Consider the following 40758-nt stretch of genomic DNA (forward strand, 5'->3'; position numbering starts at 1 on the left):
GGTGCGCGAAGGCCGGCATCGCGACCAGCAGAATGCCCAGCAGCAGTCCGCCGACGACCACCACGCTCACCGAGGACCGGCCGGACGTGGCCAGGACCATGGTCAGCAGGGTGGCCATGAAGAGCATGTGATGGCCGGTCAGGAACACGTACCGCAGTGGGGTGAAGCGAGCCAGCATCAGGGCGACCGCAAAGCCGAGGATCATCAGCCAGGTGACGCGGGCGCCGAACTGTGCCTGGGCGATGCCGACGATCGCCTCGTTGGTCGGGATCACGCCGTGTGCCCCGGTCGCGCCCTGGATCATGCCGCCCAGCGGGGCCAGGGAGCTGACCACCAGCCCCGCCCCGGCGCCGATCAGCAGAAAGCCGAGTGTCGCCTTGATGGCACCGCCGACCACCTGACCTGCGGTCTTCTTCAACGCGATCAGACCGGCCGCCGTGATCAGGCCGATCAGATACGCGGGTTGGCTGAGGATCTCGTTCACGAGAAACGTGGCGAGGGATATGAGCCAGTCCATGGTGGCGGTCCGTCCTCCCGGCTTCTGTCGATGGGGCGTCGTGTGTCAGGGACGGCTTCCGGCGGTCGTTCCCGGACGCCGTGCTCCATTGCCGTGGTCAGTTGCCGTACTCAACTTCGTGCTCAACTGCCGTGGTCAGTCGCAGTGGTCAGTTGCCGTGGTCAGTTGCCGTACTCACACGTCATACGTGTCGCGGAGCGTGCGGTCGACCTCCGGACCGCTGGTGAAGTCCTCGACGACCTTCACCGGTACGCCGACCTCGCCCAGCGTCCTGGCAATCTCCCGGGAGGTGAGGATTGCGACGGCCTCGGACGCCTTGCCCTTGGCCGAGATGGTGTCGGTCGCCTCCACCGTCACATGGCGGGACCAGCCCCAGCGGTCGAGCACCTGCTCCAGCGTGTTCTTCAGGAACAGGCTGGTGCCCACGCCATTGCCGCACACGGTAAGGATCTTGTGTACCGCCCGCGGGGCTCCGGCCTGCTCGCGTACGGCTACCTCGTGCACAGACTGCTCGCGTACGGCCTCCCCGGACACGGGCTGCACGTCCACGGACTGCACGTCCACGGACTCCTCGTGCACGGCCCCCTCGCCCTGCGGCCGGTCATCGCGCTCGCCCTCCGGCCCGGCCAGCACCGCATGCAGCGCGTCCGGACCGGCCGCCTCCTGCAGAGCCTGTGCCGTCGCCGGGTCGGCCAGCAACTGCGCGAGTGCGGCCATCGCCGCCGTATGCGCCCCGGAGTCCTCGGCGGCGAGTCCCACGACCAGATGCACCGGGTCATTCGACTCATGCCCGAACTCCACCGGTTGCGCCAGGCGGACCCAGGACATCCCGGTCCGGAGCACGGCGGGCGAGGGACGGGCGTGGGCGAACGCGAAGCCCGGTGCAATGACGAGGTACGGCCCGTTCTCCTCGACATTGCGGATCATCTCCGCGGTGTAGGCCTCGGTGGTGGCACCCGTCTCCACCAGCAGCCCACCCGCCGTACGTATCGCTTCCCGCCAGTCCGCCACCCGCACATCGAGGCGTACGGCCGCCCGGGGGAGAAGATCATTCAGCGCTGCCATGGCAGGGGACTCTACATACGCCCAGGTGACCGCGCACGGGTGCGGAAGCAGGAATTCCGAGGGATTTCCCCGGAACTGCCGCCCCGGCAAGCGGCCTTGACAGTCACTTGTGGGCGGAGAAGCCTGTTCTTTCGACAGTTGCCGGATGTCGGGGGATACCGGGGACATCGGGGGAATCAGGGGAATCGGGGGGCTCATCATGAGGTACACCTCTGCGCACACGACGAACGAGACAGCGGCGGACACGGGCGGACCACCGGCGCACGGCAGGAGCCGGACCGCCACCACCCCGCGCCCGACGCAGCCGGCTCGGAGGCCGCGCCTCAAGAGCCGGGCCGCCGTTCTGGGCGCGGCAGCACTCGCTCTCTCGCTGCCGCTTACGGCCTGTTCCTCTTCCTCGGACGGGGACGGCAATGGTCCGGCGGGCGGCCCCAGCAGCCCGGCGGCCGGTTCGACGTACTCCCCCGGCCCGACACCGGCCGTCGCCCCAGCCACCTATCGCCACGCGCTGACCGAAGCTCTCGGGCCGCTCGACGGCGCACTGCGCGCGATCGACGGTGCGCACGACGGCGGGCCGCTGAACAGGGCACTGGACGCAGCAGCAGCCAAGGCGGACAACGCCGCCGGTGCCCTGCAATCAACCGCCACGCCGGACAACGCCCTTACCGGGAACAGTCAACTCACCTCCGCCCTACGGGCGTTGGCGCAGGACCTACGGAGCGCCCGTGGCAGCGGCGGCCGCTGTGCCACCTCACCACGCGTCGCACTCGGCACGGCCCGGAGCCCGCAGAGCGTCCAGCAGGCCGGGCGCGCGCTCACCGCACTCGGCTACGACGCCACACTGCGTCTGCCGCGTACGGAGCGGGCCCGGCACCGACGGCTCACGAACGGTGCCTTCGTCCGCGACGGCAGCCGGAGCGGTCTGGGACGGCTGACCGTCAAGAACGGCACCGGCACCGATGCGGTGGTGACACTGACCCGCGGCACCCGGACGGCGTTCTCCGTGTATGTGCGCAGGGGCTCCGAGGCGACCGTACGCAATGTCAACAGCGGTTCGTACACGGTGTACTTCACCACCGGCGAGGACTGGAACGGCCCGAAGAGCTCCTTCAGCCGCGAGTGCCGCTTCGAGAAGTTCGACGACAGGGCGACCTTCCGGACGGTGCGAGTGACGGGCGGAACGCAGTACACAGTGCTGACATTCACCCTGAACAAGGTGATCGGCGGAAATGCCGCCACGAGTGCCGTACCGCCGGGAGAGTTCCCGTCGTAGCCGTGGCCGAGGCGCCGTGACCGAGGAGCCGTGACCCAAGAGCGGCGCCCCGGGAGGGGAGGCCTGGGAGAGGAGGACCCGGGAGGAAAGACCCGGGAGGGGTGACCGGGAAGAGGAGCGCCACAGTGGCTGGGTAGGGTGCGCCGTGTGGGCGACAGTACGTGGTGGACTCTGGCGATCGCGGCGGTCACCGGCGGCACGGCGGTGCTTGCCAGTTGGGTCACCAGCCGCGGCAGCGCCCAGGCCGCAAGGATTCAGGGCGAGATCTCCGCACGCTCACAGCGCGCCGAGCGGCTGCGGGAGAGCCGGCGCACCGCCTACCTGGATCTGATCGAACAGACCCACCGGATGGGTGAGTTGTTCTGGGAGATCTCCGCGACGCTGCGGCTGCCGGGCTCCGATGCCCGTACCGCCGCACTCGGCGAGCTGCGGGACCGCGAGGTCGCCGAGTACGCGAAGATCCGTCGCTGCGCCCGTGTCGTCGAGCTGGAAGGCCCGCCCTCGGCCGCCGCGGCGGCGCTCGCCCTCCAGAAGGCGACGGGCCCCTTCTACACGGCCCTCACGGGCGACCCGTCCGGCGACGCCGGTGGCCGCGACGCCTTCGATGCCGCCTACCGCCCCTTCTGGGCGGCACTGGAGGACTTCGTGGAGGCGGCGCGCAAGGCCCACCAAACGGACTGAGGCCGCCGCCCGAGCGGACTCCCGGGACGACACGGCCGAACCACCAGGGCCTCGCGCACCTTTCCTCGTCAACGGCTACGGCTCGCCGACACCGTCGCCGACACCGAAGCCGTCATCGCCATCGCCATCGCCATTGTCATCGTCGTACGGCGCGAGGGCGAGCAGGGCGACGTCGTCATGGAGGACACGGGTGTGGTGGGGCAGGTCGGTGTTGAGGAAGTTGATGACGTCGTCGGGCCCCGGGGCGGGTCCGCCGGTGAAGCGATGACGGAGGCGGTCGAGGAGCGGGTAGAAGGCGCCGGTGTGGTCGCGGGCCTCGATCAGGCCGTCGGTGCAGAGGAGCAGAACGTCGCCCCGGTCGAAGCGGTGGGTATAGGCGACGGGATCCTCACCGGCCAGGGCGCCCAGGCCGAGCGGGAGGGCGGGCGGCCCGGTAAGGGCCGTCACCTCGCCGCGTGAGATCAGGACCGGCTCGATATGCCCCTGGTTGACGATCGTGACGCGGTGGGCCGGGGCGTCGTATTCGACCAGGACGGCGGTGACGAACAGTTCGTCGTCGGGGAGCTCTTCGGCCTCGCGGACCAGGCGCCGTTCCATACGGGCGGCGACGGCGGGCAGGTCACCGGGGTCGTAGACCGCCTCGCGAAAGCTGCCGAGGATATCGGCGACCGTACGGACGGCCTGGAGTCCCTTGCCCCGTACGTCGCCGATGATGGCGCGCTCTCCGGACTCGGTGGCGCGGATGTCGTAGAGGTCGCCGCCGACCATGGTGCCGACCTCGCCGGAGCGGTAGAGACCGGCCGCGAGGACCTGTCCGACCCGGTGCGGCACCGGCCGCAGAAGGGTACGCATCAGGGCCTGGGCCACCGAGTTGCTGCGCACCAGGTGCCGCTCCTGGCGCCGGCGGTGGGCCGCCAGCGCCACACCGAGGATCCCGACCAGACCGGTGGCGATATAGGCGGCGACGTGGTGGCTCTCCCACAACTCGTGGAGGTTGTGGCCGGTGCAGCACGGGGTGCCGGCCACAATCCCTTCCAGCGCGACCCCCACGACCGTGAACGCCGCGACACCGACCGGACCGAGGGCGTACGCGGCGACCACCAGCAGCGCGATGAGCAGGAAGCTCACCGCCCAGGGCGTGGGGGCGAGGCTTTCCAGCAGCATCACGAACGCGACATAGGCGGCCGGAAGCCAGCGCATCCAGGTGGGAGGACGGGGCACCGCGAGGCCGCTGTGGTCGACGATTTCCACGAGGTTTCCGGCCCGGCGACGGCGGCCCGACAGGAGGCCACGACCGGTCCGCGCAATGATCCGCTCTCCCCACCTGTCCACACGGACTCCTGACGCGGCCCTGATCAAGAAAGCACAGCCTGACGCGGCCAGACAGCCCCAACGGGCCATTACGCCGTCAGCGGCATGTCACCTCCCGTCAGGCCGGCGACTGCCCGGCTGCACAGTTGCCCGGTCGCACCGCTGCCCAGCTGCCCAGCTGCCCACGGTGAGTGATTGAGGTGCAGGGCTCGGCTGGGGTAATGGCCGGTCGGGATGAAGATCGCGCCTTCGACCTGAACTCCGCGTTCGGCGACCGGGGGAGTCCGCGCCGTGGTCGCCGCCCGGGGCGGCAAAGGCGCCTACCGCATCGTCGACGTCCCGGATACCGGCACACTGCGACGCGATCCGAAGATCGTCGTCGGATGGACGGCACCGCGTCCGGCGTCCTGGTCGGCGGCAACCTCGACGCGATCCGTACCGAGGCCGGAGCCGGCCTGCCGCGCCTGGAGGGGGCGATCCTCTTTCTCGCACACCGGAAAGGCACCGGGTTGGGGCAAGTCGACCGCGCGCTGACCCCGGTGACCCGCATCGGAGCCCTGGACGGGCTGCGCCGTGTTGCGCTCGGCCAGTTCCTCGGCTCCTCGGCTTCGGCCAGCATGCGGATGATCCGGCGCCGGGAGGATGGGGCATCGCCGACGTCCTGCGCGACCGGCTGACCCGCCCGGGAGTCCTGCATCGCGGGCTACCTGTTCCTGATGCAGTTCGGCGACGGCCGAGGCACACCGTCGCACCGGTGTGCCCAGCCGTGACCAGCACGACAGCCGTGACCATCGTGGCAGCTGCGACAGCCGTGACCGCCGCGTCAGCTACGACCGCCGCGTTGGTGGACGGTCTGTGAACGGGGATCCCATGCCCGGACTCACCGCCCGTGCTGAAGGAGCCCCTCGGTGAAGTCCTCGGTAGCCGGTTCGTGGCGCGAGGTGTAAGGGCACTTCCAGTCCTCTTCGGTGAACCGGCCTGAGAAGTGTCGCGCGGGTTGCTGGTATTCGTACTCGGTGAAACTCGGATTGACGGAGCCGTTGTTCTTGGCCTCACGCCTGCGGATCGCGCCCTGCATCGAGTAGAAATTCTCACCGAGGAGCATGAACTGTGTGAGGGAATTGAAGGCGATTGCCGAGGTCGTGAAGCGCCGGCTCGCCCGGGACGAGCCGGGGTGCATCCCCACGACGAAGAAGGCGTGCCCGCCCGCGTGGAACCCGAAATTGGCCCGGTCGGGGTCGGAGGACGCACCCGTGTCCAGGCCGAAGGTCCGGCTGTCGAGGTCGTGCATGAGTTGCAGATGTCGCCAGATGAGCTCCTCGTAGGCGCGTTCGTCCACCGTTCCGGGCTCGTCGAACGTCGCAACGAAGGTACGGAAGCTCTGACCGGACAGCAGCGGACGGACTGCGTCGACGTACTCCACGAGGTCGCGGTGGTTTTCCTCCGCCGAGGCCTCGTCGCCCATACTTCGATAGTGCCGGTGCGTGAGGGCGCGGCGCTTCACTGCGGCGCGTGCGCCCAGGCAGCTGAACTCCCGCGTCTGAATAAATCGTTCCAGTTCGGTGCGTATCGCGGTGCCGGGTTCATTCATCGTGAGACCTTGGCTTGATCGAGTGCTGGCCCCATGACAGTGCGGGGTACCGGGTCGGACGACAAGGCACAAACAGGACGAAGAGCGAAGGGCCAAGAGCGAAGGGCCAAGGGCTCAGCGCTAAGGGCCAAGGACCAAGGACCAAGGGCCGAGGAAATCGCCGGGCATCAGGCGATGTGGTTCGCCGGTGTCGGGGCAGCGGGGCCGCTGTGGTGGCGGCCGAAGCCGCCACCACAGGTGCGTGGGCGGAGCGACCCGCCGGAGGCGGAGCTCAGCCTGCCTATGCCGCCGCCTCTGGACGCCGCCTGAGCCATTCCGGCGGTCGGCGACACTCAGCAGCAGCGACCGCCTGCACGGGCCCTGTGCCGTGCGGACCAAGGGATGTCGCCAACGGTCCCTACGGCAGCGTGAAGAAAATCATCGGGTTGTGGTCGCTGTCCCGTACCGGCTCGTCGAGCCCCAGTTCCTTCTTGACGGCGGCCAGTTGCTCGGTCACCTGCGGCGCCTTCGCCGTGGACGGCGTGAAGAACTCGATGTTCTGCTCGGCCAACCACTTCACGATGACGGACCCTTCGCTGAACGGCTTGGGGCGCCGGCCGTGGAAGACGTCGTGGACGCTGGTGGGCGTCCGCGGGGGGACGGCGGGGAACAGGTTCTCGATGTACCAGTGGGCAAAACGAGACCCGTGGTCCGCGTCGATGAAGAGGTAGTCCGTCTCGGCGGGGACCTTCTCCGGGTGCTGCTGGATGTCGCCCTTCGTGAACGTCCAGCGGTCCGCGGAGAGTTCGCCCGGCACATTGCGTACCACGTTGTCGACGATGTCGAACGAGTGCAGCTGGCCGATCCCGTTGTCCCGGAGGGCGCTGAGGATCCACATCGTGGACCAGCCGTAGAAGGTCCCGACCTCCACCACCACTTCGGGGCGCAGATCGCGGAGGAGCAGATACGTCATCTCCGCCTCGTAGTCGTCGAGCTGCGCCTTCATCGACTTTCCCCGGTCCCGGAGGAACTTCCGCTGGGCGTCACGCACCACCCGCAGGTCGTCCTGGTACTTCGCGTACAGACCGCTGATGTGCTCGACAGTTATGGCTTCCATTTTTCCTCCACCGGGATAGTGCGTACTGATGAGACGGGACACTGATGCAGGGAATGCAAGGAGTGCGGGGGATGCAAGGGGCGCGGGAGGATGCAGGAGGACGCGGGGCGGGGCGGGGAAGGACGCAGGGGGACGCCACAGACCACGGGCAGGAGCGTCATGCCGCCTTGCGGCCGACCGATGGGGCACGTGCTCCGCACGCCGCAAGACCCTGGACCGCGCCCTGTGCACCATGACGAACACCGGGGCCGACCGGGGCCATGCGGGCGGCGGCAGACGCGGGGCCGGTGCGGTGGAAGGCGGTGCGGTGGAAGGCGGTGCAGTGGAAGGCGGTGCGATGGAAGGCGGTGCAGTGAAAGACGCCCCGGCGCCAGACGACTGCTGTTGCCGCCCGCCTTCGCACCCGCACCCGCACCCGCACCCGCACCCGCACCCGCCACGAAGAATGTCAGGAAGGATGGCACGCCGAAGGAAAGAGGCCGGGGCGACGCCGATGGCGGGGCGGCACCGATGCCGGGTCTGCCGCACAGGGCGACGCCGGACGGCCCCGACGCGGTTCCGAGGGACATCGAGCCAAGGTCGTCGCCATGGAGCACGGAGCCGTCGGGTCGGCACGGAAGGCTCTCCCGCAGGGGCCCCCTCCCCCACCTCGCAGCGCGCATAGCCGCCGTTCCCCCGCTCCTTGCCCCGACCAGAGAACCACCCTAGATATCGCAGCCGGTCACAACATCACGCTCAAGAACCATTGGCGCGTAGCTCTCAGGTATGAGGAGCCCCTAGGGAGGTGGCCGGCGCGGCCGCGCCGGCCACCGGCAGCCACCTGCGCGCCGTCGCGCCTCCGTACGCCGACCGCGTGACTCCGGATTGCCTCACCCTCTCATCGCGGTCGAGACGCCCCTCTCGGCGCGGCACCCCATGGCTGCGGCCGAGGCCCCGAGCCGTGCCCTCTCCCCTGCGGCTGCTGCGAAACCGTCCCGCATGCCGCGGTCACGGGCACAGCCAAGAGCGCTGGCAAGCGCACAGGCAAGGGCACGGACACGGGACGGGAATCACCGCTCGGTGAACATTCCGGCGCGGAGCTTGGACAGCGTACGGGTGAGCAGCCGGGAGACATGCATCTGGGAGACCCCGAGCTCGGCACCGATCTGCGACTGGGTCATCTCCTGGCCGAAGCGCAGCTCGATCAGGCGCCGTTCGCGGGCGTCGAGCGTCTCCAGCAGCGGGGCCAGCACATGCAGGTCTTCGACGGCCTCCAGGGCCGGGTCGTTGTCCCCAAGCACATCGACGAGGGTGCGGCGCTGCTCGGACGGGTCCGGATCGGCGGGGGTGTCGAGCGAGCCGGCGGTGTAGCCGTTGGCAGCGACGATGCCCTCGATGACCTCTTCCTCCGACAGGTCGAGGTGGGCGGCCAGTTCACGGACGGTGGGGTCGCGGTCGAGGGTGGCAGCGAGGTGCTCCTTGGCCTTGGCCAGGTCGCTGCGCAGTTCCTGGAGGCGACGGGGCACATGGACGGCCCAGCCGGTGTCGCGGAAGAAGCGCTTGATCTCCCCGAGGATGTAGGGCACGGCGAAGGTGGAGAACTCCACCTCACGCGCGAGCTCGAACCGGTCGATGGCCTTGATCAGACCGATCGTGCCCACCTGGATGACGTCTTCCATGTCGTCACCGCGGTTGCGGTAGCGGCGGGCGACATAGCGCACCATCGACATGTTCATCTCGATGAGGGTGTTGCGCGCGTACTGGTACTCGTGCGTCCCCTCCTCGAGGACCTGGAGTCGCTCGAAGAACTGCTTCGACAACTCCTTCGCGTCGCGCGGGGCCACCTTCTGCGGTTGCGTCACCTCCGGCAGTACGGAGTCCGTGTCGGCGTCCCGCAGCCCGGTCGTGGTCCCGCTCACGATGGTGGTCATCTCGCCTTCCCGCGCGCCCGGCACCCGCGGACGCTGCAGCGGCCGCCTACCCCGATCCCATGCCCCCATACCTCCGAACCGGAATCAGCTGCACTCAACATCCTGGCCGGAGGAGTCGTGGTGCCGGAAGGGGGCGGGGCGCCGGAAGGAGTCGGGGTCCCGCACGCACCCGCAGGAGCCTCGGGCTCTCCCCGTATCCCGCTGTATCCCGCCGGATTCCGCCGGATTCCGCCGGATCCGCCGCATCCCCACTCCGTCGTTTGCCGGAGCAGTGCGGGGGCACGCGACAAGTGCCGCCAACGGAAGGACCTCACAATGAGTGCCAGCGAAAAGGTCAAGGCCATCGCCGAGCAGACCATCGGAAAGGTCAAGAAGGAAGCGGGACGCGCGGTCGGTAACGAAAGCGCCACTGCTGAGGGCTCCGCCAAGGAATCCCGGGGAGATCTCCGCGGAGCGAAGGAGAAGGCCAAGGACGCCTTCAAGGACTGACCAGGCACGCACCACACAGGAGGGGCCACGGCTTTTGCGCCGTGGCCCCTCCTGCACGTCCGGATGCCGCGACCCCTCCCGCGCTTCCGGACGACCCGTCCCCTCCCGGATATCCTGGATGTCCCGGATGTCACCGCCCTTTCCCAACACTTCACCCTTTTCGATGCCGGCGCCGAAAGCGGACCGGACCGGACCGGCATCACACCTGGCTGAGCATCCCCTTGCGGAGTTGCGTGATGATGCGGGCAAGCAGGCGCGAGACGTGCATCTGGGACACCCCGAGTACGACTCCGATCTGGGCCTGAGTCATCTCCTGGCCGAAGCGCAACTGGATGATGAGGCGGTCGCGGTCGCTCAGCAGCTTCAGGAGTGCGGCCAGGGTGCACCGGTCCTCGACGCCCTCCGTGGCGCGGTCGGTCGTGGCAAGGACGTCGGCGAAGGACGAGCCGCCGCCGTCCGGCCCCGCATCACTGTCGCAGGACACGTTCAAGGAGACGGCCGAGTAGCCGTTGGCGGCCGTGATGCCTTCGATGATCTCCTCTTCGGTGAGCTGCAGATGCTCGGCCAGCTCTTTGACAGTGGGTTCCCGGTCCAGGAGCGTGGCCAGCTGCTCCGTTGCCCGGTACAGATCGGCCCGGAGTTCCTGCAGGCGCCGGGGGACGTGGACGGCCCAGCTGGTGTCGCGGAAGAACCGCTTGATCTCCCCGAGGATGTGGGGGATCGCGAAGGCCGCGAACTCCGTGCGGCGTGAGCGGTCGAACCGGTCGATGGCCTTGATCAGGCCGATCGTGCCGACTTGGACGATGTCCTCGATCTCGTCACTGTGACTTCTGTACCGCGAGGCCACGTAGCGCACCAGGGACAGGTTCATCTCGATGAGCGTGTTGCGAGTGTACTGATACTCGGGAGTGCCTTCTTCGAGTTCCCCGAGCCGATCGAAGAACAGCGGCGACAAAGCCTTGGCGTCATGGGGAGCAACGCTGCCGGCATCCTCGATGGGAGGAAGCGTGGTGGAAGTTTCTCCGGCGCGCGGTGACGTCCCGTCATGGGCCCCGTGCAGTTTCAGTTTCCTGTCCGCTACGTCCTCGAAAACCGCGTTCATGATTCACCTCCGGAATTCAGGTCGTCTGAGCACGCCCATTGCCCGAGGCTTCGGCTCTTATGCATCCTGGTCGAACAATCACCCCGCGGAGTGGCGCAGCCGGTGTACCGGCGGAGCCAAACGCAAATATTTTCCCTGTTCGGGCCATGACACATCAATAGGGCAATTCCGCTCAGGCAGCGGCCGGATCAGGTGTACCAGCGTTGTGTGTACCCCTCCCGCAACGGTCCCCCGATCAAATCGAGGACCTGCTTTACCGCAGTCACCATGGGCATCGGGTCGGCGCGTTCGGCGACGGCCTGATGACCGTCCAGCAGAGCCGTGCCTCGCGCCGGGTCTGCGCTCAGCAATTTGCGGGTAGCGACCGTGTTCCCACTCTGCCGGAGTGAGCGGGGCAGGTCCGTTCGCGATGACCGTTCGGGCCGCCCGCTCGGTCCGAACTGCCTGATCACGGATCCGGCCAACCGGGAGACCTGCACCGCCTGCGGCGAACTGCGCATGGTGAGTACCCGTACTCCCGCCGGTCCAGTCTGCCCCAACTGCCGTCCCCTGCCGACGCTGGTGTGCTCCATCTGCGGCCGCTCGGCGCCCTGCACGCTCTCGAAGCTGACGGGCCTGCCCCGCTGTGGCGGATGCGATATACGCCAAGCTCGGTGCGCCGTCTGCGGACGGTTCCGGGGCGTCCACTCCGGCACCGCCGACGCCCCGGTCTGCGGCCCGTGCACCGCACCGGACGCCGAGCTCTGGCGCCCGTGTCCCACCTGCGGGGAAGCGGAACGACTGCAAGCCCCTGGCCCGTGCCCTCGGTGCACTCTCAAACAGCGGCTCGATGAGCTCCTCACCAACGACTCGGGAGTCGCATCCCCCACACTGCGGGCGCCATGGACGACGAGGCTCGCTGGACCACCGCCCGCCGCCTCCTGCACGACGACACCCTCAAGCCCGAAAGCCGCCTCGCCGGCCTGCTGTTGCTCCTCTACGCCCAGTGGCCCGCCGCGATCTCGCGGCTCACCGTCGACCACATCGAGGAGACGGGCGGAGCCGTCCGCATCCGCCTCGGCGCCGTCCCTGTCGAGCTTCCCGCACCCGTCGCTGAACTGGCCTTCCATCAGGTCGCGGTTCGCCGCAGCCATACTGTCCTCGGCCGGACAGACTCTCCCTGGCTGTTCTCCGGAGGTCAGCCCGGCCGTCCGATCAGTGCCTGGGCCATGGGCGAACGGCTCCGCAAACTCGGTATCCGGCTCGCGGAAGCCCGCTCGACCGCGCTGTCCGGCTCGCCACCGAACTGCCCCGCCGCGGTCCTCGCCCGCACTCTCGGCATCGACATCACCGTCGCCGTCACATGGCAGCGAGCCGCTGCTGAAGACTGGGCCGCCTACGCCGCCGAGGTCAGCCGCCGCACTTCATCACAACCTCCGATCTACGAACAGGAGCACCGACATGAGACTCGACGATCACCGCGTGGTCATTACCGCAGCCGGCCGCGATTTCGGACGCACCTTGGCCATCCGTCTCGCGGACCTCGGCGCCGAGGTCTTCCTCTCCGCGCGCACTCTCGCCGCCGCTGAACGTGTCCGCGACGAGTTTCGCGGCCGAGGGCACCAGCAGGTCCACGCCTTCGCCTGCGACCTGACGGACCCGGCCTCGATCCGCGACTTCGCTGCCGGCGTCGCCCGGCACACCGACCGCATCGACGTGCTGATCAACAACGGCTCTCGCTACCTCGAAGGACCGGACCTCCAATCCGCCTCCGACGCCGACGTCGTCGACACCATCGCATCCGGCGCTACCGGCACCGTCCTGACCGTGAAGAACTTCCTCCCCCTCCTCCTCAACTCGGACAAGCCGGACGTGGTGACCATGGTCTCCGCCTGCGGAACGGCCGGTCATCACCGCTCGGACGCGCACGACGCCTTCTACGCGGCCAAGAGCGCCCAGGCGGGGTTCGCCGAGATCCTCTCCAAGCGCCTGCGGCCCCAGGGGGTCCGGGTGATTTCCCTCTACCCGCCCGACTTCAACAACCCTGACCCGCTGTCCGAGGAGTGGGAGACCACACCGCGCGAGGCCAAGGACGCCCTCACCGCGCAGTCACTCGTGGAGTGCATCCTCTTCGCCGTCGCCCAGCCCCGCGACTGCTTCATCAAGGCGTTCCACTTCGAACAGGTCTGACCGATTCCCGGCACGTCCACGCACAGCGACTCACACCGCGGTCCGGGCGGCACATGGGCCCCGGACCGGGGGGCATTCCGAGAGTTCCGATACCCGACTCCACCATTAGCCGTCTTCCAGGACGACTTGATCAGGACCTACCGCGGCTTCCTCGACCGACGCCGGGCGGCGCGTCCCCAGGAGGAATACCGCGAGCCCACCGTCCAGGAGTGGCACGACTTCCAGCAGCACTTCGAACTCCGCAAGGTCTCGCTCGGCACCTGCGGACGCCCCTACGGAACCCCCTGCAAGCACGAACACGCCTGCATCCGCTGCCCGGCCCTCCAGATGGACCCCCACCAAAAGCCCCGCCTCATCGAGATCATCCAGAACCTCCGCGAACGCATCCGCCCGGCTGCCGCCCGCGACATCCTGGGGGTCGAGACTGGTGGGCTCGCATGTTGAGGTGTCGCATATTCCTCGTTGAGGCCGTGCCTGGTGTCACCGTGTGTGGTCGCCGGAGGCGTATCGGCTCCAGGTTCCATCGGCTTCAGTGACCAGGCGGGTGGCTGTCTTGTCGTGGTAACCGAGCACCTTCGCGATGACGGGGCCGGGGCTTGGAGGACGAGGTGGCGGATCGCGGAGGTTCTGCCGCGCGGTGGCGGGACGCCGATCTCCCGCAAGTGGGCTTGGAGACTGCCCGGATCCCTGGGGGCGGAATCGGCGATGGTGCTCCCCTGCCGTCCCCATCGCAGTCATTGACGTTCCGTCGTTGCCGGAGGCGCTGGCCGAACGCGCGGCTGCCCGCGCGGAGCGCCACCTCCACCTCGATGCTCCTGGCCCGCTCCTGCCACAGCTCCGTCCCCTCCCTGGAGCGGAACGCCCGTCCGGCGTCGACGCGGTCGCCCGGCAAGTCGCCCAGCCCGCCCCCGCCGCCCGACGGAAGCGCTGACGCCTCAAGATCATCACATTGCCGGGCGTGTCTGTGCCCGTCACAGCGTCATCCACCGGACGGGTGCAGGGCTCGACGCGCCGCGAGTCGCACTGACACAGATCGTCAACTGATTGATTCTCACGGGTCTGGTCGCCGTCCCGGTCCTGCGTAGGGTTTCAAGAAGACGGCAGTGCGGCATTTGCGCACTCGATCTGCTGCAGCGCCGAGTGTTCAGGCGCACCCACGAGAGAAGGAAACCCACCCCTTATGCGCGCCCTTGTGGTCGATCACAGTGAGGCCGGACCCGTCCGGTTCGCCGATGTCGATGAGCCCGTACCGTCCGCCGGTGAGACGTTGGTGGAGATACGGCACATCGGTCTCAACTTCGGAGAACTGAATTACGTGGACCAGTGGCCGGCCGGCGCTGTGCACGGTCACGATGCGGCCGGCGTCGTGGTGCGCGCCGCATCCGACGGCTCGGGGCCGCCCGAAGGTACGCGCGTCGCAGTGGGAATGGCTCCCCACGCGTGGGCGGAGCGGGTGGCAGTCAGCCCCGCCTCGCTCGGCACCGTCCCCGAGGGCGTGGACCTGGCCGACGCCGCCGCGCTGGGGATCGCCGGAGTCACCCCATTCCGGGTGCTGCGCAAGCGTTCCCTGCTGGCGCGCAACGTCCTGATCACCGGCGCCAGCGGGGGCGTGGGGCACTTCGCCGTCCAGCTGGCGGCGCTGGCGGGCGCCCGGGTGACGGCACTCGTCGGTTCGCCGGAGCGGGCCGCCGGACTCCGTGAACTCGGCGCCGACAAGGTCCTGACCGACTTGGCCGAGACCGGGGACCGGTTCGACCTCGTCCTGGACACGGTCGGCGGACCACTGGTGGCCCAGGCCTGGAGTTCCCTCGCCGAGGGCGGCACCATCCACCTGGTCGGTTACTCCTCGGGGCAGGAAACCACGTTCCCGTCAGGGGCCTTGTTCGGCTTCGGCGAACCCCGCAGCATCGCCACCTACGGCGACATGACGCCGACCAGCGGGGAGCTGACGGACCTGCTGGGCCTCATGGCCGCCGGGAGGCTCTCGGCACCGGTCGGACTGCGAGGCGACTGGCAGGACGTGGACGACGCCGTCCAGGCGCTGTTCGCGCGGAAGGTGCACGGAAAGGCCGTTCTTGACGTGGCCTGACGCTGTGGACGAGGACACATGCGCCTCGTCCGCCGGTGGGCGGTTCGCCGTGGTGGACGAGAATGGACCCATGGATGTGCTGGCGGAGGTCTTGCGTGTGTCGGGTGCGCGTGGGGCGCTCGGGATCATGCTGAAGGCCGGAGGAACCTGGGGCCTGCGGCTGGACTCCGCTCCAGGAACGGCACTGCACGTGGTGTCCCGCGGCACCATGTGGCTCCACGCCCCAGGCGAGAAACCTCTTCAGGTGCAGGCCGGAGACGCCGTCCTGGTGTCGCCGGGCACCGCACACGGGATAGCCGGCGGCGCCAGCGTGACGATGGGTTCCTGCGACCGTGAGGCGGCGGCCCGGTCTTTTGGCGATGGCCGAGCCCTGCGGCTGGGCTCGGCGCCGGTGCAGACGGAAGTGATCGTGCTGCACTACGAGCAGGACCCGGAGGTGCGCACACCGGTGCTTACCTCCCTCGCTCGGCCGATGCACGTCACAGCCCGGGAGAACGCGCAGCTCAGAAGGACCGTCGAACTTCTCGCTGCGGAGCTCGCACAGCCGCAGATCGGCACCACCGCCGCCATCAACAGCATCATCGACCTTCTGCTCGTCCAGTTCGTACGCGCCTGGCTGGCCCGCCACCCGCAGGAACAGTCCGGCTCATGGCTGGGAGCGATGCGCGATCCGGTCGTGCGCGACGCTCTGGCATGTGTCCACGCCCAACCGGAACACCCCTGGACCACGGAGACCCTGGCCGCTGCGACGAGCGTCTCCCGGGCGACGCTGTCCAGGCGCTTCCGGTCCGCCCTCGGACAGACGCCGGGCGCGTACGTGACGCAGTGGCGCATCGACCTGGCGTCCGTCCGGCTCCGCGATACCGATGAGCCGGTCGAGTCGATCTCCGGCGCGGTCGGATACGGCTCTCCGCACGCTTTCAGCCGTGCCTTCAGACGTGCCCGAGGCACGGCCCCTGGCGAGTACCGTTCTCGACTTCGCAAGTGATCCGGCCTCGGACTGGTGGGCTCGCATGTTGAGGTGTCGCGTATTCCTCGTTGAGGCCGTGCCTGGTGTCACCGTGTGTGGTCGCCGGAGGCGTATCGGCTCCAGGTTCCTCCGGCTTCAGTGACCAGGCGGGTGGCTGTCTTGTCGTGGTAACCGAGCACCTTCGCGATGACGGGGCCGGGGCTTGGAGGACGAGTTGGCGGATCGCGGGGGCCCTGCCGCGCTGTGGCGGGACGCCGATCTCCCGCAGGTGGACTTGGAGACTGCCCGGATTCATCGCCTGTCCGGGCCGGCGGCCGGGGAAGAGCCACTGTGAACTTCTGCCGCTGACGTAGGGCAAGTGCTGGCAGGATCCGGGGTGCAATGACCGCTCGGATACGCGCGCTGCCCCGCACACTGGCCACCCGCCGCACCAGCCGCTGCCGGTGATTCCGGTCGCCCTCTGCTCGTATCGGCATGAAGTCCTGGATTTCGACGATGCCGTTCTCGGTCAGCATCCGCCGTCCGCCCACGGCCCCCCGCGGAGAGGGCCGGGTACCGCTCTCTGCAGGACGGACACCGTGCTTGTGCCTGCGCCTGCGCCTGTGCCTGCGCCTGCGCCTGCGCCTGCCGTGCGGTGGTCTCTCATCAACTGCCTCTCTGGCCATACGGCGCTCTGCCCGCCGCTCGCTCTACGACAGGGGCCGCCCGCACACCGGGGGCGCCGGCAACCCCGGGAGAGCGGCCGCCCGGGAGAGCGGCAAGAGGCATTCCGGGGACGCCGGGGCCGATTACACCGGCTCATCGTTCACCGATGGGTACCGCCGGGCCTGTATACGCTGCTTTACGCTGCTTTACGCGGGTCTACGCCGATGGGTCGTTCACCGGTAGGTACGCGTCTCCTCGACGTCGACCACCGGAGCTCCGGGAGCCGGCGGCTGTACACGCCGCCGCTTGAGGATGCTCACATAGGCCGCCAGGCCGATCACTCCGACGACCATCATGATGAGCCCGACCAGGTCGAGGTTGACACCGGACAGGTGCCAGTCCACCGCGAACGTCAGGATGGCACCCACCGCGATCAGCCCGATGCATCCGCCGATACCCATGATCGTCGTCTCCCTCCGGTAGGCAAAAGCTGCTGACCTCGCGTATGCCCCGGCCGAACACATTCATGAGTCACGGCAGTTGCGGGTGACCGGGATCGCCCTGCCGGATGGTCTTGCCGGTCGCGGTCACGGCGATGTCGATGATGCGGGCCGGCCATTGCGCCAGGGTCCGGCCGCCCATCCGCCCGTGGCGCCAGGGTCACGAGGGGCGGCAGTGGTGGGGCAGTGCGCGCTTCGGTCCTCGACCGCCGGCTCCAGGTACCCGTTGACGATCCGCGCGGTGAACCCGATGGAGCCCGCCGCCGTGCCGCTGGGAGTTGGTGACCAGTTCCGTCGTCACCAGCAGGGCATCGGCAAGGGCCAGCTCATCGGCCGGGCGCCTGCCTGTGCAGCAGGTCGTGCACAAAGCTGCGCGCCACGGCCGCCCTTGCAGGTACTCCCCGCATCACGTCTTCCACCTCAATGCACCGGGCCGTGCCGGCGGCTCCCTCTCCCTTGTCCCGCCGGCTCGCCGGCTCGCCAGGCAAGGACGGGCCGGCCGGGGCAGTTCTCCCGCACGGGAGGACAGCCGTACTCTCAGGCGCCGTTACCGACACCGACACCACGGCGGGTGGGTATGCAAGAGCCGGCACACGGCACACCACCGGCGAAGGCGAGATGCCGGCGTTGTCACACGGGAGAGGACATCAGCGGGCCAGGCGGCGCGTAGGTGAGGGGAATGGTCACCGTAATGGCCTTGCCGCCCGAGGTGGGAATAATGACGACGCAGGCGGTAAGTTGCTGAATCATCGGCCATCCATATCCACCGACCGCAAATTTTTCGCGCCCGATGGCCGTGGCGGGTTGCCGGCGACTGCGATCGGCGACGGTCACTTCCAGGCGGTCGGCCACGATCCGGGCGGAGAAACCGGTAAGTCCATCTCCATGGCGCTGGGCATTGGTGACCAATTCCGAGGTGACCAGCAGGGCGTCAATCATGGAAATTTCATCGACCGCCGGACGGTGAGCGCTCAGCAACTCATGAACATGGTCCCGGGCCTCCGCCGCCTTGTTCACCGGGGTCTGCTGCGCACCCGTCACACCTCTCACCTCCCGCCTGATCCGTCTCCACGCCGTGGAGTTCCACCGCCGACCCATCCGAGGGCCGCGTAGCAGGCTACTTCGACGAGAGGGTTCTCGGACGACTGCCCCGTATCCGAGGGTTTATGCAGCAGCTTCACGACGCGGCGCGGGGGAACACCCCGGAGGGGCCGGCCACCCCGGCGGCGGCCGGCCCTTTCGGCACCGAGCGCGCCTCATACAAGGGGAAATCCACCGAAATAAACCCCCACCTGATGAAGATAGTCAGGGCTGCTCACGTGCTCGTCCCCTTCAAAGGCGGGCGCGTCCTTGATCTCTTGCCTGGTGCGGCCGACATAGACCTTCTCCTCTTCCTGGTCGATGCCGGTCACCGTGCCGGCCGGCAGCACGATGCGCTTCCCGAGGATCCAGGGACCGGTGTCGACGACGAGGTGTGCGGAATCCACCTCATCGGAATGCTTGTCGACCTTGCCGATACTCCCGTCAATGGCTTCGACGCTGTACCCCACCAGAGTCGTGCCCGCCCGGTACCCGGAGTCGGGAAGATATCCCCAGACAGTGGAACTCATACGAAATCCCTTCGGCGCGATGCGATAGCGGCCTTTGCTCCGTCCCCGCTTCATCCCCTGACGAAGGGGAAAGGTGACGGGCTCTTTTCAGCATGTCGGTCATCCCGACAGTGCTCTGTTGCCCCGGGACCTCTATCCAAAACAGCGGGCGAAAACCGGGGGCCGACAGCCATCCGGTGTTCCTTTACCCGCAAACGGCGGACGCGCGGCGAGGCGCCCACCGGCCCGCGGGAGGCGATGCCTCCGGGGGAGGCGATGCCTCCGAGGCCGCACGCATCGAGTCCCCCGTTTCACGGACAGCACCCCAACGGCCCGTCATGGCACAGGCGTTGCAGATGGCGACAGGTCCTCACGCCGGGTCGCGCTGCGCTGCGGCCGGGCAAGCAGACTGCGCCGACGTCACACTTCGTGCCTCACCCAAGAGCGACGAGTCGCTCACGGATGTCGCGGACCAGCTCGGCTTCGTGAGGGAGGAGGTAAAAGTGCCCGCCGGGAAACGCGCGCGCATCACTGCGGGCCGAGGTCAGCTCTGCCCACGCCCGGACTTCGTCGGGGGCCGGCCCGGGGTCGTCCGTCCCGAAGTAGGCGACGACGGGAATGTCCACGGCAGGGGCCTTGGGCTCCGCCACATACGCTTCGAGCAGCCGGTAGTCCGCACGGATCGGCGGCATGAACAGCTCGCGCAGCTCGGGGTCCTGCAGGAACTCCGCCCCCGGACCGCCGAGTCGGCCGACCGTGTCGAGCAACTCCTCGTCGGTGAGGTCCCCGTCGCTGAGGCGCCGCAGGCGGTGGGGAGCGGCCCGGCTGGAGACAAGGAGCGCCGCCGGGCCCGCCCCGCGCCCGGCGAGCAGTGCAGCGACCTCGTGCGCCACGGAGGCGCCCATGCTGTGACCGAAGAAAACCGTGCGGGGCGTCATCTGAGGTGCCAGCTCGTCGGCCACCCGTCCGGCGAGCTCCGCCATGCTCGTGACGCCGGGTTCGGCGATGCGCTCCTCACGGCCCGGGTAGCACACCGCGCTCACTTCCCAATCAGCCGGGAACTGCTGCGGCCAGGAGCGGTAGAAACTCGCCGAGCCGCCGGCATGCGGGAAGCAGATGAGCCGCAGCCGGGGTGCGGCCACCGGCCGGTAGGTGCGCAGCCACCGTGCGGCGGGCGGACCAGAGGAGAGAGACATGCCCAAAAGCTTAGGTGCCGGCCCCAGGTGGGTGCCGGTCGCGCCGCCGGGTTCAGCAGCGTACGGATCGTCTCGTGGGCGGCGCCGGCGGCGGCAAGGCCGAGCACTACCATCCTGCGATGCGTGAAGCGCCAGGGGACCGCCGGCCGGCCGAGACCCCGCACGGTGAGCAGAACGGGGACCAGCTGCTGTTGCGGGCTAGCCGGGCCTGGCCGGCGTGACGGGCTGATCCGGGTCAGTCCGTGCCCCCGGGTCGGCCACCCCCGTTTCGAAGGCCAGGACGACCGCCTGGGTGCGATTGCCGACGCCCAACTTGCCCAGCACATTGCCCACATGGGTCTTCACGGTCTCCACGCTCACCACCAGCCGGGCGGCGATGTCCTGGTTGGACAGCCCGCGTGCCATCAGACGCAGCGTCTCTGTCTCACGGCCGGTGAGCGCGGTGGTCACGGAGGCGTCTCGTCGAACGGGCCGGCCTGCGGCCATCCGGCGGACCGCGTCCGGGAACAGCACCGAGTCCCCGGCCGCCACCAACCGGATGGCGTGCGCAATCTGCTGTGACGGGGCGCGCTTGCGGATGAACCCGCTGGCTCCGGCCCGCAGGGCATCCCAGACGTACTCGTCATTCTCGAACGTGGTGATCACCACGACCTTGGGCGGGTCGGGCAGCGCCCGCAGCCGCCGGGTGGCCTCGATCCCGTCCACCTCGGGCATGCGCACATCCATCAGCACCACGTCCGGCCGCAGCCGGGTCACCGCGGCGACCGCCTCGGCACCGTCGCCGGCCTCGCCCACTACGTTCAGGTCGCGCTTGGCCGACAGCAGCGTCCGTAGGCCGGTGCGGGTCAGTTCGTCGTCGTCCACGACGAGCACGGTCACCGGCGGATCGGCGTCCGGGCCGGGCGCTGTGGAGGCGTTCATGACACCGACCGTAGCGGTATCCGGACCAGGAGCCGCCAGCGTGTTTCCCCCGCGTCCACGCCACCCCTGCCGTCGCTGCCGTCCCCGCCGTCGCTGCTGTCCCGGCTCCCGCTGCCGTCCCCGCCGTCACTGCCGTCGCGGCAACCGCTCTCCACGACTCCGGCGTGCGTCGTTCCCCGCAGCAGCCGCACCCGCTCCCCGATCCCCTGCACCCCCTGTCCCCCGGGCCGCTGCCGGGCAGGTATCCCCGTACCGACCGGATTGGTCAACTCCAGCTCCAGCCACCCGTCCCGCACCGTCGTCCGCAGCCGGATCCCGGCTTTCCCCCCGTGCCGCAGGGCATTGGTCAGCCCCTCCTGGACGACCCGGTAGGCCTCCCGGGACACCGTGGCCGGCACCAGGGCCAGGTCGCCTTGGCCCCTCACTGCCAACTCCGCACCCGCTCCACGGACTCGCTCCACCAGCGGACCGAGGTCCGCAAGGGTCGGCCGGGGCACTGTGGAAGGCCGTTCCTCCCGCAGCATCCCCAGAACGTGATCGAGATCGTCCATGGCGGCCCGTGAGGTCTCCTCAATGCTGTTCAGGGCGCGTCTGGCCCCCGCCGGGTCACTGTCCATCAGCTCCACCGCCACCGCCGCCTGGATCGTGGACGCCGTCAGGGTGTGGCCGATCGAGTCGTGCAACTCCTGTGCCAGCCGGTTCCGTTGCGCCAACAGGTTCATCCGCTCCTCGGCGGCGGCCATCCGCTCGGCGGGCCGGTGACCGAGGAGCAGCGTCGCGAGCCGTCGAAGCAGCGCCGCACCGCCGAGTGTGACCCCGGCCGCAAGCGCCAGACACCCCACGGCCGGCAGCAACGCCCACGTCCCCCGCCCGCCCTCCCCGATCCACAGGGACAGTCCGAACACGGTCATGCGCTCCTCACCGCCCAGCCAGACCGAGGGAAACGCAACGGCTCCGAACACCGCCAGACACGAGACCGCCGTCACCGCCCCACCGAGCACCATGTGCGGCACCAGCCACACCGCGGTGCGCAGCCGGTTGACCCAGCGCGGCCCCTTCGTGTCCACGGGGGCCGGCAGACCGGCCCCCAGCAGTCCGTTGGCCAGCCGCACACTCGCGCGCCTGGCCGTCGCAGGAGCGCCCATGGCCACGGTCACCACGGCGAACGCACACACGAAGCCCAGCGCACGGAGCGCTACCGGCCACGTCGGCGGCGCGAACAGCACTGCCGCCGTCAGCGGCGGCAGGCTCAACGCCGCACCGAGGGCCGCATGCAGCCAGTCCCGGAACACCTTCCCGCGCGAAAGCGGGCGAATTAATGTACGCACGGCCGGACCGTACCCCGGCGCCACGCCCGGTCGCCTCCCCCAAAAGCGCCAGAACGCACCCTGAAAAAGGGGCCATCAGCATTCGCTCTCGACAGCGATCCGAATGCCCGCCGCCTGCTGTGAGGGCGGGGAGACCGCAGAAGAAACAGCGGCGGAGCGAAGAACTCACCCAATTCACCCACCTCACCCAACTCACCCACGAGGACCGCCGCCCCGAACGCGGGCACCAGAAACCCCGAAGACAAAAGGCAGGTATTCGTGCTCGCCAGCCATGCGAAACCCGTCGTCCGCAAAGGCGTGACGGCCTTCCTCCTCATCTCCTTCGCCGGAACCTGGCTGTGGCTATTGTTCGCGCGAGCGGGCCTGGGCCTGTCCCCGTTGAATCCCCTCCTGCAACTACCCACCTTCTGTACGCCCGGAATCGCCGCAGTGGTGGTCCGCCACTGGGTCACGAACGAAGGCTTCGCCGCCGCCGGACTGCGAATCCGCCGCAAGACGGCCCGGCGCTACTACATCGTGGGAGGAATTCGGCTGGACCAGCTACCTCAGACCGCTCCTTTTCAGCGGCCGTACGGTGCCGTCCACCCTCACCACGTGGCAGCGTCTGGGGCGTGAGTCCGGCCCACGCGGGAAACACCATGGTCCTCTTCCTCTTCCTCTTCCTCATCCTCGGCGAGCTGAGGCCCTTTGCCGCCCGCTCCAGGATGAGGAGCCACTCGCGACACCATGCGCACAGGGGAAGCTCTGCATCCGGGCATCCGGGCATCCGGGCATCCGGATCGAGAGGCACAAACACGCAGGTCAGAGCCGTCCTCCGGGCTGCTCCCCCGGATCTCACGGCTCCCGTCCTGTCCGCCGCTCCACGGGTCGCCGGGTGGGCGGACAGGACGGGGAACCACCGCAGTGCGTCACACGCCGAGTGCCACGCACTGCCGGAGCAAAGGCTCCAGGCGCAGCTGCGCGTCCTCACGGTCGAACACCTGCAGGGCATCGAGGCACGAGAAGACCCACCGGGCCGCCTCCTCGTCCCCGGTCTGGTAGGCGATGGCGGTCACGACGGCCTCCGTGTCGACCAGGTCCCCACCGAACTCCGCGGCGACGGACCGATATCCCGCGGCGAGCATCGGATCCGAGAGCACACCGGTCGCGTCGAGGAACGCATGAGCCGCCGAGCGGTCTGTGAGCATGTCGGCCAGACGCCGCAGGACCTCGTCGGGGTCGCCGAGTTCGCCGTGCAGCCGGTGCGCACGGTCGACGAGGAGCGGCCAGCCGCTGGTCAGTGCGTAGAGCCGGTCCAGGCGTTCGTCCATGTTGAACGCCTCGGCCCGCTGCGCCCAGCCTCGCAGGCTGCGGCGGTCGTGTCGGCGCAGCACCACGGGAACCGCAGAGGTCCGTTCCTCGCCCGTAAGCAGGACACGCCACAGGTCCAGTTGTCCGGTGTCCGTCACGAGCACCACGGCGCGGGTCACTCCGGGAGTGCTGGGCAGCAGGGTATCGGCCAGGTCGACGGCTTCGCGGCAGGTCTCCGGCTTCGCCGGGTAGCGGGCGAAGTCGCTGATGATCACGCGCCGTTCGCGGGGACGCCCGCCCATGAGCTCCTGCTTGAAGACACTGGGCTTGCCGATGGGCGGCAGCTGCCAGTCGGCGAAGCGCCCGGCGACCGCGCGCAGTGTGTCGCCGACGCCGGTGATTCCGGTGGCCGGTGTGCCCAGGACGACCCTCGTCTGGTTGGCTCGCTCACCGAGGAGATCGTCCAGCTGGGTGATGGTGAGCGGGGCGGACCGGCCGTCGGGCAGCTCAGGCCGCCCCTCCAGCACGATGCTCTCCTCCAGCTTGCAGTCCTGCTCGGCCCTCAGCAGACGGGCCTCCACCTCATGAGACGTACCGATCATGCGCAGCGCGTTCGGACCACGCAGGTGCCAGCCCTGGCCGTCGTGGTTGGGCGCCAGGACACCCAAACCCACCATCTCGGAGAGATAGGCCCGGAACCCCTCGGTGTCGAGCTGCGCGAAACCCTCCCGCCACCAGGTCTCGCACTCCTCGCGCAGTTCGGCGTCGCTCAGTCGCACTTCCAGGCCGTGGTGACGTGCTTGGTACGCCAGGACGTTGGCGATCACGTCGTAACGGTGGTCCAGGCTCAGGGTGTCCTTGAAGGCCGCCGAGATGCCCGTCCTGAGGGCGGCGTCCGACTCCACGGCCTCGATGTCGGCGACCCGCACCGTGTACGGAGGCCCCTCGGCTCCGCGCCGTGCTCGCTTGCGGTGCATCAGCTCGACCAGCCGGTGGCCGAACATCTGCAGCAGGAACGGCTGGTACGAACAGTAACCCAGCACCCGATTCACCAGGTCCACGTCCTCGAACTCGAAGCCGAGCGCCCGCATCGGCTCCACCAGCAGATCGGCCGCGAACTGCGGGGCGAGTGGTCCGATCACCTTCGGGGTCTGTGCGAGATGCCCGAACGGTCCGTTGCTCGCGAGCTTGGAGAAGCGCTGCACGGAGTGCAGGCCGGCGAAGACGACCTTGGCCCGGTCCTTGGTATCGGACCCGAGCGCCTTCAGCTTCTTGGTCTGGTCGAACCGAGGGGCGTCCGCCTCGAAGAACTGGTCGCACTCGTCGAGCAGGATCAGCAGGCGGCGCCGCGAGTCCCCGTCGAGCCAGCTGCGGATTCCCGCACGCACACGCTCGGCGCGGTCCTTCTGTGACTTGCGGCCCTGGGGCCGGCCCAGCACCTGGGCATCGGTCAGTTCCCGGTCCAGGACGCTCCACAGCGCCTCCGGCCCGAGGGAGCTCCCCTTGCCGATGTTCTCCTGGTCCAGGTTCACGTACACCGGCTGGTGAAACCCGGGGCGCTGGTCCATGAAGCGTTCCCCGGCGTCGCTGAGCAACGCCGACTTGCCCAGGCCGCGGCCGCCGAAGATGACCTGGGTGCCCCGCGGGTCGAGGATGCTTTTGCGTTCCGCGTCCCGCCCGTAGAACATCTCCCACCCGATCCGGCCGCGCTTCTCCCTGATGTACGGGTTGACACCGGAGAACGGCAGCAGGGTCTGCGTGGCCGTGCTGACCTGCCGGTTGCCACGCGCCGCGAGATAGGCCAGGGCCGCGTCGTCCACGACCAGCAGCGGCTGCAGACGGTCGGATCGGGCGGCGAGTTCCGCGCGGGCCTCCCGGCCGAGGGTGCCGAAGTAGACGATCAGGAGACTGGCCGCGCTGGGGTCCCGGGACGCCAGGCTCATGACGACCTCGGCAGGCGGGCGGCCCCAGAGCATCAGCACCCGGAGGTTGCCGCCCTGCTCCTTGATCTGCGAGCCGAAGGCCGGCACCTTGGCCCGGCCGTTGACCTCCACGCCGGTCGCTTCGAGGAAGCGGTACTCGCGCCGGTGCGGCGACAGCTCATCCAGCCACCGGGCGCTCTCGGCGTCGTAGCCCAGGAGTTTCAGGGCCGGGAGCAGCTTGCGCCGGGCGGAGACGTTGGGCCGGTCCTTCGGCTCGGTGACGCCCAGCTCGCGCCAATCGTTCAGGGCGTCCGCCGCCAGTGCCGCCTCGTCGCTGGAGAGGCTTCCGTAGTCCAGGACGGGAACGGTCGGGTGCTTCCCGCCGGAGCGGACCATTTCGACGAGTTCGTGGTCGATGCCCTTGGGCAGTCCGTCAGGCACGACGGGGAAGAACTCGGTCAGATGGGGCTCGCCCGCCTCGATCTCCGGAACGGGTTCACCGATCTCCAGGAAGTAGACGAGGTCGGCCGCGGTGGCCAGGCCGCCGGTGTCCAGGTGGCGCAGCACCTGGGCCCGTTCGTCCTCCGTGAGGTCCAGGGCGTCGAGCCGGGCCCGGATCCGGTCGGTTGCTTCCTGCCGGTACATCGGCAGATCCGCCCGTACCGTATCCAACGCCCGCCGCACGTCGATCAGATCACGATGGTCGTTGTCATCGAGGCGCGTGCGGGCATCGGCCAGCAGCTCCTGCAGCCGCAAGTCCTGATCATCCGTCACGGCACCATCGGCTTGGGCCCGGTGCAGTTCCGCGACAAGGTCGTCGTGCTCCGCCCGGAGAACCGTGCGCCTCGTGGCCTCCAGCTCCTCGATCTCGGCCCCCGCCCGCGGGCCGAACGCCGTGCTCTCCGCGGCCGGCAGCGCCCCCCTGGCAGCCAGTTCCACGATCGTGCGGGCCGCCGTGAACGCGTCTCGATCGAGCCGCTCGCGCAGCGCCTCCTCCCAGCCGCGGTCAACCGCCGGCAGGAGCCGGTCGAGCGAGGGCTGCTCCCCGACCGTGTCACAGACCTTCAGCAGCTCCACGTCCAGCACGAGCTCCGGATCGACCCCGCTGCCCGGACTCACCGGCCCGGTGCCGCCGGACAGCAGGGCGAAGAGCTCCTCCATGGCACTGCGCGCCGCCCACGCGGCCGCGGCGGCGACGGTGCCGGGTCGCCTCGTCGGCAGTTCGAGTTCCGTCAGTACGGCGTCCCGCCGCGCCAGCATCGACTGGCGCAGAGCCGAGATTTCCTTGGCGGCCCGGTTCCCGTCCGACCGCTCGCCCCTGCGATCCCCGTCGACCGCCAGGCACCACTCCTTGGCCAGACCCACGGCACGCTCGACGACATGCACCAGGTCGTGCCGTCCGGAGCCCTGAAGCGGTTTGCCGCTGGATGAACGGTACTTGCGGTCCATACGGTCGATCTCGCCGTTGATCTCGGACAGTCTCGACAGGCGCTCCGCCTTCTCCCGAACGTTCGGCAACACGTCACGGTCATCGTTGATCACGGCCGTGAGCATCGAACCGAGCAGTCCCTCCCCGGGAGCCAGCCATCGCTTGGCGATGTCCGTCGCCCTGGCGAACCTGAGCCGCTGTTGTGCGATGAGGACGCTGCACTGTTCGCGAAGCTCCCGTAGCCGGGCCTCGGTCTCGGAGACGTCGGCGATGACGACCAGCGGGGAGGCAATCATCAGGGCCCCGCTGAGCGCACGGTCCGCGACGGTGGTTGCCACTTCCCCCAGCGCGTCCGGAAGCCGAGGCACCATGGCCTTGAGCTGAGCGCCCGCCAGGTGGTCACCGGTGACCAGAGCCGCACGCAACAGGGCGGGAAACAGGACGAGTTCGCTGCCCTCCGCATCACGCCCGACGAAACCACTCTGCTGCTGGAGGAGGTCGGCGACCAGCCGGGCGCCGTGGCTGGTGCCGGAGGCGAGGAGCGCCGTCGCACCGGCCAGTCGGAGTGCCGTCGCCTGGGGCTCGGGGCGGCCGGCGGCTCGCGCCACATGATGGGCGAGTCCGAAGCGCCGCTCTGCGACCAGCCGGGCCAGGACTTCCTCGGCCGAAGCCTCGTCTTCGCCCCGGTCCGCTTCCTCCTTCGGGGCCTCGGTGCCGTGCGGGGTTCCGACGGTGCCCGTGGGCGCGGTATCGGTGTCCTCCGCGGTGGGAACGGTGCGCAGGGTCACGGGGCCGGGGGCCGCGGGCAGTGCCTCATCACCCCCGTAGAGCGGAGCGGGCCGGGGCATCGCTTCCGGCACGTCGGCCGGAGCTGCCTCGGAGAGAGCCGTCCCCGGGTCGGTGTCGGAGTCCGGATCCACGCCGTGCCCGGTATCGGAGCCCTCGGCAGACTTCTCGGTGGCGTCCCTGGCGGGACGCTCGGGCGCTCCCTTGACCGAGTCTTCGGTGAGAGCTGCGGCCAGGCGCTCGTCCCTCGCCGGAGTGGTCGCCGGCCCCTCGGCGTCCGCCACGGTGTCGCCGGTCCCTTCCGCCTGCGCGCTCTGTGCGGCGTCCGGAGCAGAGGCACGGGAACCGGCGGTCTCTTGCGGCTCGCTGTGCGGCTTGCCCGGCGGGGCAGCCGGTACACCCCGTCCCGGGGCCGCACCGGCAGCCTCACCGGGCTCGCCGCCGAAGTGGGCTTCCGCCGGCTCGGTCAACACCAGTTCGTGTGCCATCACCGCGGCCATGGCACAGGCGGGCAGCACACGGACGACCTGTTCCTGCAGGTTCAAAATCTCCGCCGCGGCCTCCGTTTGCCGCCCCAGTCGGACGAGGTCGGAGAGTGCCGTGAGCGCGGTGCTCTCCCGTCGTTCCGACTCTCCCCAGGCCGATATGCCCAGGAGCCGCCGGGCGACGGCGCGCACGGCCTCGGCGGCGGAGGCTGCCGGACTGTCCGCCCGGCAACCGATGGACAGCAATTCCCCCAGGGTCGCCCGCGCGGTGCGGTCGCGATCGCATGCCACCCGATGCGACTGTGCGGCCCGCGTCATGTCCTCCAGGCGTAGCGGCCCCACATCGACGCCGGCCGCGGCGAACACGGACCGGGCACTGGCGAATCCGGCCGTCAACCCGGTCAACGTCGTCAGGTCGTCCTCGGCGGGAGGGCGCCCGTCCTCGATCGCCACGGTCGCCCGCCGAGCAGCCGGCAGCGCCTCGGCAAGGGTGATCTCCAGCCTCCGGCAGGCCTCTTCCGGATCCGCGTCGTTCTCGGCGGCCCCCTCGGGCGCCGCTCCGGGCGCATCCGTGACCGCGGTCTCCGGCGTCGACGTGTGCGGTGCCGGCTCGTCCGGGAGGGGCGAGCCTGGGGAAAAGGGGTCCGACGCGGTGTCGTCCGCCCCCACCCGGACGGCGCCGGACGGCCGGTCCGCGGCCGTCGCTGACCGCAGTTCCTTTCGCTCGGGTTCCCCGAAGGTTTCGGGCGCGCCGAGGGTGAAACCCGGGTTCGCCTCCACGATGGACCGCGCGGCGGCGTGTACGGCCTCAAGTCGTTGCGCCTCCGCTGCATCCGCCGCCGCCCCGAACCAGCCCTGGTCAGCAGCCCAGGCAAGGACATAGGCGTCGGCAACCGAAGCGTTGCACCACGCGAACACGGCAGCCCGGACCAGGGTCCCGCCCCACCGGGAAACAGGATCGGAGACGGCGTCGCCATCCTCCGCGACGGCAGCCCTCCCGACATCGATCATCACGGTTTGGGTGAGGGCCGTGACACCGCAGGTGCACGAGTGCAACCGCGCCTCGCGCTGCAGCCTGGCGAGGACGTCTCGGCATAACGCGCTGCCTGCCCGCCGGGGAGCCGCCATACGGATTCCCGTGCGGCCGAGCAATCCCTGCCGGCTTTTGGGAGGGAGGGAGTTGAAGGCCAGTTCCACCATGTCGACCTTCAGGTCGTCCAGGGCGGCGGCAGCTGGATGTTCCAGTGCATTGAGTGCTGCGGCCAGAGCTCCGAGGCCCTCGGCCGACACGCCCTGCGGGGACATCGGCGGCCCCGCGACGACGTGGTAGCGGTCCTGCATTCGTGAGCACTCCGTTCGGTGATGCGTCCTGTACGGGTTCGTTCACCCAGCGTCAACATGCTGGGGCAAGAAACGTCGGGCAAGAAAGGTGCAAGCCAGGTGTGGGTCACATGAGAGGGCTTGGTCCGAGACTCAGAGGCCACGGGTGTGCTGGGTGACGAATGTGTAGCCTTCGGGCAGCTCCCAGCCGTCCGCCTTGCCGAGTCTGCGGCAGTGCTCCCGGAAAGCGGTCCGCTGGACTTCGCTCGGAAAGCGCCCCGGCAACAGACGCCGCAGATGGCCGGGTACGTACTGCACACCGCGCATCCGCCCGGTCGCCGGACTCGTGGCGCCCCAGGGCCGTAGCACGCGTATCCGGGCGGGGCGGTAGCCGATGAGCGGTATGGTCCGTTCCCCCGGGCGCGCCGGGAAATGCGGCTGTCCTGTCGAGTCACGGCTGCCGACGGCTGGTTCGAGGAACCGCTCGGTGAGGAGTTCCGCCACCGCCGCTTCCAGGACGGCGGACTGCGCCCGCGCCGGCCGACGGCCATAGACGGCAAGGGGCAGGCCGCAGCGGTCGAGCAGGGCATGGCCCTCCGGTGTGAGCAGCCCGCAGCGGCGGACCGTGCGCATGACCAATTGCTTCGGCCCGAGGCCCACGGCCGTGTCACCGCTGCGGTCACTGCCCGGGGCGTCCTCCCGGGTGAGGACGCACGGGTCGTAACAGTGCCCGATCACTCGCCGGCCGACCTGCACCGGCTGGTCGAGCCGCGTCGTGACCACCCGGACCACCCGGCTGCCGCGGGACCAGTGGAGCTGGAGCACCAGGCCGGGGAAGAAGTCGAGGGGCCAGACCACTCCGGTCAGGCGGCCGGCTCCCTCACCGAGTTCCGCGACGGTGTTCTGAACGGCTTCGCCGACGTCGAGGGTGCCGCCGGGGTGGTCGAGCTCGAGCCGTATCGTGGGCTGCCGCCCGCAGGCCACCCGCAGCTCCCCCGCGATGGGCGAGCGCAGGGGAAGGCAGCCGTCGATGAGATGGCCCAGGCGCAGCGGCAGCCGCCAAACGACCTCTTCTTCACCGGTCTGCACCAGCTCACTCAGCCCGAGGACAGCATCGTCCGCAAGCGGTGAGTCAACCGGCTCCGACTCCGACTCCGACTCCGACTCCGACTCCGACCAGGGTGTCATTGCCGTTGTTGCGGCCCATCCCCGTCCGGCCGGAGCCAGAGGATCGCCCGGGCCTTCCGCGTCACCGGGGTGGTGGGACCGCCAGATGCCCCCGCCCTCGAAGGCGTCGTCGAGCGCGACCCGGGTGCCGTTCGCGAACAGGCCCTGATTGCTGTCCCGTTGGACCACGTCGGCAAGCGTCACGTTCGCGCGGCACACCGCTGCGGCGTACTCCACTCCCTTGAGCAGATCCTTGGCTCCGGGCAAGGCGCGCAGCCGGGGTCCGACCGCTGTGTAGACCGTGACGGGAGCCGTCAGTCCGTAGCGGCGCCGCGACGGGGTGGCCGCGCGTTCCACGGCCGCCGCGAGAGTTCTCAGGTCGTCGCCACCAAGTGGTCCGGTGTCACGCCAGCAGGCCGCAAGTGCCTGCCGGGTCATGGCGTACGAGCCCCACATACGCAACAGCTCGCTGGAGATGAGGATGCGTCGCACCGTGTCGAGGAGGCGGAGCAGACCGGCGCGGAGCGCGTCGTCGTGTGTGCTGCCCACGAGTTCGACGAGGGACACGGGGACGCAGGGGCTGAGGAGCTGCGCCCGTGCGGTGGTCAGTAGATAGTCCGCGTAGGCGGACAGGTCACCGCGCCGGGCCGCTTCCCGCGACGGGTAGCAGGCATCGATGACGACATGGCCGTCCTCGTTGATCCAGCGCTGGTGGGTACGCAAGCGGTGGAGCTGGGCGGGCGAAAGACTCAACCCGGGGCCGAAAGCATGCGGGTCCGGAACCAGGAGTTCCCGGCGCCGTGGAGAGGTGTCCGCCCCCGGCCTGCCCGGGCCTTCGGCACCCGCCGGCGCCCCGGACACCCACCCCGGTACGTCACCGAGGGTGCCCACGTCCGCGTGGGCACCCTCCTTGTAGAGGATCTCGGCGTAGAGCGGATCCGACCCTGTGGCAACGCACACCATGGCGCCGACGGGGAGGGCGGGGGCGCGCTCGCCGAGCGTGACCACGGGGAAGTCGTCGAGACGGAGAGGGCTGCGACCGTAGCCATCGCCGTCGAGGTCATAGCCGAAGTACACGGCGTTGAAGGCGACGGCGGCGTGCACCGGTGTGCGGCGGGCCTCGACGACCGCTTCCAGGTACCGCAGCAACCGATTCCGCTCCACGGCCGGTACGGCGTCATAGCCCTCGGCCATGGCAGAACTCAATAATGCGTGGTCGCCATACGGATCCGGCACCTCGGCCACGGTGTGGTGTGCCCGAGAAGCTGCCATCCCCTCGGCGCACTCCCCGTCCTCCGGATGCCCGGCTGAATTCTTCGGATGCTCTCCGGCCAGTCCCCCGAGTTTCCTGACGGCTGCTGGTCCCTGCGGCTCCCCACCCATGACACCTCCGCCGCACCTTAGGTCGTCCCGACCCACATGCAATGCTTCACGCAGGCTATGCCCGTCTTCGGCTCTCCGGCCACGTTTTCGTCCCCTTCACAAAGGCCGCGGGACGGCGCAGTGGAGCACACACCCGGCGCGGCACCGCCTGCCTGAATCGGCTCCGCAAGGCCGCCGCCGACCTGGAAGAAATCAGCTCCCCATCCTGTTGGGCGCATCCTGAATCGATGTCATCGGTCGGAGCGCGGTCCTTCTCTGCGGCTCCGCCCGTCCCCTCAGGAGACCAGAGTGAACTGCCCATCCTCCGGAGCTTGCGTGAGTCCGGGCTCCTACGGAGAGATGGGACCGTCATCTGCGGGGCACGGGCAGTGTCCCTGCGCTGCCCGTCCATGTTCTGCTGCCAGGCACGGCATGGAGAACGCTGCCGAGGCCGGGACCGGAACGGCCTCCTTGACCGTCCCGGCCCCGGCCTCCGCGGGTTCGCCCACCTCCGGAGTTTCGACTGTCTTCGGCTGGTCCCGTCGCCGGTAGGCGTCTCGGGCGGGATGTCGAGCGTGCACGGCAGGAGAGGGCAGCCCAGAGTCCGCGTGCCGGCAAGGCAGGCAGTTCGAAGAACAACCTCGACCAACCGGTTGTCCTCGAGGTGACGTTCGCGGAGAAGGACGAGGCGAAGGACGAGGCCAGGAAGCGGCTTCCTGGCGCACGCTGTGACCGGAGCGCCGGCAGTGATATGCCGAAGCCACCGGGGTGAGTCGCGAGCAGGCGGCACGGGGGCGTTCCCTCCGCGGACGTGACCACGGCCGGACGACGGCCAGAAAATCCATCCCGCTCAATACACGTCTGTACTAATGTTGTTCACGCTGCGCACCTTCCCGGAGGGTACGTCGGCGGTGTTCGGTCCGATCCTCGGCTGTGACTGACGAGTGGTTTCCACTGCGTGCTGCACGTGGTGTGAGTGCGGATGCCCGGTAGGGCGATCCCTGCCACTTCCAGCTCATGCCAAGGAGTGGTTACACATGAACCCCGTTGAGTACAAGCCTGCACGTCGTAACCGGCTTCGCGAGATCCTGGTCGACGTCGCTGTAAGTGTCATCGCCAATTTCGTGGTGGCGGCCCTGACCGCGGCAGCGGGCCTGGTCTTCTGACACAGGCATGTGGCGGGCCCGGAGAGCCCGCCACTCCGCACTTTCGGCAGGGTCAGTCAGAACAGCCGCAGATCCGGCCCCTGTGTATCCGGCCTGCTCCGAGTCCTGCGGGGTCGCCTTCCCCTCCGCGGCCGCGGCAGGTGCGGTACGCGTGCCTCCTGCGGCAGGTTCTCCCAGGTGGGGCGCAGCCCGTGGATCTGGAGCTCACCGACGAGTTCCTTCAGGTAGGCCCGCGTCTCCTCATCCGTGGAGTAGAGCACCGTCGCACGGCTGGCCCGGGTCATCAGCACGTGGTAGGCATGGCTGACGAGCCGGGCGAACTCCTCATCATCGACGCTGCCGGCCCTCACCTTCGGGTCGAACGAGCCGGGTACGGCAACGCGCTTGACGCCCGGTTCCAGGCCCTTGCGCTCCTTGCCCCGGCGGAACACCCATCGGTCGTCGCGCCGCACCATGTCCTCACCCATGATCACGCCGCACCAGTCCCACTCGAGACCCTGTGCCGTGTAGACACAGCCGATCTGACCGAGGCCGTTTTCGTGCACGGACCAGATCTTCGACGGTGGTGCGTCGTTCTGGCAGAACGTGTCGCTGTCCGCGTTCCACGTCCTGTGCCAGTCGCCGATGCGGACGTCGGCCTCCAACCGTTTCTCCTTGCCGAGTGGCTTCGTCCAGGGCCAGCAGTAGCCCGCAACGATGCGTGCGGAGGCGCCGGCCAGGGCTTCGGCGCGAATGATGCGTTCGAGTTCCTCCGGGGTATCCGCCACCTCGACGTGCATCAGACCATCCGGTGTCCACTGCTCCGGCGCATCGTCCGTCACCCCGAGGACGGCGCGCACCCAGCGGATGTAGGCGTCGCTGCCGCCGCACCGGAACTGCTCCTGGAGGCCGTATCGCACGAGTCGGGCGTCGTGTCGCTCCGCCGCGTCCTCGATCAGACCGACGGTGCCCACCTCGTTCGGCCGCACGGACTGGCCTTCGTCCAGGAAGAACACCGTCAGACGGGAGGCGTCCAGAAGCTCGTCCACCTGTGGTCGTGTGCCCTGCTGTTCGGGCTTCCAGAAACGGCTGGTCGAGCGGTCCCGCAAGCGGTGCGCTTCGTCGCAGATCAGCACGTCCAGCGCTGGGTCCGGCGGGGTGACGAAGCTGCTGAAGTAGGTGAAGCTCTCCTTGAACTGCCGGTCACCGTAGCCGACGTGTTCCTGGATCGCGCCGTTGAAAGCCCTGCTGCCGCTGGCGTACTTGACCGTCCGGCCCTGGGCCTCCAACTCCGCTTTGATCTGGAGCCCGATGGCACTCTTGCCGGTGCCGGCACCACCGGTCACCAAGAAGACCACGCGCCGCTCGTCCGGGACGAGGGCGGGACGCCGAGGTTCCGGGAGGGCCTGGGCAGCGGTATCCAGGATCTGGTCAGCGACCGCCTTCTGCCGACCGCGCAGTGTGAAAACGGTGTCGTCTCCACGGGACCGGATCATGGCATCGAGCAGGGGCGTGTTACGCAAACCCATGCTCCGCAGGAGCATCTCGGCCGCGGAGGCCCCACCTTCATCAGCGAAGTTCCTCCGGAGATCGGACAGCAGTTCTTCGCGCCGGTCGTTCGTGTACACACGCGCGTAGGCGCCGGTCGGGGCATCCACGTCGATCAGGGCCCGCACGGACGCCTCGGTGGCGTTGTGCAGGTAAGCGAAACCGCCGCATTCGAAATCGAGCCCGTTCAGCGGCCCACTGCTGCTCGTGAAAGCCTCGTAGTATTCGCGCAGTTGAACGGCAGGGTGCTTCTTCCTACCCATCCCCGGTACGTGCACCAGTTCCGCGGTGGCCTGTTCCACCCTGGTCACCATTGACCAACGCTTCAACTCGACCAGCTGAACGGACAGTCGACGCTCCTGCGGATGATGGCCCACGAGAACGACATCGATGAGTCGGGGATCACCCGGTCGTTCGGCCTCGTCGAGCGTGGCAGCGCACTCGACGATCATTTCCACGTTCCCGCGACCGGCGGCGACGAGGTCGTTGGCGAGGCTCACCAGGCTTTCCGCCCACGCGGAACGTTCCGTCAGCGAGGCGTCAGCCCCTCGGAAGTGTCGCCATCGGGCGGCGAGGTGCGGCACCATACGACGCCTTGCATTCAGCGTAAGCAGATCTTGGGCCGCCAACTTCAGCAGCAGCATGGACACGAGGTGGTTCCCCCCTGGGCACGAGTGACTCGTGCGGGTGGGGGCATGTCCTCGTGGGAAGCCCGTCGGGCCGCAACCGGTACCGGAGATCTTAGGGATACGGCCGCTTACCGAGAAACGCAGCACCGCTGTCGGCCATGACCGCAGGCACCGTGTGCGGATCACGCCGTCAGTGGCGTGGAGGCGTGGGTAGGACCATGGCTGTCCACGTCAGTTGCCGGATTGCTGCCAGCCGAAGTCTCGCAGGGCAAAGCGAATGGGCTGTCCCGTCTGGCCCGCTCCGGCCCTCCCCTCCTGCCGGGGCTTCCCGCCGTGCGTTCAGCCCGTGGCGTGTTCCCGTTCCAGGCAGCCACCCACCAGTTCCCGCAGCTTCTCCCGGGTCTCCGGATCCGTCGAGTAAACGATCGTGCCGATCATGCCTCGGGTCAGCAGCACCTTGTAGGTGTTGCGGATAAGCCGGTCCACGTCGGCGTCCGGGGTGGACTTCTTGAAGACCGGGTCCCTGGACGCCGCGCGGTCCGTGACCCAGCCCTCGCCGCGCCAGACCAGGTCGGGGCCGATGATGACGCCGGACCAGTCGTACTCGAAGCCCTGGGCGGTGTAGACACAGCCGACCTGGCCGAAGCCCGCAGGATCGGTGGCCCACAGGGCGGACGGGGGCGCACCGGATACGGAGCGGTCGCCTCGCAGGTTCCAGGGGCGGGACCAGTTTCCGATGACGACATCAGACGGAAGTGGTGCGCCGGGCCTGGGTTCCGGGGACCAACGCCAGCAGTAGCCGGCGGACATACGGGCGCTGTTGTTCTGGGCGCGGCGGGCGTCAAGGAATGCTTCCATCTCCTGCGGACTGTCGGCGACCAGCAGCCGCATGCGGTCGTCCGGCTCCCAGAACACCGGGCCGCCGGGCTCCAGGCCGAGTAGCCGTACCACCCAGCGCAGATAGGCATCGCTGCCGCCGCAACGGAACTGGCCCTCCAGCGGCACGACATGGCAGCCGAAGCCCTTGGCTGCCGCAGCCGCCTTGATTTCTTCCAAGGTGCCCATCTCGCCGGGTCGCACCACCTGGTGCTCGTCCAGGAGGAAGACGGGTACACGAGCGACGTCGATGAGTTCGTCGATCTGCCGCCTGGCGGTGCGGTGGGCCGCGGGCGTGTAGCGGTTGGCAGAGGTCTCACGGATGCGGTGGGCCTCGTCACAGATCAGGACATCGAGGCTGTTCTCCTCTGTGGTCATGAAGCTGTTGAAGTACTTGAACAGCTCCTGCACCTCTCGCTTGCGGGTACCCGCCACCTTCCGCATCGTCTTGGTGAACGACTGGGAGCCAGTGGCGTGCAGGGCCGGAACGCCCTGCCGGTACAGCTCGCCGAGCAGGGAGAGCGCGATGACGCTCTTGCCGGTGCCAGGCCCGCCGGTGACAACCACGACCTCCTTGTGATCGGACCGCTTCGCCTTGCGCACAGCGTTGAGCACGCATCGGTACGCGACCTGCTGTTCGTCGAGAAGGACGAACTGCTCACGTTCACGTACCTCTTGGGCCGCAACAGCCATCAATTGCTTCGAGGGCACGGTCTTGCCCGCCTGCAGTTCGTCGGCGGCGCGAGCGCCCGGGTGCTTGTCGCTGAGCCTGGCGCGGAGGTGATCGAGGAACTCTCCACGCCGATCGCCGGTGAACAGCTGACCACAGTCGTCGAGCTCTATCGCGCGCAGACCGCTGACGCCGGCATCGGTGGCATTGTGGAGGAACGCCACTCCGCTGATCCGGCCGGGGTGCTCGGCCACCGCGCCGTTGAAGTGAACGAGGTACTCGCAGTAGCGCCGTACCTGCTCTATGGGGTTGAGGACCGGATGTGCGTAGGCGTCGATACGGCACAGCATCGGGTCGTCCTCGTCAGGCATGGCCTGACTCCACTGCTTCAGCTCCACTACGACGTACGACGGCTCCCCCGTCACCGGATGCACTCCGGCGAGCACGACGTCGGCGCGTTTACTGTTCAGCGGGAGTGCGTACTCCAGCATGACCTCCACGTCCCCCAGACCCGCGTCGTTGAGCGCGTCGGCCAGGATGGGGATGCTGCGCTCCCAGGAACGCACCTCCGAGGCGGTGGGCCGGTAGCCGTGCATGTGAACGAACTGGTCGGTGGGGTGCAGGAACAGCGAACCGTCGAGTGCCATGACGGCGACCGTTTTCGCGGACGCGCGGAACAGCAAGGACTTCCCCCAGGCAGCACGAAGTGACTCGTGCGGGTGGGGGCATGTCCTTCAAGACTCCACCGGGGCGGAGCGGAAGCCCGTCGGGCCGCGTTGATGATGTGTCCGAGGGTACCTGGCAGCACAGACAGCCGTACCGGCGGCTGCAGGGGCACCAGGCACGCCGCTTCCGGCGTCTGCTGCCGTCTCTCAGCCGTGTGTCACCAGACGTCAGCCGGACAGCCACCCGCCTGCGCCGTGGCGTCGCTGACCCGCCGCTCCGGGGGCGTCCGGTCCCTCGTGAGGTCCAGGTGTCGGCCGCCGTAGCGGGCGAAGGGGTCACGGACCTGCGACAGCAGGTGTGCACAGGCTGGTCGGCTCGTGGTCAGTGACCGCGCGCCACGCCATCCGGCCCGGCGGCCAGATCCTCCAGGAGTACATCGGCGACCAGTTCCTCGACCACGGCGGTGCTGACATTCAGGGCGGGTGTCCCGGAACAAGGGAAATTCGCCTGGCAGAGGGCGGTCAGGCATGAGAGAGGAGGTCCGCTTCGTCGGCACGGACCACGTCTTCGGATCGACCAGGACGCGTATGGAGGACGGCAGCGAACGCGATTGCCGCGCGGGCGGCGGCGGGGTAGAAGCACTGATCGCGGCCGGCAAGCTAGCCGGAACCGGTGGCAAGTCGGCACGAAGCGATGGGAAACCACGTTCATCGCCGATCTCGAAGCCTCGCTCCCCAGCCTTCCGATGAGGAGTGGCGAGCCCACACTGTTCGATCTCCCCTCGGCCGGTGGTGAGCACCCCTTGAGCATGCGAGGGGAAGTTCTCCGTCATTGCCGGGACGCGCCCTGGCAACGTCCGGCAGGATCGGGGTGTGCTTCGTCAGACATGACCGAAGGGGTCCGATCCACTTGAACGCATCCACAACTCCAGGGATCCAGCCAGCTGGTCGCCCTTCTGGCACCGGAAGACCCCGAAATGAGGGCGGTCGCGCTGCTTGAGCGCATCGACGAGCTCGTCGAAAACCTCCGGTCAGCCACGCAGCGGGCGACCTGCCGAAATTGCCACAAACCCATTGAGCGCGGTCCGGGCGCGAAGACAACTGGGTGCATTGCCACCCGGATCGTCATCGAGGCTGCCGGGCTGCATCCTTCGACAACGATGCTGAGCCCGCCTGGGACGACTCCTTGTCCCGGTCTTGGAAGGCTCGGCCCCAGTCCTGACAGCCCTCCGGAACTCCGGGCCCTGAGCCATTACCGTCGGCAGCAGTTCCGGTGTCCAACGGCCAACAAGCGGTAAAGAGGCACCGGCCAGGCCGCCCCCAACCGCGACCCTCTTCGCTGGTCAGAGATCCGCGCACACTGGAGCCCCCTGATTCCCCAGCTCACAACGCGGGTTGGGATCCGTGACTGCGAGGACCTCTACGAAGCCCCCTCACCCTTCACCTCCTCACTCTCCAGGAGTCCGATGTGAATGACCACCCCTCGTTCCCCACCCCCAGCTCCGCCCCGGCAGAGGCCATGACCGCGCTTGAGATCGACGAAGCCTTATCCGCCCTGGCACGCTGCTCGGACGTCCTCCTCAAGGAGTCGCAAGCTGAGCAGCAACGCATGGAAGAGTTGAACGAGCTCAGCGAAACCAGCATCCAGCAGCGCGCCGAAGGCCAGGGATTGCAGTACGACGCGGAGTACACGCTCCTCTCCGTCCGTCTGCGCCTGGCCATCCGGTGCGCGAAAGCGCACCGCGACGCCGTGCATGAATTCGTCTGCTGGTGGATGGACGCAGCCGTGACGGCGTGGAAATCCGCGGTCCACGGGACACCCATGCCCTACGCACGCCTGGGCGCGGCCGCACCGGACACCCTGATGCTCGATGACGACCTGGCCGTCCTGCCTGGCGTGGACGAACAGACGCGAACGCTAGTGGAGCTGAGCTCCTTCCTCGGCGCACCCCCACCGGGCACGGGCCCCGGCAACGACGACGACCTCGCCACCATGACCACCGACCTGGCAGCGCGTTCCGGCCTGTCCATTCGGCGGAACGGGACAGGCGCCATCGAGGTGGTGGACGACGTCGCCCCGGAGGCACGGCGCCGTCGTCTCTGGGGCGACTGCTGGCTTGAGCTCGGCATTCCGGCGCTTCCCCGCCCCGGCGGCGAACTCGACGCCCTGCTTGTCCGCGCTCCGAGCGAAACCGCGGACCGCCTGCTGAGCGCGTCCCGGGCAGTCGTCAGTGCAGCCATGGCCAGAGTGCGCCTGACGGAGTTGGAAGACACCGGGGCGCGCTGGACACCGGCGGAGATCGATGAGTACGACCAACTCTCCGCTCAGCACGACCGCTTGACGCGCCTCTTGGCTGACTACGCACAAGCCGTCACCGAGAGCCTGCCCGACATGCGGGCCTAGCCGACGCCAACAGAGAAGAGCGGCCGGCAAGGACTTCCCGTACACACTGGGCACCACGCGTTACATCGAGGTCCATAAGGACGGCCGAGTCACCCAGGGCGCGGGACCTGACGCCTGTCAACGGGCGCTCGCCGGGGAATCCCGCCTTGTCGCTTTCTGGCCCGGGCAATGGCGAAGCGGAGGAAAGCGGCCGGCTCCGCCGTCTCGGACAGTGGCCAGGTCGAAGCGGGATTGCGAGCGAGATGCCTCCCTCTGCCTTCGGCGGCGGACCGCAGGCTCGGGTTCCTACATCGTCATCCCCTATCCAACGATCAACTTCGGTCGGGTGTTTCAGCCGCAGTCGGTTAGTCGGTCCCCGTCCGTACTCTGTTAGCACCAACAAGACCAGCGTCCCCGGCGAAAGCGACGTGGACATCATGGTGAAGCTCAATGATCCCTTTCACGCCGACGGCGTGGCGCCCTGGTGGTTTGGCGAGCAGGCCGACGCGGGGAAGTGGACCAGGCCCCACGAGGGGCGAACGGACCGGAACGCAGAAAAGCCCCGCACCATAAGGTGCGGGGCTTTCCCACAATGATTGTTCGGCGGCGTCCTACTCTCCCACAGGGTCCCCCCTGCAG

29 protein-coding genes and 1 pseudogene (1 of these 30 only partly in view) are annotated in these 40758 nt (G+C 68.9%); 13 read left to right on the plus strand and 17 right to left on the minus strand.

Annotation, left to right across the window (positions count from 1 at the left end; translation table 11 throughout):
• Positions 1-517: the 5' portion of a PTS ascorbate transporter subunit IIC gene (locus tag ACF088_RS28920; RefSeq protein ID WP_392378792.1), read on the minus strand. The gene continues 1103 nt to the left of window position 1, outside the view; the window shows 517 of its 1620 coding nt (coding positions 1-517); its start codon is at positions 515-517; its stop codon lies beyond the left edge, outside the window.
• A gap of 174 nt (positions 518-691) precedes the next feature.
• Entirely contained in the window at positions 692-1582 is an 891-nt protein-coding gene (locus ACF088_RS28925) for a PTS sugar transporter subunit IIA (protein WP_392378793.1), read from the minus strand.
• Between the two features lie 199 nt (positions 1583-1781).
• Between ACF088_RS28925 and ACF088_RS28930 the strand changes: the two genes are divergently transcribed.
• Both ACF088_RS28930 and ACF088_RS28935 read left to right on the plus strand, forming a co-directional pair.
• Positions 1782-2855, plus strand: coding sequence for a hypothetical protein (locus ACF088_RS28930; protein WP_392378794.1), 1074 nt, complete (start codon positions 1782-1784; stop codon positions 2853-2855).
• 147 nt (positions 2856-3002) lie between these two features.
• Positions 3003-3536, plus strand: a complete 534-nt coding sequence (locus ACF088_RS28935) for a hypothetical protein (RefSeq protein WP_392378795.1) — start codon at positions 3003-3005, stop codon at positions 3534-3536.
• A gap of 75 nt (positions 3537-3611) precedes the next feature.
• Here the strand turns inward: ACF088_RS28935 and ACF088_RS28940 are convergent, their stop codons facing one another.
• The gene (locus ACF088_RS28940; protein ID WP_392378796.1) at positions 3612-4868 is read right to left on the minus strand and encodes a PP2C family protein-serine/threonine phosphatase; all 1257 of its coding nucleotides are present in this window, start codon (positions 4866-4868) and stop codon (positions 3612-3614) included.
• 270 nt (positions 4869-5138) lie between these two features.
• On the opposite strand from ACF088_RS28940, the pseudogene ACF088_RS28945 reads away from it, so the two are divergent.
• A pseudogene (locus ACF088_RS28945) lies at positions 5139-5183 on the plus strand (hypothetical protein); the annotation flags it as partial.
• A gap of 47 nt (positions 5184-5230) precedes the next feature.
• A complete protein-coding gene (locus ACF088_RS28950) occupies positions 5231-5524 on the plus strand; it encodes a hypothetical protein (protein ID WP_392378797.1) in 294 nt (97 codons plus the stop codon).
• Positions 5525-5727: 203 nt separating this feature from the next.
• Here the strand turns inward: ACF088_RS28950 and gntA are convergent, their stop codons facing one another.
• The 3 genes from gntA to ACF088_RS28965 form a co-directional block, all read right to left on the minus strand.
• On the minus strand, positions 5728-6534 hold the full coding sequence (gene gntA, locus ACF088_RS28955; RefSeq protein ID WP_392378798.1) for a guanitoxin biosynthesis heme-dependent pre-guanitoxin N-hydroxylase GntA: 807 nt from the start codon (positions 6532-6534) through the stop codon (positions 5728-5730).
• 301 nt (positions 6535-6835) lie between these two features.
• A complete protein-coding gene (locus ACF088_RS28960; protein WP_392378799.1) occupies positions 6836-7534 on the minus strand; it encodes a class I SAM-dependent methyltransferase in 699 nt (232 codons plus the stop codon).
• Positions 7535-8583: 1049 nt separating this feature from the next.
• Complete coding sequence (locus ACF088_RS28965) at positions 8584-9444, minus strand: RNA polymerase sigma factor SigF (protein ID WP_392378800.1); 861 nt, start codon at positions 9442-9444, stop codon at positions 8584-8586.
• A gap of 315 nt (positions 9445-9759) precedes the next feature.
• On the opposite strand from ACF088_RS28965, the gene ACF088_RS28970 reads away from it, so the two are divergent.
• A complete protein-coding gene (locus tag ACF088_RS28970; RefSeq protein ID WP_350254863.1) occupies positions 9760-9933 on the plus strand; it encodes a CsbD family protein in 174 nt (57 codons plus the stop codon).
• A gap of 199 nt (positions 9934-10132) precedes the next feature.
• Here the strand turns inward: ACF088_RS28970 and ACF088_RS28975 are convergent, their stop codons facing one another.
• Entirely contained in the window at positions 10133-11035 is a 903-nt protein-coding gene (locus ACF088_RS28975; RefSeq protein ID WP_392378801.1) for a SigB/SigF/SigG family RNA polymerase sigma factor, read from the minus strand.
• An 881-nt stretch (positions 11036-11916) separates the two neighbouring features.
• On the opposite strand from ACF088_RS28975, the gene ACF088_RS28980 reads away from it, so the two are divergent.
• From ACF088_RS28980 to ACF088_RS29000, 5 genes are all read left to right on the plus strand, one after another.
• Positions 11917-12603 carry a hypothetical protein gene (locus tag ACF088_RS28980; protein WP_392378802.1) on the plus strand — a complete coding sequence of 229 codons (687 nt, stop codon included), beginning with the start codon at positions 11917-11919 and terminating at the stop codon, positions 12601-12603.
• A complete protein-coding gene (locus ACF088_RS28985; RefSeq protein ID WP_392378824.1) occupies positions 12497-13204 on the plus strand; it encodes an SDR family oxidoreductase in 708 nt (235 codons plus the stop codon). The genes ACF088_RS28980 and ACF088_RS28985 overlap by 107 nt, the downstream gene beginning before the upstream one ends.
• A gap of 126 nt (positions 13205-13330) precedes the next feature.
• Positions 13331-13648, plus strand: a complete 318-nt coding sequence (locus ACF088_RS28990; protein WP_392378803.1) for a hypothetical protein — start codon at positions 13331-13333, stop codon at positions 13646-13648.
• Positions 13649-14384: 736 nt separating this feature from the next.
• Positions 14385-15293: a zinc-binding dehydrogenase gene (locus tag ACF088_RS28995; protein ID WP_392378804.1), complete on the plus strand. Its 909-nt coding sequence runs from the start codon at positions 14385-14387 to the stop codon at positions 15291-15293.
• Between the two features lie 70 nt (positions 15294-15363).
• Positions 15364-16281 carry a cupin domain-containing protein gene (locus tag ACF088_RS29000; protein WP_392378825.1) on the plus strand — a complete coding sequence of 306 codons (918 nt, stop codon included), beginning with the start codon at positions 15364-15366 and terminating at the stop codon, positions 16279-16281.
• A gap of 860 nt (positions 16282-17141) precedes the next feature.
• Here ACF088_RS29000 and ACF088_RS29005 read toward each other — a convergent pair.
• From ACF088_RS29005 to ACF088_RS29030, 6 genes are all read right to left on the minus strand, one after another.
• Positions 17142-17369, minus strand: coding sequence for a DUF6458 family protein (locus ACF088_RS29005; protein ID WP_088800475.1), 228 nt, complete (start codon positions 17367-17369; stop codon positions 17142-17144).
• A 669-nt stretch (positions 17370-18038) separates the two neighbouring features.
• Positions 18039-18449, minus strand: a complete 411-nt coding sequence (locus ACF088_RS29010) for an ATP-binding protein (protein WP_392378805.1) — start codon at positions 18447-18449, stop codon at positions 18039-18041.
• Between the two features lie 215 nt (positions 18450-18664).
• Complete coding sequence (locus ACF088_RS29015; RefSeq protein WP_392378806.1) at positions 18665-19018, minus strand: PRC-barrel domain containing protein; 354 nt, start codon at positions 19016-19018, stop codon at positions 18665-18667.
• A gap of 413 nt (positions 19019-19431) precedes the next feature.
• Positions 19432-20193 (minus strand): thioesterase II family protein, encoded by a 762-nt coding sequence (locus ACF088_RS29020; protein WP_392378807.1) that lies wholly within the window; start codon positions 20191-20193, stop codon positions 19432-19434.
• A 198-nt stretch (positions 20194-20391) separates the two neighbouring features.
• A complete protein-coding gene (locus tag ACF088_RS29025) occupies positions 20392-21114 on the minus strand; it encodes a response regulator (RefSeq protein WP_392378808.1) in 723 nt (240 codons plus the stop codon).
• The gene (locus ACF088_RS29030; RefSeq protein ID WP_392378809.1) at positions 21111-22442 is read right to left on the minus strand and encodes a sensor histidine kinase; all 1332 of its coding nucleotides are present in this window, start codon (positions 22440-22442) and stop codon (positions 21111-21113) included. The genes ACF088_RS29025 and ACF088_RS29030 overlap by 4 nt, the downstream gene beginning before the upstream one ends.
• Before the next feature lie 258 nt (positions 22443-22700).
• Here ACF088_RS29030 and ACF088_RS29035 point away from each other — a divergent pair, with 258 nt between their 5' ends.
• Positions 22701-23057: a hypothetical protein gene (locus tag ACF088_RS29035; protein WP_392378810.1), complete on the plus strand. Its 357-nt coding sequence runs from the start codon at positions 22701-22703 to the stop codon at positions 23055-23057.
• Between the two features lie 293 nt (positions 23058-23350).
• Here ACF088_RS29035 and ACF088_RS29040 read toward each other — a convergent pair whose 3' ends face one another.
• Both ACF088_RS29040 and ACF088_RS29045 read right to left on the minus strand, forming a co-directional pair.
• Entirely contained in the window at positions 23351-29695 is a 6345-nt protein-coding gene (locus ACF088_RS29040) for a hypothetical protein (protein WP_392378811.1), read from the minus strand.
• 132 nt (positions 29696-29827) lie between these two features.
• Positions 29828-32113, minus strand: coding sequence for a hypothetical protein (locus ACF088_RS29045; protein ID WP_392378812.1), 2286 nt, complete (start codon positions 32111-32113; stop codon positions 29828-29830).
• A gap of 1127 nt (positions 32114-33240) precedes the next feature.
• On the opposite strand from ACF088_RS29045, the gene ACF088_RS29050 reads away from it, so the two are divergent.
• Complete coding sequence (locus tag ACF088_RS29050) at positions 33241-33369, plus strand: DUF6408 family protein (RefSeq protein WP_392378813.1); 129 nt, start codon at positions 33241-33243, stop codon at positions 33367-33369.
• Between the two features lie 56 nt (positions 33370-33425).
• Here ACF088_RS29050 and ACF088_RS29055 read toward each other — a convergent pair whose 3' ends face one another.
• Positions 33426-35396, minus strand: a complete 1971-nt coding sequence (locus tag ACF088_RS29055; protein ID WP_392378814.1) for a DUF2075 domain-containing protein — start codon at positions 35394-35396, stop codon at positions 33426-33428.
• 468 nt (positions 35397-35864) lie between these two features.
• Positions 35865-37754, minus strand: coding sequence for a DNA/RNA helicase domain-containing protein (locus tag ACF088_RS29060; RefSeq protein WP_392378815.1), 1890 nt, complete (start codon positions 37752-37754; stop codon positions 35865-35867).
• A 1450-nt stretch (positions 37755-39204) separates the two neighbouring features.
• Between ACF088_RS29060 and ACF088_RS29065 the strand changes: the two genes are divergently transcribed.
• Positions 39205-40140, plus strand: coding sequence for a hypothetical protein (locus ACF088_RS29065; protein ID WP_392378816.1), 936 nt, complete (start codon positions 39205-39207; stop codon positions 40138-40140).
• The last annotated feature ends 618 nt before the right edge of the window (positions 40141-40758 follow it).

Origin of the sequence: Streptomyces sp. NPDC015125, from assembly GCF_043080045.1 — a bacterium.
GTDB lineage: Bacteria > Actinomycetota > Actinomycetes > Streptomycetales > Streptomycetaceae > Streptomyces.

What these genes read in the sequence shown, in the direction of transcription:
- ACF088_RS28965 (WP_392378800.1), bottom strand. Translation starts at nt 9,444, where the DNA reads ATGACCACCATCGTGAGCGGGACCACGACCGGGCTGCGGGACGCCGAC.
- ACF088_RS28980 (WP_392378802.1), top strand. Translation starts at nt 11,917, where the DNA reads ATGGACGACGAGGCTCGCTGGACCACCGCCCGCCGCCTCCTGCACGAC.
- ACF088_RS29045 (WP_392378812.1), bottom strand. Translation starts at nt 32,113, where the DNA reads ATGGCAGCTTCTCGGGCACACCACACCGTGGCCGAGGTGCCGGATCCG.
- ACF088_RS29025 (WP_392378808.1), bottom strand. Translation starts at nt 21,114, where the DNA reads ATGAACGCCTCCACAGCGCCCGGCCCGGACGCCGATCCGCCGGTGACC.
- ACF088_RS28925 (WP_392378793.1), bottom strand. Translation starts at nt 1,582, where the DNA reads ATGGCAGCGCTGAATGATCTTCTCCCCCGGGCGGCCGTACGCCTCGAT.
- ACF088_RS29000 (WP_392378825.1), top strand. Translation starts at nt 15,364, where the DNA reads ATGGATGTGCTGGCGGAGGTCTTGCGTGTGTCGGGTGCGCGTGGGGCG.
- ACF088_RS29015 (WP_392378806.1), bottom strand. Translation starts at nt 19,018, where the DNA reads ATGAGTTCCACTGTCTGGGGATATCTTCCCGACTCCGGGTACCGGGCG.
- ACF088_RS29050 (WP_392378813.1), top strand. Translation starts at nt 33,241, where the DNA reads ATGAACCCCGTTGAGTACAAGCCTGCACGTCGTAACCGGCTTCGCGAG.
- ACF088_RS28995 (WP_392378804.1), top strand. Translation starts at nt 14,385, where the DNA reads ATGCGCGCCCTTGTGGTCGATCACAGTGAGGCCGGACCCGTCCGGTTC.
- ACF088_RS29020 (WP_392378807.1), bottom strand. Translation starts at nt 20,193, where the DNA reads ATGTCTCTCTCCTCTGGTCCGCCCGCCGCACGGTGGCTGCGCACCTAC.
- ACF088_RS28930 (WP_392378794.1), top strand. Translation starts at nt 1,782, where the DNA reads ATGAGGTACACCTCTGCGCACACGACGAACGAGACAGCGGCGGACACG.
- ACF088_RS28960 (WP_392378799.1), bottom strand. Translation starts at nt 7,534, where the DNA reads ATGGAAGCCATAACTGTCGAGCACATCAGCGGTCTGTACGCGAAGTAC.
- ACF088_RS29005 (WP_088800475.1), bottom strand. Translation starts at nt 17,369, where the DNA reads ATGGGTATCGGCGGATGCATCGGGCTGATCGCGGTGGGTGCCATCCTG.
- ACF088_RS29040 (WP_392378811.1), bottom strand. Translation starts at nt 29,695, where the DNA reads ATGCAGGACCGCTACCACGTCGTCGCGGGGCCGCCGATGTCCCCGCAG.
- ACF088_RS28950 (WP_392378797.1), top strand. Translation starts at nt 5,231, where the DNA reads ATGGACGGCACCGCGTCCGGCGTCCTGGTCGGCGGCAACCTCGACGCG.
- ACF088_RS28975 (WP_392378801.1), bottom strand. Translation starts at nt 11,035, where the DNA reads ATGAACGCGGTTTTCGAGGACGTAGCGGACAGGAAACTGAAACTGCAC.
- ACF088_RS28970 (WP_350254863.1), top strand. Translation starts at nt 9,760, where the DNA reads ATGAGTGCCAGCGAAAAGGTCAAGGCCATCGCCGAGCAGACCATCGGA.